55 protein-coding genes (1 of these 55 cut by a window edge) are annotated in these 57457 nt (G+C 63.2%); 16 read left to right on the top strand and 39 right to left on the bottom strand.

What is annotated here, in order from left to right:
- Nucleotides 1–118 carry the 5' end (the start) of an NAD-dependent malic enzyme gene (locus VIO10_RS07920; protein ID WP_331961951.1) on the bottom strand. Its footprint begins 1532 nt before the window's first position, so the window shows 118 of its 1650 coding nt (coding positions 1–118); its start codon is at nt 116–118; its stop codon lies off the left edge, out of view.
- Nucleotides 119–415: 297 nt separating this feature from the next.
- Here VIO10_RS07920 and VIO10_RS07915 point away from each other — a divergent pair, with 297 nt between their 5' ends.
- Nucleotides 416–2233 carry a phosphoenolpyruvate carboxykinase (GTP) gene (locus VIO10_RS07915; RefSeq protein WP_331961948.1) on the top strand — a complete coding sequence of 606 codons (1818 nt, stop codon included), beginning with the start codon at nt 416–418 and terminating at the stop codon, nt 2231–2233.
- Nucleotides 2234–2280: 47 nt separating this feature from the next.
- On the opposite strand, the gene VIO10_RS07910 is transcribed toward VIO10_RS07915, so the two are convergent.
- The 16 genes from VIO10_RS07910 to mraZ form a co-directional block, all read right to left on the bottom strand.
- Complete coding sequence (locus tag VIO10_RS07910; RefSeq protein ID WP_331961945.1) at nt 2281–2625, bottom strand: type II toxin-antitoxin system PemK/MazF family toxin; 345 nt, start codon at nt 2623–2625, stop codon at nt 2281–2283.
- Nucleotides 2618–2854: a ribbon-helix-helix protein, CopG family gene (locus VIO10_RS07905; protein WP_331961942.1), complete on the bottom strand. Its 237-nt coding sequence runs from the start codon at nt 2852–2854 to the stop codon at nt 2618–2620. The genes VIO10_RS07910 and VIO10_RS07905 overlap by 8 nt, the downstream gene beginning before the upstream one ends.
- A 139-nt stretch (nt 2855–2993) precedes the next feature.
- On the bottom strand, nt 2994–4271 hold the full coding sequence (gene ftsZ, locus VIO10_RS07900) for a cell division protein FtsZ (protein ID WP_331961939.1): 1278 nt from the start codon (nt 4269–4271) through the stop codon (nt 2994–2996).
- A 68-nt stretch (nt 4272–4339) separates the two neighbouring features.
- Nucleotides 4340–5557 (bottom strand): cell division protein FtsA, encoded by a 1218-nt coding sequence (gene ftsA / locus VIO10_RS07895; protein WP_331961936.1) that lies wholly within the window; start codon nt 5555–5557, stop codon nt 4340–4342.
- On the bottom strand, nt 5554–6345 hold the full coding sequence (locus VIO10_RS07890; protein ID WP_331961933.1) for a hypothetical protein: 792 nt from the start codon (nt 6343–6345) through the stop codon (nt 5554–5556). Before VIO10_RS07890 ends, ftsA begins: the two co-directional genes overlap by 4 nt.
- Nucleotides 6346–6365: 20 nt before the next feature.
- The gene (gene murB, locus VIO10_RS07885; protein ID WP_331961930.1) at nt 6366–7268 is read right to left on the bottom strand and encodes a UDP-N-acetylmuramate dehydrogenase; all 903 of its coding nucleotides are present in this window, start codon (nt 7266–7268) and stop codon (nt 6366–6368) included.
- Nucleotides 7255–8676: a UDP-N-acetylmuramate--L-alanine ligase gene (gene murC / locus VIO10_RS07880; RefSeq protein ID WP_349259233.1), complete on the bottom strand. Its 1422-nt coding sequence runs from the start codon at nt 8674–8676 to the stop codon at nt 7255–7257. The genes murB and murC overlap by 14 nt, the downstream gene beginning before the upstream one ends.
- A gap of 5 nt (nt 8677–8681) precedes the next feature.
- Nucleotides 8682–9764 (bottom strand): undecaprenyldiphospho-muramoylpentapeptide beta-N-acetylglucosaminyltransferase, encoded by a 1083-nt coding sequence (gene murG, locus VIO10_RS07875; RefSeq protein ID WP_331961924.1) that lies wholly within the window; start codon nt 9762–9764, stop codon nt 8682–8684.
- On the bottom strand, nt 9761–10909 hold the full coding sequence (ftsW, locus tag VIO10_RS07870; protein ID WP_331961921.1) for a putative lipid II flippase FtsW: 1149 nt from the start codon (nt 10907–10909) through the stop codon (nt 9761–9763). The genes murG and ftsW overlap by 4 nt, the downstream gene beginning before the upstream one ends.
- Nucleotides 10863–12200: a UDP-N-acetylmuramoyl-L-alanine--D-glutamate ligase gene (gene murD, locus VIO10_RS07865; RefSeq protein ID WP_331961918.1), complete on the bottom strand. Its 1338-nt coding sequence runs from the start codon at nt 12198–12200 to the stop codon at nt 10863–10865. The genes ftsW and murD overlap by 47 nt, the downstream gene beginning before the upstream one ends.
- Complete coding sequence (mraY, locus tag VIO10_RS07860; protein ID WP_331961915.1) at nt 12200–13279, bottom strand: phospho-N-acetylmuramoyl-pentapeptide-transferase; 1080 nt, start codon at nt 13277–13279, stop codon at nt 12200–12202. Before mraY ends, murD begins: the two co-directional genes overlap by 1 nt.
- Nucleotides 13280–13297: 18 nt before the next feature.
- Nucleotides 13298–14836, bottom strand: coding sequence for a UDP-N-acetylmuramoyl-L-alanyl-D-glutamate--2,6-diaminopimelate ligase (locus VIO10_RS07855; RefSeq protein WP_331961912.1), 1539 nt, complete (start codon nt 14834–14836; stop codon nt 13298–13300).
- Nucleotides 14837–14839: 3 nt separating this feature from the next.
- The gene (locus VIO10_RS07850; protein ID WP_331961909.1) at nt 14840–16936 is read right to left on the bottom strand and encodes a penicillin-binding transpeptidase domain-containing protein; all 2097 of its coding nucleotides are present in this window, start codon (nt 16934–16936) and stop codon (nt 14840–14842) included.
- Nucleotides 16933–17220, bottom strand: coding sequence for a hypothetical protein (locus VIO10_RS07845; RefSeq protein WP_331961906.1), 288 nt, complete (start codon nt 17218–17220; stop codon nt 16933–16935). The genes VIO10_RS07850 and VIO10_RS07845 overlap by 4 nt, the downstream gene beginning before the upstream one ends.
- Nucleotides 17217–18137, bottom strand: coding sequence for a 16S rRNA (cytosine(1402)-N(4))-methyltransferase RsmH (rsmH, locus tag VIO10_RS07840; protein ID WP_331962020.1), 921 nt, complete (start codon nt 18135–18137; stop codon nt 17217–17219). The genes VIO10_RS07845 and rsmH overlap by 4 nt, the downstream gene beginning before the upstream one ends.
- A gap of 6 nt (nt 18138–18143) precedes the next feature.
- Nucleotides 18144–18593, bottom strand: a complete 450-nt coding sequence (gene mraZ / locus VIO10_RS07835) for a division/cell wall cluster transcriptional repressor MraZ (RefSeq protein WP_331961903.1) — start codon at nt 18591–18593, stop codon at nt 18144–18146.
- A 323-nt stretch (nt 18594–18916) separates the two neighbouring features.
- Here mraZ and VIO10_RS07830 point away from each other — a divergent pair, with 323 nt between their 5' ends.
- On the top strand, nt 18917–19717 hold the full coding sequence (locus tag VIO10_RS07830) for a family 16 glycoside hydrolase (RefSeq protein ID WP_331961900.1): 801 nt from the start codon (nt 18917–18919) through the stop codon (nt 19715–19717).
- Between the two features lie 96 nt (nt 19718–19813).
- Nucleotides 19814–20059: a hypothetical protein gene (locus VIO10_RS07825; RefSeq protein WP_331961897.1), complete on the top strand. Its 246-nt coding sequence runs from the start codon at nt 19814–19816 to the stop codon at nt 20057–20059.
- 29 nt (nt 20060–20088) lie between these two features.
- Here VIO10_RS07825 and VIO10_RS07820 read toward each other — a convergent pair whose 3' ends face one another.
- From VIO10_RS07820 to VIO10_RS07800, 5 genes are all read right to left on the bottom strand, one after another.
- Nucleotides 20089–22512, bottom strand: coding sequence for a hypothetical protein (locus tag VIO10_RS07820; RefSeq protein WP_331961894.1), 2424 nt, complete (start codon nt 22510–22512; stop codon nt 20089–20091).
- 253 nt (nt 22513–22765) lie between these two features.
- Nucleotides 22766–23488, bottom strand: coding sequence for a hypothetical protein (locus VIO10_RS07815; RefSeq protein WP_331961891.1), 723 nt, complete (start codon nt 23486–23488; stop codon nt 22766–22768).
- Between the two features lie 4 nt (nt 23489–23492).
- Nucleotides 23493–24686, bottom strand: a complete 1194-nt coding sequence (locus VIO10_RS07810) for a CoA transferase (protein ID WP_331961888.1) — start codon at nt 24684–24686, stop codon at nt 23493–23495.
- Between the two features lie 22 nt (nt 24687–24708).
- Entirely contained in the window at nt 24709–25872 is a 1164-nt protein-coding gene (locus VIO10_RS07805; RefSeq protein ID WP_331961885.1) for an acyl-CoA dehydrogenase family protein, read from the bottom strand.
- Nucleotides 25872–27761, bottom strand: a complete 1890-nt coding sequence (locus tag VIO10_RS07800; protein ID WP_331961882.1) for a DUF4838 domain-containing protein — start codon at nt 27759–27761, stop codon at nt 25872–25874. Before VIO10_RS07800 ends, VIO10_RS07805 begins: the two co-directional genes overlap by 1 nt.
- Nucleotides 27762–27889: 128 nt before the next feature.
- Here VIO10_RS07800 and VIO10_RS07795 point away from each other — a divergent pair, with 128 nt between their 5' ends.
- From VIO10_RS07795 to VIO10_RS07775, 5 genes are all read left to right on the top strand, one after another.
- Nucleotides 27890–28957 carry an Mrp/NBP35 family ATP-binding protein gene (locus VIO10_RS07795; RefSeq protein ID WP_331961879.1) on the top strand — a complete coding sequence of 356 codons (1068 nt, stop codon included), beginning with the start codon at nt 27890–27892 and terminating at the stop codon, nt 28955–28957.
- Between the two features lie 3 nt (nt 28958–28960).
- Nucleotides 28961–29722 (top strand): glycosyltransferase family 2 protein, encoded by a 762-nt coding sequence (locus VIO10_RS07790; protein ID WP_331961876.1) that lies wholly within the window; start codon nt 28961–28963, stop codon nt 29720–29722.
- Nucleotides 29723–29806: 84 nt separating this feature from the next.
- Nucleotides 29807–31558, top strand: a complete 1752-nt coding sequence (locus VIO10_RS07785) for an ABC transporter ATP-binding protein (protein WP_331961873.1) — start codon at nt 29807–29809, stop codon at nt 31556–31558.
- A 1-nt stretch (nt 31559) separates the two neighbouring features.
- Nucleotides 31560–33401 carry an ABC transporter ATP-binding protein gene (locus VIO10_RS07780; RefSeq protein ID WP_331961870.1) on the top strand — a complete coding sequence of 614 codons (1842 nt, stop codon included), beginning with the start codon at nt 31560–31562 and terminating at the stop codon, nt 33399–33401.
- 84 nt (nt 33402–33485) lie between these two features.
- On the top strand, nt 33486–34544 hold the full coding sequence (locus VIO10_RS07775) for an aminopeptidase (RefSeq protein WP_331961867.1): 1059 nt from the start codon (nt 33486–33488) through the stop codon (nt 34542–34544).
- On the opposite strand, the gene VIO10_RS07770 is transcribed toward VIO10_RS07775, so the two are convergent.
- Entirely contained in the window at nt 34541–35164 is a 624-nt protein-coding gene (locus tag VIO10_RS07770) for an alpha/beta hydrolase (protein ID WP_331961864.1), read from the bottom strand. The genes VIO10_RS07775 and VIO10_RS07770 overlap by 4 nt on opposite strands.
- An 86-nt stretch (nt 35165–35250) precedes the next feature.
- Between VIO10_RS07770 and VIO10_RS07765 the strand changes: the two genes are divergently transcribed.
- The 3 genes from VIO10_RS07765 (at nt 35251) to VIO10_RS07755 (ending at nt 37770) form a co-directional block, all read left to right on the top strand.
- Complete coding sequence (locus tag VIO10_RS07765) at nt 35251–35706, top strand: Mut7-C RNAse domain-containing protein (protein ID WP_331961861.1); 456 nt, start codon at nt 35251–35253, stop codon at nt 35704–35706.
- Between the two features lie 117 nt (nt 35707–35823).
- Nucleotides 35824–37098, top strand: a complete 1275-nt coding sequence (locus VIO10_RS07760; RefSeq protein WP_331961858.1) for a hypothetical protein — start codon at nt 35824–35826, stop codon at nt 37096–37098.
- 9 nt (nt 37099–37107) lie between these two features.
- Nucleotides 37108–37770 (top strand): O-methyltransferase, encoded by a 663-nt coding sequence (locus VIO10_RS07755; protein ID WP_331961855.1) that lies wholly within the window; start codon nt 37108–37110, stop codon nt 37768–37770.
- 45 nt (nt 37771–37815) lie between these two features.
- Here the strand turns inward: VIO10_RS07755 and VIO10_RS07750 are convergent, their stop codons facing one another.
- From VIO10_RS07750 to VIO10_RS07705, 10 genes are all read right to left on the bottom strand, one after another.
- On the bottom strand, nt 37816–38127 hold the full coding sequence (locus VIO10_RS07750; protein ID WP_331961852.1) for a chaperone modulator CbpM: 312 nt from the start codon (nt 38125–38127) through the stop codon (nt 37816–37818).
- 16 nt (nt 38128–38143) lie between these two features.
- On the bottom strand, nt 38144–39277 hold the full coding sequence (locus VIO10_RS07745) for a J domain-containing protein (RefSeq protein WP_331961849.1): 1134 nt from the start codon (nt 39275–39277) through the stop codon (nt 38144–38146).
- 69 nt (nt 39278–39346) lie between these two features.
- The gene (locus VIO10_RS07740; RefSeq protein ID WP_331961846.1) at nt 39347–39535 is read right to left on the bottom strand and encodes a CcmD family protein; all 189 of its coding nucleotides are present in this window, start codon (nt 39533–39535) and stop codon (nt 39347–39349) included.
- A gap of 13 nt (nt 39536–39548) precedes the next feature.
- Entirely contained in the window at nt 39549–40262 is a 714-nt protein-coding gene (locus VIO10_RS07735; RefSeq protein WP_331961843.1) for a cytochrome c biogenesis protein, read from the bottom strand.
- A gap of 24 nt (nt 40263–40286) precedes the next feature.
- Nucleotides 40287–40958, bottom strand: a complete 672-nt coding sequence (locus VIO10_RS07730; protein WP_331961839.1) for a heme exporter protein CcmB — start codon at nt 40956–40958, stop codon at nt 40287–40289.
- 5 nt (nt 40959–40963) lie between these two features.
- The gene (gene ccmA / locus VIO10_RS07725) at nt 40964–41665 is read right to left on the bottom strand and encodes a heme ABC exporter ATP-binding protein CcmA (protein WP_331961836.1); all 702 of its coding nucleotides are present in this window, start codon (nt 41663–41665) and stop codon (nt 40964–40966) included.
- On the bottom strand, nt 41665–42183 hold the full coding sequence (ccmI, locus tag VIO10_RS07720; protein ID WP_331961833.1) for a c-type cytochrome biogenesis protein CcmI: 519 nt from the start codon (nt 42181–42183) through the stop codon (nt 41665–41667). Before ccmI ends, ccmA begins: the two co-directional genes overlap by 1 nt.
- 3 nt (nt 42184–42186) lie before the next feature.
- Entirely contained in the window at nt 42187–42711 is a 525-nt protein-coding gene (locus VIO10_RS07715; protein ID WP_331961830.1) for a cytochrome c-type biogenesis protein, read from the bottom strand.
- A 5-nt stretch (nt 42712–42716) separates the two neighbouring features.
- Nucleotides 42717–44741, bottom strand: coding sequence for a heme lyase CcmF/NrfE family subunit (locus tag VIO10_RS07710; protein WP_331961827.1), 2025 nt, complete (start codon nt 44739–44741; stop codon nt 42717–42719).
- 15 nt (nt 44742–44756) lie between these two features.
- The gene (locus VIO10_RS07705) at nt 44757–45221 is read right to left on the bottom strand and encodes a cytochrome c maturation protein CcmE (RefSeq protein WP_331961824.1); all 465 of its coding nucleotides are present in this window, start codon (nt 45219–45221) and stop codon (nt 44757–44759) included.
- 195 nt (nt 45222–45416) lie between these two features.
- Here VIO10_RS07705 and VIO10_RS07700 point away from each other — a divergent pair, with 195 nt between their 5' ends.
- Both VIO10_RS07700 and VIO10_RS07695 read left to right on the top strand, forming a co-directional pair.
- Entirely contained in the window at nt 45417–46049 is a 633-nt protein-coding gene (locus VIO10_RS07700) for a class I SAM-dependent methyltransferase (RefSeq protein ID WP_331961821.1), read from the top strand.
- A gap of 107 nt (nt 46050–46156) precedes the next feature.
- On the top strand, nt 46157–46897 hold the full coding sequence (locus VIO10_RS07695; protein ID WP_331961818.1) for a nucleoside phosphorylase: 741 nt from the start codon (nt 46157–46159) through the stop codon (nt 46895–46897).
- Nucleotides 46898–47211: 314 nt separating this feature from the next.
- On the opposite strand, the gene lpxA is transcribed toward VIO10_RS07695, so the two are convergent.
- From lpxA to glgB, 4 genes are all read right to left on the bottom strand, one after another.
- Nucleotides 47212–48042: an acyl-ACP--UDP-N-acetylglucosamine O-acyltransferase gene (gene lpxA / locus VIO10_RS07690; protein ID WP_331961815.1), complete on the bottom strand. Its 831-nt coding sequence runs from the start codon at nt 48040–48042 to the stop codon at nt 47212–47214.
- The gene (locus VIO10_RS07685; protein ID WP_331961812.1) at nt 48039–48227 is read right to left on the bottom strand and encodes a DNA gyrase inhibitor YacG; all 189 of its coding nucleotides are present in this window, start codon (nt 48225–48227) and stop codon (nt 48039–48041) included. Before VIO10_RS07685 ends, lpxA begins: the two co-directional genes overlap by 4 nt.
- A gap of 126 nt (nt 48228–48353) precedes the next feature.
- Nucleotides 48354–49004 carry a hypothetical protein gene (locus tag VIO10_RS07680; RefSeq protein WP_331961809.1) on the bottom strand — a complete coding sequence of 217 codons (651 nt, stop codon included), beginning with the start codon at nt 49002–49004 and terminating at the stop codon, nt 48354–48356.
- A 49-nt stretch (nt 49005–49053) separates the two neighbouring features.
- A complete protein-coding gene (gene glgB / locus VIO10_RS07675) occupies nt 49054–51255 on the bottom strand; it encodes a 1,4-alpha-glucan branching protein GlgB (RefSeq protein WP_331962017.1) in 2202 nt (733 codons plus the stop codon).
- Between the two features lie 64 nt (nt 51256–51319).
- On the opposite strand from glgB, the gene VIO10_RS07670 reads away from it, so the two are divergent.
- Nucleotides 51320–52588, top strand: coding sequence for an alkyl sulfatase dimerization domain-containing protein (locus tag VIO10_RS07670; protein WP_331961806.1), 1269 nt, complete (start codon nt 51320–51322; stop codon nt 52586–52588).
- 282 nt (nt 52589–52870) lie between these two features.
- On the opposite strand, the gene VIO10_RS16300 is transcribed toward VIO10_RS07670, so the two are convergent.
- Both VIO10_RS16300 and uvrB read right to left on the bottom strand, forming a co-directional pair.
- Nucleotides 52871–53041 (bottom strand): GIY-YIG nuclease family protein, encoded by a 171-nt coding sequence (locus tag VIO10_RS16300; RefSeq protein WP_331961803.1) that lies wholly within the window; start codon nt 53039–53041, stop codon nt 52871–52873.
- Between the two features lie 150 nt (nt 53042–53191).
- On the bottom strand, nt 53192–55459 hold the full coding sequence (gene uvrB / locus VIO10_RS07660; protein ID WP_331961800.1) for an excinuclease ABC subunit UvrB: 2268 nt from the start codon (nt 55457–55459) through the stop codon (nt 53192–53194).
- Between the two features lie 330 nt (nt 55460–55789).
- Between uvrB and VIO10_RS07655 the strand changes: the two genes are divergently transcribed.
- Together VIO10_RS07655 and VIO10_RS07650 are read left to right on the top strand one after the other, a co-directional pair.
- Nucleotides 55790–56521, top strand: a complete 732-nt coding sequence (locus tag VIO10_RS07655) for a hypothetical protein (RefSeq protein ID WP_331961797.1) — start codon at nt 55790–55792, stop codon at nt 56519–56521.
- Nucleotides 56522–56923: 402 nt separating this feature from the next.
- Nucleotides 56924–57457, top strand: a 534-nt coding sequence (locus VIO10_RS07650; RefSeq protein ID WP_331961794.1) for an OmpA family protein, incomplete at its 3' end; no start/stop codon positions are given.

Genomic DNA, 57457 nt, shown 5'->3' with positions numbered 1-57457 from the left:
GCAGGCCCAGTGTCTCGCGCTCAGACTCGGTGAACGCGGTCGATTTATTGAATTGCGGATCACGCAGCAGCGCCAAGCCGCGCGGTAAACTTGCCATTTTGCGTTCGCTGTCCTCCAATCCTGATTTTCAGCTCCAAGCCGCCGATCCGATCACCGGAAGATGTTGGTCTTGGCAAGCTCGACGATTCTGCCGGCTGTCCTGCCCCGCACCGCTCTAATTGCATTCAAGCCAGTGCTAATAAAGGTTTTCCCCTAATATCGAATGTAGTAGTTCGCAAATAAATCTAATATCAAATTTAGTAGTTCACAAGTAATATGAAAACCCGGGATTACGATCCATGGTTCGCTTCATTGCATTTGGCACCTCCGTTGGAATAGGAATTACCTCTCACAAATTTCGACCTGGAGCGATGAAGTGACGCCCAATCCCCACAACACAACCAATTCACCGACCGGCGGCCGCGCGTTGCGCGATTGGGTCAGAAAAGTCGCCCAGCTCACCCGGCCCGATGCCGTTGTGTGGTGCGACGGTTCCGAGGCGGAGAAAGATCGCCTGACCAAACAGGCCGTCGCCGAGGGAATATTGATCGAGCTCAATCAGGCCAAACGGCCCGGCTGCTACCTGCATCGCTCCAATCCCAACGACGTCGCGCGCACCGAACAACTGACCTTCGTCTGCACTCCGAAGGAAATAGACGCCGGGCCTACCAACAATTGGTCCGAACCAGCACAGACATACGCCAAGTTGCGCGGATGGCTCGACGGCTCGATGCGCGGGCGCACGATGTACGTGGTGCCGTATGTGCTGGGCCCGCTCGGGTCGCCGTTCTCGAAGGTCGGCATCGAGCTCACCGACAGCATTTACGTCGTGCTGAACATGCGGATCATGACGCGGATGGGCACGGCGGCGCTCGATCAACTTGGCGAGTCGCGCGATTTCAATCGGGGAATTCATTGCACGCTCGATTTGAATCCCGAGCGCCGGCTGATTTGCCACTTCCCGCAGGACAACACGATCATCTCGGTCGGCAGCGGCTACGGCGGCAACGCTTTGCTCAGCAAGAAATGTTTCGCGCTTCGAATCGCAAGTTCGCTCGGCCGTGACGAAGGCTGGCTGGCCGAGCACATGCTGATCCTCGGCCTGCAAAGTCCCGACGGTGAGACTACTTATGTCGCGGCCGCGTTTCCGAGCATGTGCGGCAAGACCAATCTTGCGATGCTGACGCCGCCGGCCGAGTTCAAGGGCTGGAAGGTGTTCACGATTGGCGACGATATCGCGTGGATACGGGTCGGTTCGGACGGCGGCCTGTGGGCGGTCAATCCCGAGAACGGCTACTTCGCCGTCGCGCCCGGTAACAGCGAAAAATCGAACCTGAACGCGATGAGGATGCTCCAGCATGATTCGATTTTCACCAACGTCGCGATGACTCCCGACGGTGACGTGTGGTGGGAAGGGATGGACGTGCCGGCGCCCGACGGTCTGCTCGACTGGCAGGGACGCCCGTGGAAAAAAGGCTCGCCGGACAAGGCGGCGCATCCCAACAGCCGCTTCACTACTCCGATGCGCAACAATCCGGTCTGGTCGCCGCAAGCGGACGATCCCAGGGGTGTGCCGATCTCCGCTATCATCTTCGGCGGACGGCGGGCCACGACGGTGCCGCTGGTGCTCGAATCGACGGACTGGACACACGGCGTCTTCATGGGCGCGACGATGGGTTCCGAAACGACGGCCGCGGCCGCAGGCGCGGTCGGCGTGTTGCGGCGCGATCCGATGGCGATGCTGCCGTTCTGCGGCTACAACATGGGCGATTATTTCGCGCACTGGCTCAAGATGCACAGCGCGCTCAAAAAGCCGCCGCGCGTCTTCATGGTCAACTGGTTTCGCAAGGACGCCGCCGGCAACTTTATCTGGCCCGGCTACGGCGAAAACGTGCGCGTGCTCAAATGGATGTTCGATCGAATCCATGGACGCGCCGGTGGGCGGCAGACGCCGGTTGGAATCGTCCCCAATGAAGCAGACCTCGATCTCAAGGGCCTCGATCTCCCCAAGAGTGCTGCGCAAGACGCGCTCGCCATAAATCTCACGGAATGGAAGGCGGAAATCGAATCCGTCGGCGAGTTCTTCGAAAAGATCGGTCCGACGATGCCGGAGCAATTGAAGGAACGCCGTCAAACGATTCTCAAATCGCTGGGCGGCCACGTATCCGGGCAGCAAGTCGCCGCCGGCCGCTGATATATTTGCCGAGATACGACGCGGATGCGGCGCCGCGAGCTCTGAGTTTAGCCAAGGTCAAGCACTTCGCGGAGTGCGGCGGCGACGCGCTCCATCATTGCCTCGTCGAGACGTGACAGCGGGCCTTTGACGAGCCGGCGGTTGTCGATCGCGCGGGTTTGGTCGATGAGAAGATCGGAGTCGCGCCGGATCGACGACTGCAAGGGCACGCGGATGCGCAACGGCTCTGCGTCGTCGATAAGATTGGTGGTCAAGGGCACTATCAGCGTTGAAGGATGGCCGGCGTCGATAAGCGCCTGCGCCTGGAGGATCAGCACCGGACGGGTCTTGCCCGGCTCGGTGCCGCGGCGGGGACTCAAATTGGCGAGCCAAATCTCGCCGCGCTCAGGCATCCGGGTCGCGCTCGATCGCGGCGAACTCGGCATTCACCCGCATGCTTTCCTTGCGGACCTTGCGCGACGCCCTCGCCATCCGCTCCGCGCGGGCGTGGGCCTCGGCCTCGCGGTTCATGCGTTCGATGGCGCGGCGGATATATTCGGCGCGTGGGATTCCGAGCGCGCGGGCGCATCGGTCGCCGGTTTCCAGCAGGTCCTCGGGCAGCTTCAGGGATATCGACTCCATCAGATTCGCCACAAATATCTCCCTTAGATATCACCTGCTAATATGCGCCGCACTGGCAAGCAAAGCAATCCAGCCACGCGAATGCGGCGCCGCGAGTAGTAATACTCCGGCGCCGCAATTGTTTCTGTGATCGTCCGCGCTAGTCGAGATGCTTGCGCAGGAAGGTCGGGATGTCGAGCTTGTCGTCGCCGTCGAGCAGCGAATTCGGCTCGAGCTTCTCTCCATCCGCCAAGCCCGCATCCTCGCCGCGCCGCCTGAAAGCCGGAATGTCCAGCGAACTGTCGTCCACGACCATCCCCATCCTGCGCACCGGCCTGTTGCCCGGGAACATCCTGACCTGCCCTGGCTGCGCCGCGGGCGCCGGTTTGACCTCCATGGGATCGACGGGCCGCGTCGAGGCCGCCGCGATCGGGGTGGTGACGGGAGCGCCCGACGGCGAATAGCGCGCCGAACCTCTGTCGAGATCGCCGAATCCTGTCGCGATAACCGTGACGCGAATCTCGTCGGACATCGCCTCGTCGATCACGGCGCCGAAAATGATGTTGGCGTCCTCGTGCGCCTCTTCCTGGATCAGGCTGGCCGCCTCGTTGACTTCATACAGCGCCATGTCCGGGCCGCCGGTCACGTTGATCAGCAGGCCGCGCGCGCCCTTGATCGAGACGTCTTCGAGCAGCGGGCTCGAGATCGCACGCTGCGCCGCCTCGACTGCGCGATTTTCGCCCGACGCGGTCGCCGCGCCCATCATCGCCATGCCCATCTCGGCCATGATCGATCGGACGTCGGCAAAATCCAGGTTGATCAAGCCATGCACGGTGACCAGTTCGGAAATTCCGCGCACCGCCTGCAGCAGCACGTCGTCGGCCTTCTGAAACGATTCCTTCAACGAGGTATTTTTGCTCGCGACCGAGAGCAGGCGTTGGTTGGGAATCGTGATGAGCGTATCGACCGCGTTTTTCAGCTCGCGCAGTCCTTCCTCCGCCTGCGCCATGCGGCGGCGTCCTTCGAACTGAAACGGCTTGGTTACGACGCCGACGGTCAGCGCGCCAAGCTCGCGCGCGACGCGCGCAATCACCGGCGCGGAGCCGGTGCCGGTGCCGCCGCCCATCCCGGCGGTCACGAACACCATCTCCGCTTCCGACAGGATTTCGCGGATCCGTTCCTCGTCTTCGAGCGCGGCCTTGCGTCCGATTTCAGGATTGCCGCCGGTGCCGCGTCCGCGCGTGATCGCGTCGCCGATCTGAACCCGCAGCGCCGCATGATTATTCTGCAGCGCCTGGATGTCGGTATTCACGGCGATGAAATCGACGTTGCGCAGCCCCACATTGATCATGTGGTTGACCGCATTGCCGCCGCATCCACCAGCGCCGATTACCTTGATCCTCGCGCCCGGGTCGGGATTACTCACCAACTCAATCATTACAGATCCTCCTCCACCACCTACTGGCAAAGCTTGTTGCCCGATTAATTTTTTGTTGCGGCGGCTTCTCAAAAGAAGTCCCTCACCCAATCGCCAAGTCGCGAACGCAGCCGCCCGAGCCGGCCGGTTCTGCCCACGCCGTTGCCGATTCCGCCCGCCGCGCTCTGGTACAGCAGCAATCCCGCGGCCGTCGTGTACATCGGCTTCATCAGTTCTTCGGGCAGCCCCTTGAGATTGATCGGAAGTCCGCGCCGCACCGGCATGCCGAAGATGCGCTCGGCCAGTTCCTGCGTGCCCTCCAGCAGCGAGGTACCTCCGACCAGCACCACGCCCGAGGCGAGACCGTCCGAAACCCCCGAGCGCAGCAGCTCGCGCTGCACCATCGTAAAAATCTCTTCCATCCGCGGCTCGATTATTTCCCCGAGCAGGCGGCGCGCGATCACCCGCGGTTCGCGTCCGCCGACTCCCGGCACCTGCACCATCTCGTCGCGGCGCACGACCTGGTTGGTCGCCACGCCAAAGGTAACCTTGAGCCGCTCCGCTTCGGAAATCGGCGTGCGCAATCCCGCGGCGATATCGCTGGTAAGATGGTTCCCGCCGATCGGCAGCACCGCGGTGTGCATCACTGCGCCGCCATGAAACACGATGATGTCGGTGGTGCCGCCGCCCACATCGATCAGCGCGACTCCGAGCTCGCGTTCCTCCGGAAACAGCGCCGCGTCCGCCGACGCCAGCGGCTGGAAAACCATCTCCGACGGGGTGACGCCCGCGCGCTCGCAGCACTTGGTGAGATTCTGGCCGTAGCTCTGCGCCGCGGTCACGATATGAATGCGCGCCTCGAGCCGCACTCCCGCCATCCCGTGCGGCTCGCGCACGCCTTCCTGCTCATCGACCGCAAACTGCTGCGCCAGGATATGCAGCACTTGCCGATCGAGCGGGATTGCGACCGCGCGCGCCGCATCGATCACTCGATCGACATCGCGCGAACTGACTTCACCGCCCCGCACTGCGACGATCCCGTGGCTGTTGAGGCCCTTTATGTGCGGCCCCGCAGCTCCGACCACCGCCGAACCCACCCGCACGCCGGATGTTTTCTCCGCTTCGCCGACCGCCGATCGGATCGCATCGACCGTCGCCTCGATATTGACCACCACACCCTTGCGCAAACCGGTGCATGGCGCGATTCCGTAACCGAGCGTCGCCAATTGGCCGTCGGGCAGCGACTCGCCGACGATTGCGCACACTTTGCTGGTGCCGACGTCCAATCCGGTGAGCAGATTTCTCATCGCGCCGTGGACTCCCCGCTCGGCTGGAGCGAAACTTTTCGAATCCCGCCCTTGTGTTTCGAATGGTTGCCCTCGCCCGCATGCAGACGCACGACAACCTGCCCCGGGGTAGTCAAATCGAGTGCGGCAATCAGGTTCTCGCGCCCCTGCCATTGCTGGCGCACCTTAATCGCGCGCTGAATTTCCGTCGTCGCGCGATCGAGATCGATCACCACCTCGGTGCGTTCCCGTTCCAGAAAAAGCGACGCGGTCGCGTCATCGTTGATTCGCATTTCCGAGATAATTTCGGACAACTGCGTCTCCGCGCGCACCAGCACCGCCGCATAATCGACCAGCTGCGGTCCGCGCGCGTTGTCGAGCGCCGCGCCGCTCAGCACCGGCAGATCGCCCTGCTTGCCGGGCGAGACCGGCCCGCGCAGCTCGCCGCCGCTGAATAACTCGTAGAAGCCGTCGTGGCGCTCGACGATCGCGATCGCGCCTTCACGCACGTCCCCCGCCGACAGCGCCGCGGCGCCCGCTCCGTGGCTGGCGCGGCGGTAAATTCCAGCGCGCCCGGCCCATTCGGTCAGCAGCGCAGGGTAGCTCGCGGCGGCCGTGCGCGCGGGCGCGAGCGAATCCATTATTTGATTCTGATATGAGCTGAGAGCCGCGGAAGCTCTGAGCGCGATCGCGCGGCCGGTCGCGCTGAATCCGGTCATCACGCCCAGCGCAAAAAAGGCGCACACGACCAGCCCGCCCAACCGCGGGCTCCATCCTGCCACCACCCTATTTCCACCGCGAACCGCCACCCCGCCACCTCAATCCCGCGTCACCAATCGCCGACCAGCCTAACCTCCGGTTCAAGCCAGACGCCGCTCTGCTCCTTGACCTTGTTGCGCGCCATGTCGATCAGTGCGCGCACTTCCGCGGCCTGAGCGCCGCCTAGATTCACGATAAAATTTGCATGCTGGTCGGAAAAAGCCGCGCCGCCCAGCCGCGTGCCCTTCAGACCCGCGCCTTCCAACAGCTTCCCCGCGAACTTGCCCGGCGGATTCTTGAAGATCGATCCCGCATTCGGCACGTCACGCGGCTGGCGCGCCGCACGCTTGGCCCTTACCTCCGCGACTCGCGCCATCAGTTGCGCGCGATCGCCGCGAGCAAGCTCGAAATCGACGCGCGTGATTACGAAGTGCGCCGGCAACTCGGTGCGCCGGTACGCAAACTTGACTTCGTCCCTGGTCAGCGCAATCGCCTCGCCAGCCTCGGTGACGCCGTGGACCAGGGTGACCACCTTGGCGATTTCGCCGCCGAACGCGCCCGCATTCATCACCAATCCGCCCCCGACCGTGCCGGGAATGCCCTCGCCGAATTCGAGCCCCTCAAGACCCCGATCGACCACCGCCTCGACCAGAGTGCCAAACGCGGCAGCAGCGCCCGCAACGACTTTCGTGTCGTCAATTTTTATTTTGCCGAAACCATCGCCGAGCCTTACTACCAGCCCGCGCATCCCGCGATCGCTCACCAGCAGATTGGTCCCTGCGCCGAGGCAGAAGCATGGCAGGCCCGCGCGATACGCCGCCGCCTTCGCGTGCATCAGCTCGGCCTCGTCCTCGACGGTGACGAACAGGTCCGCGGGCCCTCCGATCCGAAACGAGGTCAGCTCGGCCAGCGGCATCCCGCAGCGGATTCGCGCGCCGAATCTCCGGCGCAGCTCGCGTTCAAGCGCCTTCATGGATTTTGACCTCGGCGCTGAGCGCGTCCAGTATTTCGCCGCCCGTCTTGTAGATATCGCCCGCGCCTAAAGTCGCGATCACGTCACCCGCGCGCGAGCCTGACGCGATGCGCGCCGCGGGCGCTTCCTCGGCACCGAGGTAATGCACTTCGAGATGCCCCCGCGCACGCAGCGCCTCGTACAGACGCCGCGCGGAGACGTCGGCAATGGGGTCCTCGCCGGCCGGATACACGTCGAGCAGGTAGAGCACGTCGGCATCGTCGAACGCCGACAGGAAATCGTCGAACAGATCGCGCAGTCGGGTGTACCGATGCGGCTGAAAGACTGCCACTACCCGGCGCTTGAGCGACGCCCGCACCGCGGCCAGCGTCGCGCGCACCTCCGCCGGATGATGCGCATAGTCGTCGAGCACGATTCGTCCCGCCGCTTCGCCCTTGATCTCGAATCGCCGGCTGATTCCGCCGAACTTCGCCAACGCCGCCGCGGCGCGCTCGAAACTGATTCCAATTTCCATCGCGACCGCGATCGCCGCGAGCGAGTTCATCGCAACATGCACGCCCGGCGTCGGTATCGTCACTCGGCCAAGATGCTCGCCGTTGCGAATCACCTCGAAGCGAGTCGAAAGGCCGTCGATCACGATTTTCTCGGCGCGCAGGTCCGCGTCCTGCGCAACGCCGTAGGTCACCATCGGCTTGCGAATCGACGCCATCAGGCCGCGCACGTTCACATTGTCGATTCCGAGTACGGCAACGCCGTAGAATGGCACCCGGTTGATAAAGTCCGCAAACGCCTGCCGTACCCGATCCATCGTGCCGTAGTGATCGAGATGCTCGGGATCGATGTTCGTCACCACCGCGATCGTCGGGATCAGCAGCAGAAACGACGCGTCGCTCTCGTCGGCTTCGGCAACCATGAAATCGCCGCGCCCCAGCCGGACGTTGGTGCCCGTATTGCGAATATTTCCGCCCACCGCGACCGTTGGATCGAGGTCTGCCTCTTCCATGATCAGCGCGATCAGACCGGTCGTGGTCGTCTTGCCATGAGTCCCCGCGACCGCCACGCCGAGCTTGGCCATCCGCAGCAGCTCACCGAGCATCTCGGCCCGCGCGATCACCGGAATTTTCATCTCGCGGGCGCGCGCCACTTCAGGATTCGAAAATTTTATCGCCGACGAGATTACCACCGCGTCGATGCCGGCCTCATCCTTCAGATGCGCCGGATGATGCCCCTGGCTGATTTCCGCACCCAGCGACGCGAGCCGCGCGATCGCCGCCGAGGGTTTCACATCGCATCCGCTGACCCGCATCCCGAGCTTCAGGCACAGCTCGGCGATTCCGCTCATGCCCGCGCCGCCGATCCCGACGAAATGCAGCCGCCGCTGACGCGTCAAAAGACCATTTGCGAGCAGTTCACTCACGCTGCTGCTTTCTCCGCAACTTCAAAACATATTCTGGCTACGTGGCGAGCTGCGTCCGGATGCGCCGCCTGATGCGCCCGCAGACCCATCTCGTCCAGCCGCGCCGGATTCCGGATCAGTGCCTCGAGTTCGCGCGCGAGATTGGATGCAAGCTGCTCGTCGTCGCGAACTATTATCGCTCCGCCGCGCTTTTCAATCACGCGCGCGTTGTGCAGTTGTTGCAAATCCTTATGGAACGGATAAGGCACAAAAATGGCCGCACGCGCGCCAAGAGCAATGTCCGTGACCGTCATCGCGCCTGAACGCGCGATAACCAGATCGGCGCGATGCAGGGCGTCGGCGACGTCGTCGATAAACGGCGCCACCTCAGCCGCGAACCCCATTTCGCGGTATGCACTCCTCACCAACTCCTCATCCGCCTCCCCGGTCTGGTGGACAACGTTCAAATTTATAACACTTTTTCCGCAGATTTTGAAAGCCCCTACAACACCAATGTTGAGGCGATGCGCTCCCGATGAACCGCCTAAAACAAGGATTTGTAATTGCCCAGCCTCCCGGCGCGATCGGTCAGGCTGGTATTCAAAGCGGGTCGGATTGCCCGTGACCGCGACTTTAGAAGAACTGAAATAAGCCGCGCTGTCGCTGAAGCCGACGCAGATCTTGTCCGCGAATCTCGCCAGCATCCGATTCGCCAGACCCGGCCGCGTGTTCTGTTCCATCAACACCAACGGTGTCCGCGTCATGATCGCCGCCGCACCCATCGACGCCGACGCATATCCACCCGCGCTCACCACAATGCTCGGACGAAAGCGCCTGATCAGCGACAGCCCGAGCCCAATCGCGCGAATAAATTCCACCGACGCGCGCGCCCGCTCGATCGCGCTATGCCCGCGAATTCCGTGCATCTGGAATAATTCGTACCTGTGCCCGCTCTTCGGCAACCACTTCGCCTCGAGACCCGCGCTCGTGCCGACAAACAGCACCTCGATGCCGGGACGCTCGCGAATCAGTTCCTCGCCCAGCGCGACCGCCGGGAAAAGATGTCCTCCGGTGCCGCCGCCTGCGATTATCACCTTCATCGCACCGCCGGCCGGCGTCCGAGCGCCAGGAGCGCGCCCAACGCCGCCATCGCGATGATGATCGAAGTGCCGCCGTAACTCAGGAACGGCAGCGGCAGCCCCTTGGTCGGGATCAGTCCGATCACCACCGACATGTTGATCAGCGCTTGAATCGAGAGCAGCGCGGTCAGTCCCACGGCCAGCAAGCTCGCGAACGGATCGGGCTCGTCGTGCGCGATTCGCATCCCCCGAAACAGAATCACCAGGAAGAGCGCGATCACAACGGCCGCCCCGACCAGGCCGAACTCCTCGCCAACCACCGCGAAAACAAAATCGGTGTGCGCCTCCGGCAGATAGAACATCTTCTGCCGTCCCGCGCCGAGACCTACGCCCCACTTGCCTCCTTCGCCGAGCGCGATGAACGATTGCACCAACTGGAAGCCGGCGCCGCGCGCGACCGACCATGGATCGAGAAACGTCGTCAGCCGCTTCATGCGGTACGATTTCGCCGCCGCCTGGAACACCAACAGGCCGATTGCCCCGCTGCCCGCGGCCGCAAGATGCTGCCAGCGCGCGCCCGCCGCCCACAGCATCGCGAACAGAATCAGCGCGATCATCACGGTACTGCCGAAGTCCGGCTGCTTCAGAATCATCAGCGTGATCGGCCCGACGATCAGAAAAACCGCCAGCGGCCCATGCTTGAACTCGCGAATCCGCTCCTGCCGCTTGCTCAGGAACCTGGCGAGAAAAAACACCAGCGCGAATTTAACCAGCTCCGACGGTTCCGCGACCACCGGCCCCAGCTTGAGCCATCGCCGCGCGCCGCCCTTTGTCAGCCCGAGCCCCGGAACGTAGAGCAGCGCCAGCATCACGAGCGACACGATAAACAACGGCATCACGATTCGCCGCAGACCCGCCACCGAGAATTGCGACAGCAGCATCAAAATGATGAGGCCGGCCGCGATGTGCGCCAGGTGAAGCTTGAAGAAATGGAAGCCGTCGCCTTTTTTCTCGATGCCGAGAAAGTACGTCGTGTTCAGCACCATCAGCAGCCCGAGCAACAGCAGCGCCGCCGCCGGCAGCCACAGCCACGGGTCGGGACGCCGATACGTTACCGCGTCAAAGCGCCCGAACCAGCTCTTTATATACGTTGCCGCGTTCCGCATAGTCCTTGAACTGATCGAAGCTCGAGCACGCCGGCGACAGCAGCACCGTGTCACCCGGGCGCGCCGCGCGCGCCGCATGTTCGACCGCCTCTTTGAGAGTCGCCACCAATTCGATCTGCGTCGCACCTTCGAGCGCCGCCGCCATCTTGTCCCGCGCCGCTCCGTTCAAAATCGCAAGCTTGACCTTCTCGCCGAGCGGCCGCCTCAGCGGCGCGTAATCTCCGCCCTTGTCGAGACCGCCCGCGATCAGAATTATCGGCCCCGCGATCGCATCGATCGCCTCGACCACTGCGCCGACGTTGGTCCCCTTCGAGTCGTCGATATAAGTCACGCCGCCACGGGCATGGACGACTTCGATTCGATGCGCCAGCCCGCGAAACGACGCGAGCGCGCGTTCGATTTCTTCAGCCTCGACACCAAGCGCGAGCGCCGCTGCCGACGCCGCCATCGCGTTGGATAGGTTGTGCCGCCCACGCAGGCGAAATCCTTCAAGGCTGATTCGCCCGCGACGCGCGGCGTCGAAATCCAAATCGAAAACGATCGCGTTTGATCGATGGTCGAACCAAATCGACGCCCCCGATTCGCCGCGGGCGCAGCCGAAGCCGATCACTCGCGAGCGCACGCGGTTGGCGAGCTTCCATACATTGAGATCATCGCGATTCAGAATTGCGTAGTCCGAAGCCTGCTGGTTTTCGAACAACCGCGCTTTCGCGCGCCCGTAGTCGGCGAGATCGCGATAGCGATCGAGGTGATCGTCGCTCAGATTCAGATGCACACCGGCGTGCGGCCGGAATTTCTCGATCCATTCGAGCTGGAAACTCGACACCTCGGCGACCGCGACTTCCCACTCGCCGTCGACCGCGTCGATTAGCGGCGTGCCCAGGTTGCCGCCGACGAACGTGCGCCGACCCGATGCCTTCAAAATCTCGCCCAGGAGCACCACGACCGTGCTCTTGCCGTTGGTGCCGGTGACCGCGGCGATTGGCGCCTGGAGGAAGCGGCCGGCGAGTTCGATTTCTCCAATTACCGGAATTCTCCGCTCGGTCGCAGCCCGCAGCAGAATCGAATCGCGTGGTACTCCCGGACTCGTGACGACCAGGTCGATGTCGTCCATCCAGACCGGATCTTCGGGTCCCAGTTTCAGCGCGCCTGCAGGCAGTTTGCCGCGCTCGACGCCGACACGTCGATCCGTCATCACGAGTTTCGCGCCGCGCGAGGCAAGGAACCGCGCCGCGGCGACTCCGCTGACTCCCAGTCCCACCACCATCACGCGCTTGTCCGACAGTTCCATCAACGCAGCTTCAGCGTGCTCAGTGCGACCAGCGCACACACGATCGACACAATCCAGAATCTGATCACGACCACGGTTTCGGGGATGCCCTGGAGTTCAAAATGATGGTGCAGCGGCGCCATCAGGAAAAACCGCTCATGCGTCGCCTTGAAATAGTAGCGCTGAATGATCGTTGACACCGCCTCTGCGACGAACACTCCGCCGGCTATTACCAGCGCCAGTTCCTGCTTGGCCAGCACCGCCACCGTTCCGAGCGCCCCGCCCAGCGCCAGCGCGCCCACGTCGCCCATCATCATCGAAGCCGGGTACGCGTTGAACCACAGGAAGCCAAGCGACGCGGCGATCACCGACGCGCAGAAAATCGCAACCTCGCCGACGTTGGCGATATACGGTATCTGCAGGTAGCTGGCGAACTTGATGTTGCCGGCGACGTAGGTGAACGTCCAGTAGGTGAACGCGACGGTCATCACGGGTCCAATCGCGAGACCGTCGAGTCCGTCGGTCAGGTTCACCGCATGCGAGCATCCCACGATCACGACCATCGCGAACGGGATATAAAACCACCAGTGCAGATCGGGATGAACGTTCTTCAGGAACGGCACCGTCAGATGCGTGTCGAAGCCGAGATACAGGAACAGCCACGCCGCCGCGATGAACGCGCACGAAAATGACCAGGCCAGCTTGGCCGGGCCGCTCAGTCCCATTCCTTTGCCGCGCGTGAGCTTGAGGTAGTCGTCGCTGAAACCGATCGCGCCGAAGGTCAGGGTCACGAAGATCGCGATCCAGACGTACGGATTGAGGATGTTGGCGAGCAGCAGCGTCGCCGCCAGCATCGACGCCACGATCAGCAGACCGCCCATCGTCGGCGTGCCGGCTTTCTTTTGATGCGCCGGCGGAACGACTTCGCGAATCGTCTGACCGATACGCAGCGTGCGGAACCGGTCGATCAGAATCGGTCCCAGAGCCAACGACAGCGCCAGCGCCGCCAGCCCGGCCAGGACCGATCGCAGCGTCTCGTACCTGAGCGCATTGAAGCCGGAATAATATTTGTGCAGGGGGTAGAGCAGCAGGTAGAGCATCGCGGGGCTCGCCGAGTATCAACTCTGCCCGCCGCCGAGTTGCGCTGCAATCTCGCGGACGACGACCCGATCGTCGAACGGGAGTACGCGCCCCGCCACCAACTGATAGTCCTCGTGCCCCTTGCCCGCGATCAAAACCGCGTCGCCCGCCGCCGCGATTCTGAGCGCGATAGCGATCGCGCTGCGCCGATCCGGCTCCACGATATATCCGCCACGCATCGAAGCAATCTCAAGTTTTTTCGGACTGCCGATTCGCGCACGTCCCGCCGCGATCAATCCCTGCTCGACCTCGGCAATTATCGCCATCGGATCTTCGCTGCGCGGATTGTCGGAGGTCAGCACCGGGAGATCGGCGAGCCTTCCCGCAATTTCACCCATGATCGGCCGCTTGCCGCGGTCGCGGTCTCCGCCGCATCCAAACACGCAGATGATCCTGCCCGCGCCGATGCGACGGAGCGCCGTCAGCACCGCCTCCAACGCGTCGGGCTTGTGCGCGTAATCGACCAGCACCGTGACCCCGGGTTTCGCCGGTATCGCTTCGAGTCTGCCGGGGGCCCCTGGGCATCGCCGCACCCCATCCGCCACCGCCCCTGATTCGACACCCAGGGCCGCCGACAGAGCCGACGCGCCCAGGATATTGAGCAAATTGATTTCGCCGATCAGCGGCGAATCGATTTCGATTTTTTTGCCGAGCACCGACAGCGTCGCGCGAAGTCCGCTCAAGTCCGCGTCGAATTTCTCGGGATGCACGTCGAGCGAGCGGTCCAGCCCGAAGCTTATTTTCGAGCCCTTGACCGATTCGAGCACGCGTTGGCCGAACGGATCGTCGCCGCGCACCACCGCGACGGTGTCTGCGCGCCGGCTGCGCGGCAGTATCTCAGTGAACAGGCGCAGCTTCGCCGCGAAGTAATCCTCGATCGTCGCGTGATAGTCGAGATGGTCGCGGCCCAGGTTGGTGAACATGCACGCGCGAAAGCTCAGCGCATCGACCCGCCCTTCGGCGAGGCCAATCGACGACACTTCCGCGACCGCGTGCCGCACGCCCTCGCGCTCCATTTGCGCCAGCGCCGACTCGAAGTCGATCGACTCGGGCGTGGTGAGTCCGCTGTAGATTTTCATCCCGGCGATGAAAATACCAATCGTGCCGATGATCCCGGCGGGCATGCCGGCCGCCTCGAAAATCGACGCCAGGATGTAGCTGGTGGTGGTCTTGCCGCTGGTTCCGGTGATGCCGATCAAATCGACGCGCTCGCTCGGCGCACCGAAGAAACGCGACGCGGCCGCGCCCATCAGCAGACGCGGCCGCTCGCTCTCGACCAGGGTCACCGCGGGGCGCGCCGTTGCACCATCCCATCCCCCAACCACCACAGCGCGCGCCCCACGGTTTAATGCATCGTCAATGTTCGCCCGGTTCCGCTTTGGGTCGCGGGCGGTCGAGAAGTACAGATGACCGGGCCTCGTCTGACGCGAGTCGTAGCTGAGGCCCGTGATTTCCACGTTCAGGTCGCCGTCGATTCGACGGAGGTCGAGTCCTTTGAGCAATTCACCAAGTTTCACTTTTCACTTTCGCCCGGCCAGCCCGCCGGCGGCGCTGAAATACGACGCGGGAACGACGCCGGACTGCGTGGCCATTGCCGCGCCGGCTTCACTGTCCGCGACAATCGGCGCGAGCGTCAGTTTCACCGTCGAATGATTGAGCGGCGCGCCGGCGCCCGGCTCCTGCGCGACCACGTAGCCGCCGCCATGCACATCGACGTTGACCCGCGAGATTCGCGCCAGCTCCATCGCACGCCTGAGACTTAAGCCCGCGAAATTGGGCGTCGCCCGCGTCAGTTTCGAACCCGTCAGCACGGGCAGATAGTCGTCCACCTCGGCGGCCGCCGCAGCCGCGGTCTTCGGGTCCGAATTCCGGCCCGCCGAATCCTTGCCGAAATCGGGCATCGGGATCATGCCGGCTGTATCGTAGGGCTGACTGGGCGCGGTGATATTCAAATCACGAACCGCGCCCTGCGCGATTTCGCTGAACACCGGCGCCGCGATCAATCCGCCGAAATGTTCGTGGCCCACATCGTACAACGCCACCAGGATCAGGAGGCGCGGATCGTCGGCGGGCAAGAATCCCACGAACGACGACACGTGGCGATTCTGATAGTAGGCGCCGTTTTCCGGATTCACCATCTGCGCCGTGCCGGTCTTGCCCGCCACGATAAACCCGTCAACCCGCGCCTTGGCCGCGGTGCCGCCGTCGGACATCACTACGTTGCGCAGCAGGAGGTTCATCTGATGCGCGATATCGGGCGCAATCGCGCGATGGAGCACTTGCGGCGTATGCGTAAGAATCGCGCGGCCCTGCGCGTCGTAAGCAGCCCTCACCACGTACGGGCGGATGATATTTCCACCGTTGGCGATCGCCGCGTACGCCACCGCGAGCTGAATCGGCGTGACCGCCACGCCCTGCCCAAAACCGTGATTGGCAAGGTCTATTTCTTTCCATCCGGCCGGTTTGCTGAGCAGCCCCGACGCTTCGCCGGGCAAATCGATTCCGGTGCGCGATCCGATTCCAAATGCGCGCAGTCCCTCGTAGTAGCGGTCCGAGCCGAGCGTCAAGGCGATCTTCGCCGCGCCGATGTTCGACGACACTTCGATTATTCCGCCGAGATTGAGCCATCCGTGACGGCTGTGATCGTGGATGGTGCGCCGGCCGATCGTGAAGTGACCGTCCTCGCAGTAGAATTGGCGATCGAGCGTGATCGCGTGATCGGCCAGCGCGATCGAGCCGAGAACTCCCTTCATCGTCGAGCCCGGCTCGAACGCATCCTCCACCGCCGGGTTGTGCAGACGGTCGTGGACGCCGGCTCCGCCGGCGCTGACGTTGGCCATCGCGATCACTTCGCCGGTAAACGGATCGAGCACAATTGCGCTGCCGCGCTTCGCGCCGCTCTGAACTACTTCCGCCGCCAACTCGGCTTCGGCCAGCGATTGGATCGACGAATCGATCGTCAGCTCGAGCTGCGCGCCCGGCTCCGGCGCCTTGAGCGCCAGCGGGCTGTCGAAAATCGGATGGCCGAGCGCGTCACGATAGAAGCTCAGCTCGACCGCTTCGCCCCGCGCCAGCTTGTCGTATTGCAACTCCAACCCGGAGAGCCCCTGGCCATCCATCCCCGCCAACCCCACCACCGACGCGGCCAGGTTGCTCTCCGGGTAAAACCGCTTGTATTCGCTGATCGTGCCGATACCGTCGATTCCGAGCGCTTCCGCGGCCTGCGCCCTGTCCGGCGAGATTCGACGCTCGAGCCAGACGAACGGCGCGTCCTTGTTCAGCTTGGATTCGAGCGAAATCGGCAGCATCATCAGGACTGCCGCGAGCTTCAACCGCTCGGCCCGGGTGCTTGACTCGAGCACCCGGCGCGGCCGCGCGTAAACCGACCGGGTCTCGGCCGATAGCGCGAGCGGCTCGCCGTTGCGATCGACGATCGGTCCGCGCACCGCCGCGAGTTCGGTCTCTCCGGTATGTTCGTGGCGGGCGAGCGAGTTCAATCGCGGCCCATATATCGCCACCAGCACCACCAGCCGGATTACCGCGAGACCGAACAGCGCCGCCAGCGCGAGCGTGAGTGCTCCGATGCGAGTGCGCCGCTGCTTGAACGATGTATTCACGGGAGCATCACCACCTGCCCGCGGCCGGGCGGCGCAAGATGATATTGCGGCGCGAGCGCGCGCAGGCGATCGTGCGAGCTGAGCTGCGCGGCGGTCAGGCGCAGCGCGCGATTTGCGTCCTGCAGCTTGTCGATTTCATCGCGCAGCGCCGGAAGTCGATAACCTTCTCGCGTCACTTCCAGCCGTATCATCAACGTCGCGAATCCCACGACCGCGATCAGCGCGCCCAGCACCGCAGGCACCGCCTTCGACGGCCGCCGCGTCGGCTTAACCCGCGCGCTCATGGTGCGCTCCGTTCGATGCATCGGACCTTTGCGCTGCGCGCGCGCGAATTGCGCGAAGTTTCCGACGACGACGGCTTGATCACCTTGCGCGCAATCGCCGTGTAGCCACCGGCGCGCACCAACTCCCGAAAGCGCTCCTTGACCGGACGGTCTTCGAGCGAATGATACGAAATAACCAGCATCCGGCCGCCCGGATTCAGCATCGCCGGGCCGTCGCGCAGCAGCGCCGCGAGACTTTCCATCTCGTGATTCACCGCGATTCGAAGCGCCTGGAAGGTGCGGGTGGCAGGATGCGCTCCGCCGCGGCGATGCGCTCCCAGCGCGCGCTCGACGATCGCGCGCAATTCGCCCGTGGTCTCGATCGGACGGCGCCGGCGCGCCTCGACGATCATCCTCGCTATCCGCCGCGACGCCCGCTCCTCGCCGTAGGCATAGATGATGCGCGCGAGCTCGTCGGCGCTCTCTTCATTGACGATGTCTTGCGCGCGGATCGCCTGCCGATTATCCATCCGCATGTCGAGCGGACCGTCGAGCCGAAATGAAAAGCCACGCTGCGGATCGTCGAGCGCGTAGCTGCTCATGCCCAGGTCGGCGAGCATCGCGTCGGCGCCATCGAAGCCGTGTTGCTTCATCACGGCCGCGACTTCGCCGAAGTCCGCCCGCTCCAGCACCACGCGATCGCCGAACTGCGCCAGCCGCTCGCGCGCGACTGCCAATGCCGCCCCGTCGCGATCCAGCCCGAGCATCCGCGCCCCGGTCGCGCGCAGCATCGCCTCGGCATGCCCTCCGGTGCCGACCGTCACGTCGACGAACGCGAGCGGACCGTGTGCGGACAACAGCCCGCACACCGCCTCCACCATCACCGGCACATGCCTCCGGTCCGCCGCGTCGTCTTCGTGTATCGCCGCCAGATTCATCACTCGTCACAGACCCAGCTTCGAAAAAAATTCCGGATCCAATATCTTCTCCTCGGTGGCCTTCAAAACCTTCTCGAGGATCTGCTTGTCCCAAAGTTGAAAATGATCCTGCCGCGCCGAAAACGTCACCTCGCGATCGAGCGCCGCATATTCGCGCAGCTTGGGCGGAATCAGAATCCGTCCCTGCCGATCCACGGGCACCTCATGCGCTCCGCCGATGATCAGCGTCTCGAACACCTGCACCCGCGGATCGAATCTCGGCTTGGTTCGCAGATGCGCGTTGAGCGTCTCCCACTGACTCGGCGGATACAGCGCCAGGCAACGCTCTCCGTCGAACGGGAAATTGGTGATATAAAGACGATCGTGATTCTCGCGCTGGAGAACTTCGCGAAACCGGGCAGGGATACTCACCCTCCCTTTCTCATCGATCGAATGGTCGAACCGACCGTTGAACACCGTGTCTCCTCCCCAGTGTCCCACAACATCCCACTCTGCCCCACTTCAGTCAAGCGATCGACGCATCCTGCAATGCAATAAACTGACTATCAGCTCAAATAGTTACTAATCGAAGAAAAAGCGAAACTGAGTCTCCATATTGCTATTTGGCGCGAAGCTCATGTTGTTGGGGCATTCCAGCAATCGGGCGGCCTGCACGTTCACTGAAAAGGGTCGGCTTGACAGCAACGCCATTCATTGGCGAAACTCGCGCCGACTGGCTGGTCGATCCACCACATTGGGAATTACGACCCTAAAGCTCATCGGGGGCGGAGAGAGGATAGATGAAGACGGGAAATTCTTGGCTGCGAAGCGCCGCAGTCGTCGCAGCAGGCATAGTAATGACGGTGCTGGTCATCAGCCCTGCCGCTCATTCAAGGCAAAAAAAGAAAGCGGTCGCGACACCGACCGCCACCCTGACGCCGACCGCCACGCCGACCCCTGAAGTTCACGTGTGGGATTTCGATCAGGACAAAGCCGGGGCAGTGCCCGCGGGATGGAAACCGCTTGAAGGCGATTGGCAGGTGATTGCCGATCCGAGCGCGCCGAGCAAGCCCAATACATTCGGCTTGCCCGCCGGCCGTCTGCTCAAGTCGCTGACCAGCGCGCTCGAGTATTACCCAATGGCAATTCAAACCGATCCGACTGAGTATTCCGACTTTACTCTCGAAGCTCAGTTCAAATCTGCCGGCGGACGCTTCGATTGCTCCGGCGGTCTCATTTTCCGCTACGTTGACGACAAAAATTTCTACCTGCTTTCTGCGGGATGCCCCAGCGATTACTTCGCGCTGTCGCGGATGACCAACGGGCAGCTCGTCTCGCTCAAGCAGAGCGTCGTGCCGACCGACAAGGACACCTGGTACCGGCTCAAGGTCACGGTGCAGAGCGGGCACTTCATGTGTTACGACGATGACAAGATGATCTTCGATTTCGACGAACACAAAATAGCCAAAGGCAAAGTCGGACTCTGGGCGCGCGACGATTCGCAGGCGCAATTCGACGACGTGAAGATCACGGTCCTTGCCCCAGACGATAGCGCAGCGAGCGCCGCGCCGGCCGCGCCCGCCGCGTCACCGTCGCCGTAGTTGATTGGTTCTGAGATCCGCCGACGCGATAACAGTATTGCCAGGCGCCCGCGCGATGGTTGCATCCGGGCGCCTTGCAACTTACTCTGAACCCTGATGGAAACCGTCGAAGATAAAGCCCGCGTCGAGCTTCGCCTCCAGCCGCTGCGCGGTCTTCCTCTGGTCAAGGAAGTCGCCGGCGCAGTTGGCCGGGCGTTGGGTCTGACCCTGCTGTGGGGACTCGAAATCGTCCGCGATTCGTACTTCCGCCTGCTCGATCGTCTCAACGTTCGCCCGCGCCGCAAACGCGCGAGCGCGTTTCCTCCCGGCCAACCGAAAAGACGCAACGCCCGCGCTCGCTAGCCGAACTCCCGCGCGCGCGCCTTTTGTTTTTATCTCGAGCGAAGCCTGCGAAGCCGAGGCGATCCCGGATCCGCCGTCTCATTCTCGTCGAGCACCTGCGCCAGGTATCGCGCGAGCTTTTCGTCGAGCACCCGTACCAGCGCGTCAGTCTGCGCGGCTTGCGTGATCTTCAGAAATCCTTCGAGGCGATGCTCGCGGTCGTGAATGCGAATCAGCCGCGCGATCATGCTTTGCGACAGGGCTGCCAGTTTGATCTCGAGCGCGCGACGAATCCCCTCCATCGCTTCCTCGAGTTCCGCCTGTGGCGACGCCGCGCCCAGCTGAAACCCGCAGCTCGAACATCGCGGCGTCGTCTCGGGCGCGATTGCGTCCTTAAGCTCGCATCGCACCACGCGCGCGCTTAGCTCCGCCACCCGCGCCCCCAGATGCGCGCCTTCGGGGGGACCCAGCGCGGCGATCGCGTTGAGCCGGGTGAGCGCGTCGAAGTACCGCCGCGCGTCGCCGGCGACCAGCTCCAGCCGCTCCATCTTCACGCGCCATCGCGCATGCGCGCTCAGATAACACTGCACGTACGTCCATTTGAATTTTTGAAAGCGTGCTTCCAACGCGTCCAGACTGCGCGGCGGGCCCGTCAGGATTCGCGGCCCAAGCTCGACTCGGAGCAGTTCGCACTCGGTCTCCAGGGAAACGACCGCCGAATCGCGCGAGGCGCCTTCCAATAAGCCGGCCTCGCCCGGCGCCGCGCGCAGTCCCGTCGCGGTGAGAAACTCGCGCATCGAGCGCATCCGCGGGATCGAGTCGCAAGCGGCCGCGATCGCCTCGTACACGCCGGCGATTCGGATGGCCGACGCAAGATACGCTCGATCGGCCGCCGCCTCGAGCATCGCCGCCGCGCCCGATTCCGCAAGCGCGATATATTCCGCGATCGCCGCGCGATTAGCCGCGGGTATCTCGAGGTTCGCTTCCGCCAGCGCCGACGCGAGCAGGTTGCGCGTGCGGATTGCCGCTTCGACCGCGCCAGCCATCGCGGCTCCGAGCCGTTTCAGGCTTGCGCCCAGTCCGTCGCGGTCGCGCACGAGCGTAAGCCGCGGATCGAATCGCCGCGCCAGCTCGAGCGCCGCGTTGAACGCCGCGAGCTCCGGCGCGCCGGCGGCCTCCGGGTCGAACCGGGCCGCATCGGTTTCGAAACGGATGACGCCGCCGGTGGAGACCTCCAATCGGCGCAACAGCGCCCGCACGGCCGCAAGCGTGCGCTCATCGGCGGTACCGCCGCGCGCGACCATCGGCACTCGCGACTGCAGTTCTTCGATCGCCAGCGCCGCCGTGCCGCCGCACACATTCTCCATGATCAGCGAGTCGATTATTTCGCGCGCGAGGTCCTTCTCGTAGCCGTCCAGATCGGCGGTCCGGTCGCGCGCAATCTTCCACGCGGCGCGCCCGGTTTCAGCCAGGAGCGCCTTGACCTGGCTTGAAATTACCGCGTTCATCGTCAGGTCGGGTGGGTAGATCAGCCGCGCCGGCGACTGGCCGGCGCCGGCGAGGCTCGGCGAGGACAACACTTCGCGCGCCAGGCGCGACAGCGATACGATCGTTGCGGGATCGGAACTTTCAGCACCTGGATTGGGACGGGTGGCGATTGCTCGAAGCGCGCTCAGTGCCACCGGATGAAACGGGAAAATCGCGTCGGGCGGCAATCCCGCCGTATCGATTCCCGCGTACGCGACGGCGGGGTCGAGCTCGGCATCTTCGACCAACCGTCGCGCGCGCCGCACCGCGATGATCGTTTCCTCGTTCGCGTCGCGCGGCGCCACCGCAAGCGCACGCGCCGCTTCCGGAGCCGTCGCGCGCCCGGCTGCGATCACGGTGAACTTCACCTGGCGGAAAGACGCGGCAACTTGAGCCAGCATTCTAAAGAATTCCGCCGCCGACTCGCATTGCGACGCTGCGAAATCTATGGCGACCGTTACCGCCCTGACTCCTGTCCGCCCGGCGGTCTCCAGCCCCACGTTCAACGCCGCCGCACCGCGCATCTGGCGGAAAAGATCGCCCGATGCGCGCGGGTCGCCGCCGATTTGCTCGGCCAAAACGCTCAGCAGGAGCAGTTCGATTTCTGCCGCACTCACCCGCCCGGCCAGCTCGAGCCCGCACACCAGGCGCCGGATGTTTTGCGCGTCCAGCGCGCCGGCCCGCCGCTGCAGCGCGATTACGTAGTCAACGAAATGCGTCTTGCCGCATCCTGCCGGGCCGCCGATCCAGAACACCGCCCCTTGCGGCTCAGCGATATGCTGATTGAGGACTTCCCACGAGCGTTCGGCTGCGCGCGTGAACACGTAGCTGGCGACGGTCGAGACGCGCGGCGACGTCTCCAGTCGCAATCGTTCGGGTGCAGGCGGCTCGAGTTCGAACCAGCGCCGCGCGTCCGCGCGCCGCCTCACGCCCTTCTGCAACTCCATCCGATGAGACTATAAGAGCAGTCAGCATTAGTAAGAGTAGTCAGCATCAAAATGTCACGATATGCAGACCAAAATGTGGACTTTCTGTCACTCTAGGAACCAATTCCACATCGACATGGGATAATTCGCTTAATTGAATGCGAAATCCGCCGTGGGCTTGCAGGGGTGACGGCAGCGCAGGATTAAGCTGTAGGCAGGGGCCGCGCCCGCCAACGGCGGGCGGCCTTAATACCGGGTGCAGGGCTCAGCCCTGCTACTGCTTGCACTCGTTCCATGTCTGCGACGGCGCGTTGTTGTAGTTGAATCTCAGGCACGCGACTGACGCGCACGCAGTAACCAAATCCGCCGTCGGCGGCACGTTCGCGTTCTTCATCAGCCACAGATTCAGCTCATTGACCATCTGCGGACCAAACCCGTTCAGCTCCGGGACAACTACGATGTAAAGTGCGTCCTCCCGGCGCCGCGCGGTTGACCACGAGCCCCGCCGCTCAAGCGACGGGAACGCCTGCATCCTGTGATGCGTGGCCGGTCCCTCGACCACCTTCCAGTTGTTCGCGATCTCAACCGCCAGATAACGCGGGAACTCGTCGGTCAGATCGTGGACATCGGTGTCGCCGGGCCGTTCCACGCCGGACGCGCAAGAACGAACTTCGTTCCAGTAACGATCGATCGCCAGCGCCGCGGCCTTCCTCGCGGCCTCGGTCTTGTACTGGCCGTTGGTCTTGACCCGAATTCCGGCGGGCGTGACCAGGTCGGTCGCGAATTCCGTTGGCGAGAGCTGAAGCGGCCGTGTCCCGACTTCAGCCGGGGCGCCAGTCTCGTTGGGCGGATAGCCAGTTGATTGCGCAGGCTCGCACGCGACTAGCGCATTCGAGATCGCCAGCGCCAATACGGCCGCCGACGCGCGCCGGATCGCCGCGCGAAAACGCCCGCGCGCGGCTCCACGCCTGACCCCATCCGCTGGTGCGGCGCGCATCCGCTCAGACGACTCCGGCGCGCTTGAGGCGTTCGAGTTCGTCGGCGCCAATTCCGATCGACGCGAGCACCTCGGCGTTATGCTCGCCAAGCTCGGGCGGCCGGCGCATCGGCCGTCCGTCTTCGGGCGCATCGGACATCTTGATAGGAGTGCCGCCGACGCGGATTGAACCGCGAGTCGGATAATCGCTATCGATAAGCATCCGGCGCTGAGCGGTTTCAGGATCGGCGATCACTTCCTCGACCGTGCGCACCGGCGCGCACGGGATTCCCGCCTCGATCAGTCCCTCGACCATCGCGTCGCGCGGCTGCGCGCTGGTCCAATCGGAAACGATCGCGTCGAGTTCGTCGGCAATCTTCAGCCGTTCGCCATGATTCCTGCATCGCGGATCGGCGATCAGATCTTCGCGGTCCATCAATTTCGCCAGCGTGCGCCAATGCGCTTCGGTGAGGCAAAAGATCAGTATCTCGCCGTCGCGCGCGGGATAGAGATTGGTCGGGCATGCGCCCCAATGACGATTCCCCATCCGCTTGAACTTCATCCCTTGCAGCGCGGGCGCAACCGCGCTGGTCAGCGCGGCGATCGCCACGTCGAGCATCGCGACTTCGACATGCTGTCCGCGGCCGGTCCGCCCGCGATGTATCAGCGCGGCCAGGATTCCGCTCACCAGATGACTCCCGGTTCCCATGTCGATGAGAGTGGCGGGGGTCTTCACCGGATGGTCGGGAAATCCGGTGACACTGATGAATCCCGACGACGCCTGGATCGTATTGTCCATCGAGCCCAGCTTCGCGTACCTGCTGTCCGAGCCGTAACCCTTGCCCGACGCGTAAATCAGCCGCGGAAACCGCGCGGCGATCTGCTCGTAGCCCAGTCCGAACGACTCCATCACGCCGTCAAGATAGTTTTCGACGAGCACGTCGGCGTGCTCGAGCAGTTTGAGCACGATATCCTGCCCGCGCCGATCCTTCAGATTGATCGTGACCGAGCGCTTGTTCGCATTGAGCATCAGGAACGAGTAACCGGCGCCGCCCGGCGGGATTTTCGGCTGGCGCAGCACTTCGCCGGTCACGGGTGGCTCGATCTTGATGATATCGGCGCCCATCGCCGCAAGTTGCAGCGTGCAGTACGGCACCGCGTACACCTGTCCCAGATCGATCACCCGGACTGCGTCAAGCGGCAACCCCGGCAGACTCATCGTGGCTCTCCTTGTTCGGTCTTCATCGCAAAAGCGAGCGGGCGATCACCATCCGATGCACTTCGCTGGGGCCTTCGCCGATCCGGCGGATGCGCGCCTCGCGGTACCATCGCTCGATGGGAAACTCCTTGCTGACGCCGTAGCCGCCATGAATCTGCACGGCGCGATCGATCACGCGGCCGAGCACTTCGCTCGAATAGAGCTTTGCGATCGACGCCTCGGTGCGGAAATCCTCGCCGCGATCGGCCTTCCACGCCCCTTCCCACGTCAGCCACCGCGCCGCGCGCAACTCGACCTCCGAATCCGCGAGCATCCACTGGATAGCCTGCCGCTTGGCGAGCAGTTCGCCGAAGGTGCTGCGCTGCTTGGCATGATCGATCGCCATCCTGAGCGCCGCCACACCCACCCCGACGTTGCACGCCGAGTAGGGAAAGCGCAGCCGCGTCAGCAGATCGAGGCATAGATTCAGGCCCTCGCCCTCGGGCCCGAGGCGATTCCCGATCGGCACGACGCAATCTTCGAACTGAACCTCGTTGGGCACCGCCGAAGTGCGCAGCGTGCGAATCGGCCGCGGCGTGAATCCCGCCATGCCCTTGTTGATTATGAAGCAGGTGATTCCCTTGCGGCCGGCCTTGGCGTCGGTGCGGGTGAAGACGACGCCCCACTCGGCCTCGTGCGCATGCGAAATGAAAATCTTGGTGCCGTTGAGGACGTAGGTATCGCCCTGGCGCACCGCTTTGCACTGGATCGCGCCGGCCGGATCGGAACCGCCCGACGGCTCGGTGATCGCAAAGAAGGTGTGCCAGGCATTCTTGATCGTGCCGCCGGCGTAGGTGCGCTTTTGTTCGTCGTTGCCCGCGTAGATCACCGGCGGCGGCGTGCGCCCGAAGACCCCGCATCCGGGGTTGTAGAGTCCCATCCGATGCTGCGCCATTTCCTCGGTCAGCACGCACATGTCGAAGGTGCCCAGGCCGCCGCCGCCGTACTCGCGCGGCGCGCCCATGCACCACATCCCGGCGGCTTGCACCTTGCGCGCGATCGGCCAGAATTCATCCGCGGGAATTTCGGGCGCGTCGGGATCGATCCGCGCTTCGATCGGGATAATCTCCTCGCGGATTATCTTCCCTACCTGGTCGCGAAGCGCGCTGAGTTCCGGCGACAGTACGAATCCATTGTCAGCGTTCATCAGAACAGTTCCTCCGGCGGTTTCCCGTCTCCATCGAGCCCGCGCGCAAGCGCGCTGAGCCATAGCTCGCGGATCCATTCGAGATCGTAAGCGCCCCAGGTCCCCTTGATTTCGGGATCGATCTCGCGGATGCGCTCGATGGCGCCCGCGACTTTCGCGATGGCGGCTTTGCCGCGTATCCGGCGATCGGCGCCCGCCTCTCCGATTGCCCCGAGATAGTCAGACAGTCCCGCGAGCACGTCGCTGCTATAGCGCCAGAGATCCTTCTCGGCATCGGCGCGGGGGGTATCCAGGCTCAGCGCAATCTGGTCGGCCGCGGCAATCGCTTCGTTGAACGTCAACGCGGCTTCCCGCAGTTCGTTTCGCTTGCGCACGGCCTTCTCGGGCGCCATCACCGGGCTCATCACGTCGGCATAGTCGAGGCACAGCTTCGACGCGCGCTCGACCGCGCGATAGGCAGCGGCCATCTCCGGGGCGCATCGCGGATGCCGGCCGGCGGACGTTTCAACCAAAGTGGCGTCAGGCTCGAAATCGGGATCTCGCGAGCCGCGAACGAATGCCTCGAGGTTCACCGGATAAGCCATCGCGCTGTACGCACCAAAAGTCAGGCACGAAATGCTCGCAATCCCCAGCCGCCGATAGGCGCGGAGATCGCGCGCCACTACCGCAGGCGTCGCGAAGCCCAAGCCGCCGAACAGGATCGCGTCGGCGTAATACTCGAAGACGTGACCGCGACCGTTGAAGATTTCGATGTAGCGTTTGAGCGATTCGAGGTAGCGCGGATTGATCTCGCAGGCCGGATCGTCGATCGCATGGCTGTAGCATCGCTCGCGCGGTGCCCATTCGAGCCATACGTTGTCCAGCGGACGCAGGCCGGGATGCGGATCGATGGTGTCGTGATAGGCGAGATAGGCGACTGGCGGAGCATTGGAGTCATCGGCGAGTGCGCCAGCGATTGCATTGACAACATCCATGTATTGGATCTGCGGCGGGAGCTCGCGGCATTGACCGCATCGGCACCACGCGCCGCGCCATACGTCGGCGCCCCAGATGTGCAGCAACCGGTTCTCGGGATGCTCGTGAACGTAGGCGAGCGCGCCCGCGCGGACGATAGCAACGGCGTCGGGATTGGAGACGCAGAGATTGCCGCGCGCGATTCTAACGCCGTCGTCGCCGGCCGGGAAATACTCCGGGTGCTCGGCGAAGCGCTCGCGCGGCAGCAGAAGTTGGATGACGTGGCCGCCGTATTCGACGTCTATTCCTCGCTCGCGCAGGAGCGGCGCGATCTCGTCGATCTTGAGCCGCGTGTCGTGCGCGTGGCGGATGTACGAGAATGCGTTGATCCCGCGGCGCGCCATCCATGGGATGAATTCGCGATCGTGGCGAAGATGCAAATCGAGGCGGTCGGCGAAGTTGTAGTTCCAGGTCATGATGTCGGACACGAATGCGCGGCGCTTGAAGGCGGGAGTGACGCGCCAGGGTCGCAGCGCGGCAAGGCGGGCGGAATCGATCCGCGGATACGATGGCGCCGCGCCCGGCGGAAAATCCGCGCCGAGCTTTTCGAGCAGATTCGATGCCGCATGGATTAGTCCGCCCTCCGTCGCGGCGCGAATCACGATCGATCCAGCGCCACCGCCTTGCCGCGAGACGTCGAAGCTGTCGCCTTCGAGTGCGCCAGGCGATGCGGGCGCGGCAGCCACCGAATCGCCGAGGTCGATTCTCATTTCGGCGCTTGGAATCGACGCGTCGGCGGACGATTCGATCCTGGAGGCGAGCATCGCCGCTAGTCCGCTCGACAGATCGCCCGCGGCGAGCGCCGCTACTTCGCCACCGGCGCCGCTGAAGCGGACTCGGGGACAAAAGGGCGCGGCGACGCCTGCTTTACTCACTTCTTATAGAACTCCCGATGCGTTCGACCCGTCGTTTTTCCGCAGGTCCCGGAATGATAACATGAGCGTCGCGCTTTGATAGCGTGGCCGCATTCTAATCGAAACCATCGACAGGTCCGATCCGCACAATGCCGAGTCCAAATGAAATTCTCGCCGAACTCAAGAAGATAAAATACCCGGGCTTCACCCGCGACATCGTGTCGTTCGCGATCGTCAAGGATATCGAAGTCGCGTACGCGGGCGTGACTGTCTCGCTCACGATGGCGTCGGCCAACCCCGAAGTCGTCGAGAAAATCGTGGCTGAGGTGAAGGCGGCGGTTGCTGCGATGCCGGGCGTGCCGGCCGTCAACGTCCAGGTCGAGCAGGCTGCGCCAAGCGCGCCGAGGGCTGCGGCCGGGATAGCGCAGCCGCGGACAATCGCGGGCGTCAAGCACATCGTCGCGGTCGCCAGCGGCAAGGGCGGAGTCGGCAAATCGACGGTCGCGGTGAACCTCGCGCTCGCGATGCATGCGCTGGGATGGCGCGTCGGCCTGATGGACGCCGACGTGTACGGGCCAAGCGTGGCGATGATGGTCGGGGTCGAGAAGGCGGTGACGCTCACGCCCGAGCGGCGCATGATCCCTCTGGAGCGGTACGGAATTCGCTACATATCGATGGCGCTGTTCATCAACGACGAGACCGCGGTCATCTGGCGCGGGCCGATGGTGACCAAGCTCGAGACGGAATTTCTGTTCAACGTCGAGTGGGGCGAGCTGGATTGCCTGGTGCTCGATCTGCCTCCCGGCACGGGTGACGCGCAACTGACCATCACCCAGCGCGTGGCGCTTGACGGCGGCGTGATCGTGACGACGCCGCAGGAGCTCGCGCTGCTCGACGTCAAGCGCGGCGTGGCGATGTTCGAGGAAGTTCACGTGCCGGTGCTCGGCGTGGTCGAGAACATGAGCTATTACGTTTGCCGCAAGTGCAACCATCGCCACGAGATTTTCGGCCACGGCGGCGGCGCCGCGCTGGCGCATTCGCTGGGCGTGCCGTTTTTGGGCGAGCTGCCGCTGGTGCGCGAACTGCGCGAGGGGGGAGACAATGCACGCCCGATCGTCGCGGCCAACCCGGCGCATACGATGAGCGCGGCGTTCAAGTCGATTGCCTCGAAAGTGATCGAAGGACTCGACCGATCGCAAGCGCAGCACGCGTCTTAGCGGATGTCAGAGCGGCCAAAGATTTCGCTGATTACGATTACCCGCGACGAAGCGGCGCTGATCGGCCAGTGCCTGAAGAGCGCGTGGTTCTGCGACGAGAAAATCATCATCGATTCGTTCTCGACCGACAAGACGGTCGCGATCGCGCGCAGCCTCGGCGCCGACGTCGTGCAGCACGAGTTCACGAACTACGTGAAGCAGAAGCAGATGGCGCTGGATCGGGCGACGGGAGATTGGGTGCTGCTGATGGATGCCGACGAGCAGGCGACGCACGACCTCGGCGAGGAAATTATCCGCACGGTATCATCGCCGGCGCCCGCCGACGGCTACCGGATTCGGCGCATTCTGTACCACCTGGGGCATTACTACTCGCACGCGATTTATCCGGACACGCCGGTGCGCCTGTTCCGCCGCGAACGCGGGCACATCGGCGGCCGCGATCCGCACGACAAGGTCGTAGTCGAGGGACGGGTCGCGCGGCTGGACGGGCAGATTTTGCATTTCAGCTACCGCGATATTGCCGATCACGTGGCGACGATTAACCGGTTCAGCTCGCGGGCGGCGATGGAGCAGGAGCCCGGCGCGTTCACGCCGTTCAAGATGATCGCGAATCCGGCGTGGCGGTTTTTTAATTTTTATATTCTCCGCGGCGGGTTTCGCGACGGCGGACGCGGATTGTACGCCGCGATGACGGCCGCGTTCTACGTGTTTCTGAAATACGCGAAGCTCTACGAGCGCCGGCTGAAATCGCGCACCGGGCTGTGAGCCGTGTGCGGGCCGAAGCGGTTGAAACTTCGGTGGTTTGCCACTTCTATCGCGCCGCAGACCTGATAATTTAACCGACAGCCCATGAAACGACTGCTCTTCTACGCGCGACGCTACTGGTTGCGATACGCATTCGGGATCCTTTGCACGTTCGCGAACGCCACGCTCGCGATGATCATCCCCTTGTTCGTCCGCGACGCGATAAACGCCACCGACAAGCATCGATTCGACCTGGTCGCGCATTACGCGGAGTTGATGATCGTTTTCGCGCTGATGCTGGGAACCGTCCGCTGGTTCTCGCGCTTCGTTATCTTCAACGTCGGCCGCGATATCGAATACGACTTGCGCAACGATCTATTCCAGCATCTCACCACGCTTGGCGCCGACTTCTACCAGAAGTTCAAGACCGGCGACCTGATGTCGCGGATGATCAACGACCTGACCGCGGTTCGAATGATGGCGGGAATGTTCGTGCTGTCGGTCTCGAACACTCCGCTGACCTACGGGCTCGCGCTGGTTTTCATGAGTTCGCTCAACCCGCGCCTGACCTTGTTCGCGATCATTCCCTACCTGGTTTTGTTCGTCGCGATCCGCTGGCTGATGCGCAAGATGATGATGCGCAGCCTGAGAGTGCAGGAGGGGATCGCGGCGATCGGATCGAAGGTGCAGGAAAGCTTGGCCGGTATCCCGGTCGTCAAAGCGTACACGCTCGAGGAGCACGAGGCCGGGCTGTTCCGCAAGATCAACGACGCTTACAACGAGCAGGGACTCGCGCTGGCCCGCACCCGCGGCGCGATGATGCCGATGATTCGCGGCGCGGCGGCGACCTCGACGATGGTCGTGCTGATTTACGGCGGCTCGCTGGTGATGAACGGACGAATGTCGCTCGGATCGCTGGTCGCGTTCCTGAGCTACCTGGGTCAGCTCGCGTGGCCAACCATCTCGCTTGGATGGATGCTGTCGATTTATCAGCGCGGCAAGGCCTCGATGAAACGTCTCGACGAGATTTTCAACGCGCGCGGCGCCGATAGCGTCGCCGGCGAGGAGCTCAAGCTCGAGATAAATGGGGCGGTCGAATGGGAAGGCGTCTCGTTCAGCTACCTGGCGAATAATGGCGACGGAGCCAGCGGAAAGATTCCCTACGTGCTCAAGAACATCAACGTCAAAGTGGGCGCGGGAGAAAAGCTCGCGATTGTCGGCCGCACCGGCTCGGGAAAATCAACCATGGTCAAGCTGCTGGCCCGCCTGCTGCAACCGACCAAGGGACGAATACTGCTCGACGGCCGCGACGTAGAAGAGATGGCGCTGGGCGCGCTGCGGCGAACTGTGGGAATGGTCCCGCAGGAGCCGACGCTGTTCACGGACACGCTCGCGCGCAACGTCGCATTCGGAAAGACCGACGCGTCGATCGATGAAATCAAGAACGCTGCGCGCATCGCGGGACTCGAGCCGGACATCGCGGTGTTGCCGCATGGGCTCGACACTATCGTCGGCGAACGCGGCATGGCGCTGTCGGGCGGGCAGAAGCAACGCGTCACTATTGCCCGGCTGCTCGCCTACAATCCCGCCGTCGTCGTGCTGGACGACGCGCTGTCGAGCGTCGATACCGAAACCGAAAAGGCGGTGCTGCAGAGCCTGGAGCAGAGCGTGCAGGGCCGCACCACCATCGTGGTTTCGCATCGCGCGTCCACGGTGCGCGACTCCGATCAGATCGTGGTGCTCGAGGACGGGGAGATTGCCGAACGCGGCACCCACGAGCAACTGATGGGTCGCCGCGGAATTTACGCGGAGCTGTTCCGCCGCCAACTGCTCGAAGAGGAATTGAGCCGCTACTGAGATGCAGGTCGCCGAGGAAAAGCCGCTCGTCAGCAACTACGATGCCGCGCTGGTGCGATGGGTGTGGCAGTTCATCCGTCCATACCAGCGGCTGTTTTGGCTGGCGACGTTTCTGATGCCGCTCGACACCGCGTTTTTGCTCGCACAGCCATACGTCATCAAGCTTACGGTTGACGAATTTCTGTCGGGCGCGCACGGCGCACGGCCTCCGGCATGGCTCGCGACGCTGTTTCGTGGGTCAGGCGGACACGGCCTGTTCGTGATGGGTGCTTTGTATCTGCTGCTGGTGATCGGCGAGTTCGCCGCGTTTTACGCTCAGTTTTACCTGATGATGATGGTCGCGCAGTTCAGCCTTTCCGATCTTCGGATGGCGCTGTTTCGCAAGGTCGAGCGTTTGCCGATGTCGTTCTTCGATCGCACGCCGGTCGGCAGACTGGTCAGCCGAATGACGACCGACATCGATTCGATCAACGACATGTTCTCGGCGGGATCTTTGACGATCTTCATCGACGCGATGACGCTGGTCGGCATCGTGACGATTATGTTCAGCCTGAGCCCGCGGCTGGCGTTGGCGGCGCTGTGCGCGATTCCGCCGCTGACGCTGGTCATTTATTTTCTGAGTTCGAAATCGCGCATCGTGTACGGCCAGATACGGGACCGTCTCGCCGCGTTGAACGCCTACCTGTCCGAATCGCTGGCCGGCATGATGATAGTGCAGCTCTTCACGCGCGAACGCGAAAGCCGCCGCGAGTTCGACGCGCTCAACCGGCGTTCGCGCGACGTGCAGATGATGGCCAACGTTTACGAGGCCGCCCAATTCTCAGCGGTGGAGGCGCTCAGCTCCATCACGGTCGCGGTGATACTGTGGATCGGCGGCGGCAGCGTGATTCGGCACCTGGTGACGCTGGGCACGCTGATCGCGTTCATCCAGTACGCTCAGCAGTTTTTCATGCCGTTGCGCGACATCTCGACCAAGTACAGCGCGCTCCAATCGGCGCTCGCGGCGGTCGAGAAAATCCACGCCTTGATGGAAGGCGAGAAGATGCTTCCGGTGCCTGCGCATCCGAAGCGGCCGGCGGTCTCGCGCGGGGCGATCGTGTTCGATCACGTCACTTTCGAATACCGTGCGAACGAACCGATACTGAAAGACCTGAGCTTCACGGTCGAGCCGGGACAGAAAATTGCGATCGTGGGGCCGACCGGCTCGGGCAAAACCACGATCATCAAGCTGCTGAATCGTTCGTACGACGTGACCGGCGGGCGAATCCTGGTTGACGGCGTCGATGTGCGCCAGTGGGACCTCGGCGCTCTTCGCCGCGAAATCGGATACGTGCAACAAGACGTGTTCCTGTTCGCCGGCGATGTGCTGGAAAACATCCGGCTCTCGCGCACCGACTTGAGCGAATCCGAAGTGCGCGATGCGCTGCGGCGCGCGCAGGCTTTACGATTCGTCGAGCGGTTGCCGGGCGGGCTGGGCGAGCAGATCCGCGAGCGCGGCGCGAACCTGTCGGCGGGTCAGCGCCAACTGCTGTCGTTCGCGCGCGCGCTGGCGTACAACCCGCGAGTCCTGGTGATGGATGAAGCGACCTCGAGCGTGGACAGCGAGACCGAGCGGCTGATCCAGCTGGCGCTGAACGAGTTGCTGGCGGAGCGCACCGCGGTCGTAATCGCGCATCGGCTATCCACCATCGAGCGCGCCGATCGGATCATGGTGCTGGGCACAGGCGTGCTGCGCGAAAGCGGCACGCATGACGAACTGCTCGCACAGCGCGGACTCTACTACCGGTTATTCGAATTGCAGTACGCCGCAATGGCAAACAGCGACCGCCTTGTGGCGGGCTGACGCCGGCCTGTGGTGGACGCAGAAGTGGCTGGCACGACGCGGCGGGCGGCGCGGGCGCGACTTCAGGCGGTATCTCTGCTGCGCTTGGCAGCATTGGTCTTCGCGCCGTTTGTGCTCGGCGGATGCTACGCGGGTTACCTCGCACGCGCCGCGTACGAGGAGGGTCGAATTCTGTGGAACCGCAGGCCGATTGGCGACGCGCTCGCCCGCGCAGATCTTCCGGCGGACATTCGCGCGAAGCTGGAAACCGTGCTCGCGGTCCGCAAGTTCGCCGCCGAAGAACTCGGCCTCAACGTCGGCGGTGCCTATCAAAGCATCGCGCACGTGGATCGAAGCGCGATCGTCCACGTCTTGATGGCGGCGCCGCGCGACTCGCTGGAGCCGTACACATGGTGGTTCCCGATAGTAGGCCGCGTGCCGTATCGCGGCTATTTCGACGAGAGCGATGCAACCGCCGAAGCGGCGGTGCTCGAAGCGCAGGGGCTCGACACGATGGTGCGGCCGGCGGCTGCGTTCTCGAGTCTGGGATTTTTCAACGACCCGCTGCTGTCGAATCTGCTCAAGCTGGATCGCGTCGAGCTGGCCGGCGTGATCATCCACGAACTGTTCCATCGCACGTATTATCTGGCGGGCGATGCGATGTTCGACGAATCGGCCGCCAACTATGCTGGCAGCGCAGGCGCGGTAGCTTTTTTCGCGGCGACTGACGGTGAGTCGGCGCCCGCCACAATCGCGGCGCGCGCCGTCCTGGAGAGCGATTTCAAGTTCGCGCGCTTTCTGCTCCAGGAGCAGGCGCGCCTGCTCGACATTTATATGCCCAAGCCGCCGAAACAGGAGCTCGACAAGCGCCGCGAAGCGGCCTTCACCGCGATCAAGGCCGACTACGCTGCGCTGGCGCCGTCGCTATCGGGACTCGAGCGCTTCGACCTCGACAAGCAGCCGCTGAACAACGCCGTGCTGGTGAACTACCTGATCTACTTTCACGATCTCGACAACTTCGCCGCGCTCGATCGGATGAATCACGGCGACTTGCGCGCGACGATCGCGCAGATCATTTCGATCGCGAAGGCGAATCCCTACGATCCTTTCTACGCCATCTGGGAGACGACCCGCGCGGCTCCCGCGCCTTCCGGCGGTAGCTAGGTTGCGAGCGCGGCGGCGATTGCGCGCGACAGTTCCGCTTCGCGGCCGCCAAAGAAATGATCGGCGCCGGCTACGATCTCGAGTCGCGCCGATTCACCGATTTGCGACCTGAGCGTTTTCAGCCCCGCGACCGGCGAGTACGAATCGCGATCGCCGGAAACCAGCAACACGGGCTTGGATGCGCCATCGGGAATGCGCGCGTCAGCCATCGCCAGCGGCAGCGCGACAGCGATTATGCGCGCGATCTCCGCGCGTGCGTATCCTGCGCTCACCGCGACCATCGCGCCGAACGAATATCCTGCCATCACGGCGCCCGCGTTGCGCACGCCGGGCTGCGCCAGCATATACGCCATCGCCGCCACCGCGTCATCGACTTCGCCGGGACCGCCGTCATGCTCGCCGTCGCTGGCGCCGACGCCGCGAAAGTTGAAGCGCAAGGTCGCGTATCCGGCCTGCCACATCGCCGCGAGGATCGCATCGACAACGTTGTTGAACATCGAGCCGCCATAGGCAGGATGCGGGTGACAGACCACCGCTGCGGGCGCATTTGCGCCTGGATTGGCGAGCAGGCCTTCCAACCTCAACTCGCCGGATCGAAACGACACCTGAGTTTCCTGCATCGCGCGCCTCTCAAAACTTAAACTGTCACTTTATATTTTCCCGGACTGCGCTCTCGTCGATCGCTGATATAATACAGTCCATCGCTATGGATGAAACTCCCCGACTTGCGGCTGACCGGATGCTGATGCGGTTGGCGCGATGGCTGCGGCTGCTCGGCGCCGACGTTATTACGGACGCGTCGCTGACCGGCGCTGAGCTTCTGAAGATCGCTCGCGCAGACAACAGAATCCTGCTGACCCGCGATAAACGCCTTCGAACCGCGGCCGGCGTTTTCTTCGTCGAGGGCAACGCGATCAGAACTCAGTTGCGCGAGGCTGTCAGACGCTTCCGGCTCGACCCGCGAGCGATTGCGCTGACGCGATGCTCACGATGCAACCATCTGCTGACCCCGGTCGCGCGTGAACTCGTGTCGCGGCGAGTGCCGCCCTACGTCTTTGCCGGCCACGATCGATTTGCCCAGTGCCAGGAGTGCGGCCGAATCTACTGGTCGGAGACGCATCCGGAGCGAATCCATGCGATGCTGGATTCAATCGCGTTCTGACGTCCCGACCCGCCGCCGCGGGGTGGCTTTTCCTTTGCATTGCATTAAGGGAGCATCGGCGACTATAAGAATTGCGGGGATCTCAGATTCGAGTTACTGATTAGGAGCTGGGGGAAAATGTTGAATTTCAAGGCTTTTCCATCTGCGCTCGCGATTCTGCTCCTGACTCCACTGAGCGCGCACGCGGTTTCGCTGACCCTTAGCGGAACCAGCGCCAGATTGCAGGCGGACGACACGCAGGCGGTCTATGCCAGCGACAGCAACGGCGTCCCGACGCTGATCACCGGAATCGGAATGCCGGCGCCCGGTGGCGGCGCCGTAACCGAAGTCGGCGTGCCCTCGATGATGCCCGATGGACGCGTGATCTTTGGCGCCGAGACGCAGCCCAAGGACACCAAGCTCAAGCCCAAGTGGAATATCTTCATCGGCAATGCCGATGCCATACCGAGCCATCGCATAATCATGGCGCTCAATCCCAAGGCGATGGCCGGTGATTGCAATCCCGCATTCCAAGGCGACCCATATCCCAGCGCAGACATGGACGAAAATATTGCATTCATGTCGATAGTGCCGCACGGCCGCGACGGGCTGTTCTTTTATTCGCACGGAAAACTCACCTGCATGGTGAAGGCGGGTGACAAAACCAATCAAGGGCACGAGATCGCAGTGCTGAGCTTCGGCAGCCCGCAAATAGGCGACGACGGCCAGGTCGTGTTCACCGGCTTTCTCGGCGAGAACGCGAAGCCCGCTGGACATCGTCAGGCGCTCCTGCTTGCTTCGGCTGCGGGCGGTGTTACGGAGCTTGCGGTCGAAGGCGAATACGGACCCAATCACACGCTCTATCAGCGCCCGTTCGGATTGCCGGCAGCATTGCCCACTCCGCTTGGGATGATGGTCGCGTTCACGGCCAAGTCGCCCAGCGGCGCGGCGCTGTTCCTCTACAGCGGCGGTTCAATGGCGAGGATCCTGCCGACCGGCACTCTAACGTCGGTCGGTCCGGTGTCATATCTGTCGGAGGGGCGCCCCGGTTTGATGGCTGACGGAACGACCGCGGTGCTCGCCGGATGCGCGCGCATGCCCGCAATTTTTCGGCTGAGCCGCCAGCGCCTCGATTTGCGCATTCAGCGCGGACAGCTAACGCCCTTCGGCACCGAACTCGAGTCGCTGGGCGACCCGGTGCTGACGGCTTCCGGTGCGATGTTCATCGGGGCCACCGATTCCGATGATCACGAAAAGCTCTATGTGCTGTCGCCTGACGACGCATTTTTCGAGGTCGGCGACTCCGAACTGATCTACCGAATCGCGATGGGCGCGCGCAAGCATCATTCGATCTTCACCGGCACCTTGACGGTGAATCAGCACGGCGACTTCGCCTATCTCGGCGGCCGGTAAGCAGCGGGCATGGCGCAACCCTCGCGCTTTATCGCGCTCACTCCCAAACTCCACGAATACCTGGTTGCGCACGGGCACAACGGCGATCCGATCCGCGCCGAATTGGCCGCCGAGACCGCAAAATTGGGGCAGATTAGCACCATGCAGATTGGCCCCGAGCAAGGCACATTCATGGCAATCCTCGCCGGCGCGATCGGCGCGCGCTCCGCAGTCGAGGTCGGCACCTTCACCGGCTACAGCGCACTCTGCGTGGCTCGCGCATTGCCCGCCGACGGCCGGCTTCTGTGTTGCGACGTGAACGAGCAGTGGACCGGCATCGCGCGCCGCTATTGGGAACGGGCGGGCGTCGCGAACCGGATAACACTCAAGCTGGGGCCCGCGGCCGACACGCTCAACGCGATCCCGGTTTCGCATGCCTTCGACTTCGCATTTATCGACGCCGACAAGTCGAGCTACCCAATCTATTACGACGAAATTCTCAAGCGCCTGCGTCCGGGCGGACTCATCCTGATCGACAACGTGCTGTGGAAAGGCGCAGTCGTCGATGAAGCGATAAAGGACGCGGACACGCGGGCGATTCGCGCACTCAACGATTCCATCGCGCACGACACGCGCGTCGAGGCCGTGATGCTGGGCGTCGGCGACGGCCTCACCATCGTTCGCAAGAAGTAACCGCGCGAGCCGCGGCTCTCTCACTCGGGCGAGCTGATCTCGCCTCTACCGCCCCATCTGATCCAGCAAATGCAGGATCACGCCGATCCCCGGGATATTCACCTCGAGTTCCTCGCCGAGCGTGCGAATTACCCGGACCCGCCGCAACGCCTCGCGATCGTAGAGCGCGTCGAGCCGTCCGCGCACCCGCTCCACTCGAACCGGCGCGATCAGATCCTCGCGCTCCCACGACGCCAACTCGCGCTCGCTGATTCCGCCGATCGAGCAGAACACGCTCCTGCTCATCAGGACCACTTTGCCGCGATCGGCGCGTCGATGGGTCGAAGTCGGGCTGGTGGTTGAAGATCGCCGCGCCATTGCGTTCAGCTCTGCGTCACTTCGACGCCATCAGTTCCGCCCGCGGATCGGCAATCCCGCGCGCCTTGAGACTGTCGGCCAAATCCTGCATGAGCGCGCGCTCCTTGGCGCTCAAGTCGGTCGGCGCGAGCACCTTCAGCTCGTAGAGCAGGTCTCCCGCAGGCTCCTTGCCGCGCGCCGGCAGTCCCCGCCCGCGCAACCGCATCACCCGTCCGGCCTGGCTTCCGGGAAGAATCTTGAGCGACACGCGCCCTTCAACCGTCGGCGCGGTGATTTCGGCGCCGAGCGCCGCTTCGTAGTCCCACACCGGCAAACTGACACGCAGGTCGCGCCCCGCAAGCGCGAACACCGGGTTCGGCTCGATTCTGACCGTCAGGAAGAGATCGCCATTCTGATCGGGACGCGGTGCGCGGCCGCCCTGCCCCTTCAAGCGCAACTGCGTGCCGTCCGCCACCCCCGCCGGGATTGTGACTTCGAGCGTGCGCCGCGCCTGCACCACGCCAACCCCGCCGCAGGTCGGACAAGGCTCGGCGGAGCGAATCACGCGCGCCTTGCCCTGCTTTTCCTCGCGCGCGATCATCCCGCTGCCGCGGCAGGTGGCGCATTCGTCCTCGGCGACGAGATCCAGCCGCCGCTTCGCGCCCTTGACCGCATCGGCCAGCTGGATTCTGACTTCGGCGCGAAGATCGGGCGCGCGCGCCGGCTCGGCGCCCGCGCCGCTGGCGCCGAAATCGAAGCCCGAAAATCCGCGTGACGAGCCGCCGCGGCTGCGTCCGCCGGCGCCGCGTCCGAAGCCGCTTGCTCCGCCGCCGCCGAAGAATTGCGAAAAGAAATCGCTGAAATCGCCGCCGCCGAAATCCGCGCCCGCGCCGGCCGCCGATTGCTGCCGCGCGTAGCGGCGCATCATCTCTTCCTGCGATACGCCGTGCTCCCAATCGGCGCCGAGTTCGTCGTACTTCTTGCGCTTGTCGGCGTCGCCGATGACCTGGTAGGCCTCGTTCAGTTGCTTGAATTTGGCCTCGGCATCCTTGTTGTTGGGATTTACGTCGGGATGGAATTTGCGGGCGAGCTTGCGGAAGGCACTCTTGATTTCCGCCTCGCTGGCTTTCCGCTCGACCCCGAGAGTTTTGTAGTAGTCGCGAAATTCCATCTGGAATACTCAGTCGGGAACATTCGCCGCCTCAAATACTATACTCACTTGGCATGCTCGATCGGCATATCAAGCATCGGATCGCGGCTCCGGCGGACCACCGGCCGCCGAGTGCTCCGTCAGCGCCGCCATCCGCGCCTCCAGCGTGCGAAGTTCCGCGTCGAGCGCCGCCTGGCGGCGCCAGATGAACATTACGTAGAGGAAAATCACAACGAAAATGATGCTATACGCGGCGAACAGGTATCCGAAATGTTCCATCAGCTCAACTCCATTACCTCGGGTCGGATGCCGCCGCGGCCGCCAGCGCGATCCCGCCGGCCAGCCTGCCCATCCTGCTTCGCGTCCGCAACTGCGTGAATCGCAGCATCAGGATCCACGCCCACAACACCGTAAATGCCGTCAGCGACACCAGCAGCGTCCAGATCATCCGCGGATCCTCCAACCCATGGCCGCCCTGCTTGGTAACCAGCACCGCGGGATGGATCGTGCGCCACAGCCGCACCGAAGCGATAACGATCGGCACGTCCAGCGCGGCGACGATTCCGATCACCGCCGCGAAGCGGGCTACCTGCGGCGTGTCATCGGCGCTGGCGCGCAGCATCAGGTAGCCGCCGTACATCAGCCACAGGATAAAAGTCATCGTCAGCCGCGAGTCCCACGTCCACCACGTGCCCCAAATCGGCTTGGCCCAAATCGACCCCGTGACAATCATCAGCGTGCAGAAGATCATCCCGGTTTCGGCGGCGGCGTAGCCCAGATCGTCCCACAGCTGATCGCCGAGCCACAGGTAAAATATCCCCGCTATCGCGACCAGCCCGAACGACGCGAACGCGACCCATGCAAGCGGGACGTGAAAATAAAAGATCAACTGCGCGATTCCCATCTCGGCATCGGGTGGAACGTAGTCGAAGACCATGAACAGCGACGCCAGCATCAGCGCCAGCGTCGAGAATCCGAGCCAGTTGCGAATCGTGGGGTTGTTCATGGCGCCACCGGTCTTTTCCTTTCGTCAGTCCCCGCCTACCACATGCTCGAACAGCAGGTAACCGGCGGTGACGAACAGCACGTCGAACGCGATCATGATCTTCAGCCAGTCGCCCATCGACTCGAGCGGCGCGCCCGCCAGCGCACCCGCACTCGCCTTGACGCCCGCAATCAGCGCCGGCACGAAAATCGGCACCGCAAGAATCGGCAATAGCATATCGCCGCCGCGAGTGCGCCCCGTGATTGCGGAGAGCAGCGTCGCCAGCGCCGAAAATCCGATCGCGCCCAGCACCAGAATCGGCGCCAGCCGCGCGATCGATGCGTCGAAGTCGAGATTGAAGAACAACACCATCAGGATGACCGCGCCAACCTCGGCCACCGCCATGAAGATCAACGCGGCCGCGAGTTTCGCCGCGTAGAGCGTGGCGGGATCGAGCGGGCTGAGCAGCAGGCCGCGAATCGCGCCGTTGTCGCGCTCGGCCAGCAGCGCGCGATTGGCGCCCAGCATCCCCGCGAACACCATCGCGACCCACAGCGCGCCCGCCGCCGCATCGACGCTGCGCACCCGCGCCGCGCCCAGCGCGAACACCAGCACCACCAGCACCAGCATCGACAGCGCGAGCAGCGCCAGCGTGCTCTCGCCGCTGCGCAGTTCGAGGCGCAGGTCCTTGCGCAGGACGGCGGCAAATCCCGACACGGCTTCTATCTGCCCAGCAGCGAGCGGATTCGCCCGCCGCGCCGGACCTCCTCCTTATGCGCATGCTGCATCAGGCGGCCGCGCGAGATTTCGAACACCGCCAGCTCGACGCCGTCTATTTCGGGGATTCCATGGGTAGTTGCCAGCACGCAGGCGCCGCGTTCGACCGCGCCGCGAATCAGCGCCGCGACGATTTCGGCGCCGTCATGGTCGAGCGACGCAAACGGCTCGTCGAGCAGCAGCAGCGCCGGCTCGGCAAGCATCGCACGCGCCGCCGACAGGCGCTGCTCCATCCCGCGCGAGAACGCACGCACGCGGGTATCGGCAGCGTCGGCCAGTCCGACCCGGCCGAGCCATTGGCCGGCGGACTCGCGCGGGTCGGCCAGCGAATACAGTTCAGCGTAAAATTCGAGATTCTCCCGCGCGGTCAGATTCGGGTAGAGGAAACTCTGATGCGCCATCAGGCCGATTCGGCGCCGATAGCGCGCCGCGAGCCTGCGCGTGTCCTGCCCGAAGACCAGCGCGTGGCCGCCGCTCGGTGCTTCGAGTCCGGCCAGGATTCGCAGCAGGGTGGATTTCCCGGCGCCGTTGCCGCCAACTATAAACGCGCCCGTGCCCGCCAGCAGCCGCAATTGCACTTCGCGCAGGACCGGCGCCAGGCCGTAAGTCTTTGCCAGGCTGCGAGTCTCGACGACGGGCGCCGACATCACTCCGTCCAGGCGGCCGCGCCGCCGATCGGCTTGATCGCAAGGCCGCACTGCGCGCAGAACTTCGAGTCGTCCTCGGCGCGTGCTCCGCATTGCGCACAGAAGCGAATCTTGCGCCCCGGCGACGGCGAGGATTGCGGCGGCGGCGGTTCGGGGTGCGCGACGGGCGTCACCGGTCGGCGTGGCGCCTGCGTCACAGGTGCGGAGGAAAGCTTCTTCGGGTTTGCGGCCCTGCCGGTCTGCAGGCGGAACTTTTCGACCGCGGCCATCGCGGTCAGCGCCCGCTCCTCGAGCGCCTGGTGCATCGATTCGTAGTCCGCGTCGGACAGCTTGCCCATCTCGCGATCGAACTCGAGTTCGCGAAGACCCTGCACCGCCAGCCCGCGTTCATGCTCGTCGCGCTCCGCTTGAAGTTGGCCCGGCGATTTGGCGCGCGCTCCGACGAGCCCGATGCCGAGCGGAGCCGCCACGAACAGTGCGACTCCGGCGACAATTAGCGCGGCGGCAAGAATGAACATCGGTTATCTGCGCTCCTTGAGTTCGCTTTCGAGTCTGCGCCTGAGTTCGGGATCGAATGACGACGGCTCCCCGGCCGGTTTCGAGCCCGACGGCGCAGACGGCGAATTGGAGCGCCATCGCCCGACCACGAGCGCAATCAAGCCGCCGCCGAGTACCAGCGCGATAAAAGGCATCGTCCAGGCGAGCAGATTGAAGCCCTCAGCGGTCGGCGCGGACAGAATTTTCTCGCCGTACTTGTGGCGATAGAAGGCGATTATCTGCGCACGGCTCATCCCTTTGCGGATCATGGCGTCTATCTCGGCGCGGATCGGCACTGAAAAGCTGCAGGTCGGCATATTGCAGTTGGCGACGGTGAGACCGCATCCGCATTGACAGGTCAATCCTTCGGCAACCTCCGCGGTGGTTGTGGTTTCCGCCGCAAATATTTCCCGTGAAACGTTTCCTGGTTCAGGAGAAAGAAAAACCAGCAGCGCGACCACGATCAACGCGAGCCGCGGCGACGATGCGAATGCGACTGGCGAACGCACCGGGCTCAATCGCCCCCGGGAGCGGCCAGGTCGGCGAGGTCGCCGGTGGCGGCGGACGAGCGGCTCAGCACGGTCGCGATTGCGGCACGCTCGCGCACGTTGGGCCACATCACAATCACGGTGCCGAGCACCATCAGCAGGCCGCCAGCCCATAGCCAGAACACCAGCGGCGTCAAAAACACTTCCAAGGTCGCGGTCTGACCGCTCTCGTCGATTCCGGCCAGTACCACATAGAGGTCGCTTAAGGGAGTCGAGCGGATTGCGACTTCGGTCGCGGGCTGCTGCGCCCGTATGTAGAAAAGCTTGGCCGGCTTCATCACGGTGATTTCGCGGCCGTCAGCGCCCAGCACCTCGACGCGTGCGGTCGCGCTCGCGAAATGACTCGTGTCGACCTCGGTGAACCCCAGGAAGCGCAGCCGGTACGAACCAATCGTAAAGCTGTCGCCCTCGTGCACGCTCTTTTTCACTTCGGTGCGGAAGAACGACGAGCCGACGATTCCGACGAACGCGACGATCACGCCGACGTGGATGACGTAGCCGCCGTAGCGGCGGTTGTTCTTGGCAACCAGATTGACCAGCGCTTTGGCGCGCGGCTCGGCCATCATGTGGCGGCGCGCGTTCATCCCGCGGCGAAACTCGACCAGTACGGTGCCGATCACGAACGCGCCCAATGAGAAGGCGGTAAGCACGTACCATTGGCGCAATCCGGCCGCGGCGCAGGCGATCCCGGTCGCGACCCCAATCGCGACCGGCGCGGCGAAACTGCGCACCAGATTGTCAGCGGTCGTGCGCCGCCACGCGATCAGCGGTCCGATCCCCGTCAGGAACACCAGCCCCAGCGCCAGCGGTGCGATGACGCGATTGAAGAACGGCGGGCCGACGGTAATCTTCACCCCGCGCACCGCCTCCGACAGCACGGGAAAGATCGTGCCCCAGAAAACCGCGAACGTGATCCCGACCAGGATGAGGTTGTTGAACAAAAACGCGGCCTCGCGCGACAGGTACGACTCAAATTCGGCGGGACTGCGCAATTGCTTCGAGCGGAAGATCAAAAGTGCGGTGTAGGCCAGCGTCACCGCTACCAGGAAGCTCAGGAAGTATGGACCCAGGCCGGATTCGGTGAACGAATGCACCGACGAGATGACCCCGCTGCGCGTGATGAAAGTGCCGAACAGCGTGAGTCCGAATGCCAGTCCGATCAGCGACAGGTTCCAGACCTTCAGCATGTCCTTGCGTTCCTGGATCATCACCGAATGCAGGTACGCGGTCATCACCAGCCACGGCATGAAGGCCGCGTTCTCGACCGGGTCCCACGCCCAGTAACCGCCCCAGCCGAGAACTTCGTAGGCCCAGCGCGCGCCGAAGATGTTGCCGAGACTCAGAAAGAACCAGGAAAAAATCGCCCAGCGGCGCGTCGAGCGAATCCATCCGTCGTCGAGTTTGCCGGTCATCAGCGCGGCGGCGCCGAAGGCGAACGGAACCGAGGTGCTGACGTAGCCGGTGTAGAGAGACGGCGGATGTATCGCCATCCAATAGTTCTGCAGCAGCGGATTGAGGTCGGCGCCTTCGGCGGGAATCGTCGCAAGCAGATCGAACGGACGGGTGACGAAATTCAGCATCAACAGAAAAAAAATCGCAACGCCCGCCAGCACCGCCAGCGCGTAGGGCGCGGTGTCCGGATTGCGGCGGCGATTCTGGAACGCCGCTACCGACGTGAAGATCGCCAGCAACCAGGTCCAGAGCAGCAGCGAGCCCTGCTGCCCGGCCCACAGCGCGGTGATTTTGTAAGCGGTCGGGAGCGTGGTGCTGGAATATGAGGCGACGTACTCCAGCGAGAAGTCGCTGCGCAGCAGGGCCACCCACAGCACCACCACCGCTATCGTGACCATCGCGCACATCGACCAAATCGCGTGACGCGCGCTGACCACGAAGTCGGGCGCATTGCGGCGCACGCCGTAGATATTCGCGACGATGGAATAGACGGCGAGAATCAGCGCGATCGCCAGTGCGAGGTTACCCAGTTCCGGCATCGGTAAAATCCGCCGCTATTGTGCTTGTTTGGGCTTGTATTTGGAAGCGCAACTGGTCATCACCTGCGTCGCGGTGATAACGCCGCCCGCGCCGAGCTCGCCCTCCACGATAACGTCGCGGCCGGGCGCGAACATGTCGGGCTTGGGCTCGCCGGCCGCGACGACCCTGAACGAGACGGGATCGGTCGCGACGGGATCGGTCGCGACGACAGGTTTGATCGGCGCGGTGTCGGCATTGAGATCGGGAATCGGCACGATCTCGAATTTCAGGGTCAGCGTGTTTGGCTCCCAGTTGACCGTCCCGGGCTTGACGCGGCCTGCAACCCGGATCGCCTGCCCGCCAAGCTCGCTCTGGCGCGCGGCCACTTCAGAAACGGTCAGGTAGTATTCCGACGTGGTGCGCATCGCATTGCCGATAAGGTAGCCGATCGCCAGGATGATCAGTCCCGCGCCGATGAAAAATCGTGGACGTATGTTCATTTTTTAATTTCCCAGATTCATCATGATTGTTTCAGGGGGCGCAAGCGCAAGCAACCGCCGCAGTGGTGCCTTCTGCTACACTAGTGCCGAGTTGAAGTCGAAGAGAAGACTTGGATTTGAAACGCACACTGGGTTTCGTTTTCGTTTTTCGTTGCTTCCTGCGCGATTAAGCGGTATCGCGAAACTGGTGCCTCGATGGATATGAAGGAACATTGGGAAAAAGTTTACGGCGCCAAAGCGCCGGATCAGGTGAGCTGGTTCCGCCCCCATCTGGAGACTTCCCTTGCTCTGATTGAACGTGCGGGGGGCGATCGCTCGGCATCGATCATTGATGTAGGCGGCGGCGCATCCAGTTTGGTCGATGACCTGATTGCCAGCGGATACCGGAACATCACAGTTCTCGATATCTCACAGGCGGCTCTCGATCTCGCAAAAAAGCGCATAGGCAAAGCTGCGCAATCCATCCATTGGCTGCATGAAGACGTGACCCAAGCGAACCTTCCGGCTCATTCATATGACATCTGGCATGATCGGGCCGTTTTTCACTTCCTGACGCAGCCGGCGCAGCGACTCGCTTATGTTCGCAACGTCGTCTTGGCCGTCAAACCTGGCGGTCACGTTATAATCAGCACCTTTGGCCCCGAGGGTCCCAAGCAGTGCAGTGGCCTCGAGGTAATCCGCTACGACGCCCAATCGCTTCACCAGGAATTTGGCCGGCGATTCCGCTTGATCGAAAGCTCCAAGGAATTGCACGACACGCCGTTCGGGACCACGCAGCAATTTCTGTACTGTTATTGCACATTGGAACCAGAACCAATTCCGCGATAGCCCCAGCGCCACGCTATAGGTGATCCTGCTCCATGCCCGATAATTCGAAGCTTCCGATTCTAGACCACCCGCTCAAGCAACCAGCCGTGTTCACTGCCCGCAACCTGATGGCCGATGTCCGCCGTGCCCGGCGGATTCCAGACGGCGTCGTTCCCCCGCTCTGTGTTCTTGATTTCGACGGAGATCTCACCGATTGGCTTGTTCAAAAGGGCATCGCCAGGCCGTTTCCGTCGTGGCCGTGTTTTCACACGACCATGTTTGCAATCGAAGTCGAAGGCGTGAGGTGCGGAATAATTCCGCGAACAATCGGCGGACCCTATGCGGTCTTAATTGCCGAGCAATTGGACGCGGCGGGAGCCCAACTGATTATCGGGCTGACCTCCGCCGGTCGAGTGTCTCCCGACCTGCCACTCCCGTGCTTGGTGGTTGTCACTGGCGCGATTCGTGACGAAGGAACGTCTTACCATTACCTGCCTGCAAGCAGGGAGATTGCCTGCTCCGCGCCGGTGCTGCCACTTCTTGAGCGGGAGCTTATCGAGACCGGCTGGACCGTTCGCTCCGGCAAAGTCTGGACCACCGATGCTCCATATCGGGAGACGAAACAGCAGCTTCAATGCTGGGCGAACGAAGGCGTTCTCGCGGTCGAGATGCAGGCAGCGTCTTTATTTGCTTTTGGTGTGACCCGGGGTGTCGCCGTCGCTTGCGTTGCGATGGTCAGCAACGCCGTCGATCATGACGGGCGGCAGTTCGACACCGGCTCACAGGAAGACGGGCTGCGGATTCTCAAAGGCTGCGCCCGCGCGTTCAGGGATGAACTACTCAGCCTTACGCCGGATCGTCCGTCGTGATACCCGATCGAGTATGGACAACAGTCGGATTGCTGTACGCTCGCGCACTCGCCGCAAGGGCCGCGCGGCGACCGCCATCGGCGACAACGATACACTCGCTTCCGGCAGAATAATTTTTGACGGAACAAAGCTAGCCCTAGAGCGTTGCCGCCCCAAAACCACAAGGGATTGTATAAACGGCCCTCTTCCCGGCCAATCGGCCAGTCAGAATTTGCAGCGCCCATTCGCACAGAGGCCACAAGGCGACGGTGAAGAGCAAGGTCTCCGGGGTCCCTCGACTTCGGCAGCCTCCGCTGGGGATGACGGAGAAGGAATCAGCCGTCTTCGGACGATTCGGAATCGGAGCGTGAGTCCAGCGGGCCGAAGGCGACGCCGCGCTTCGAGGCGCGAATAAAATCCACCATCTCGATTACTTCGGGCGCAAGGTCGCCGGATTTCTCGAGTCTCTCGATTGCAAGTTTGAGATTCTGGCGCGTGCCGAAGAGCGCTGCGAAAGCGTGCCGGAGCGCATGAATCGACTTCGACGAAATTCCCGCGCGCTTGAGTCCAACGACATTGATCCCGCGCAGGGTATGGGTGCCGTCCATGATGCAGAACGGCGGCACGTCGCGGCTGGTGCGCGACAGACCGCGCATCATCGCGAGCCGTCCGATGCGAGTGTACTGATGCACGACGCAGTTGCCCGAGACCAGCGCGCGGTCGCCGAGCTCGACCCATCCGGCGAGCAGCGCGCCGCCGGCGATGATGGTCGAGTTGCCGATTCGGCAATCGTGCGCAACGTGCGCATTCTGCATCATGAAGTTGCCGTCGCCCATGATGGTGACGTCGCCGCGCTCACTGCCGCGATGGACGGTGGAATATTCGCGGAAGATGTTTCGATCGCCGATTTTCACCGAGCGTGCGCCGCCGGTGTAAGTCAGGTCCTGCGGCTCGTCGCCGATTACCGCGCCCGGATGAAGCACGTTCTCGGCGCCGAGTTCCGTGACGCCGAGAATCGTAACGTGGCCGATCAGACGGGTGCGCGCACCGAGGCGAATTTTTCCGTCGAGCAGGCACAACGGACCGACCTCGACGCCCGCGGCCAGCTCGACCTCGCCGCTCACCACCGAAGTCGGATGAATCCGCGCCGCCGCGTCACGCGTCAATTGAGGAGCCTGCGCTTTTTCAGATCGTCGTGATGCTCGTTGTCGGCGCCCTTCGAGCCCTCCACCTTGTAATCGCCCGAAGCCCACGTGCCCAGGTCGATCATCTGGCATCGCTCGGAGCAGAACGGACGAAAGCGATTCCGGGACGACAGGTCGGCGGGCTTTTTGCAAATGGGACACGTCATCGTGAGCTACCGTGCTCAAAGAAAATTGTCAGATGAACGCGCGCTGCGCAACGAGGTGAGCCAAGTTCCGCACAACCCTCGTGGCGCGCAACGCGGCACCCTGGCTCGGGCGAGGCAGGAATCGGCTCAGAAAACGTCGGTGCCGCATCGATCGTCGCCGCCCGAAGCCTGAAAAACACCCACGCCGAAGTTGTACGCAAAGCGCTCGAAATAGCAGAGCTGCTTCTCGTGGGCGGGACCCTTGTAGATCAGCCTGACGTGGACTTGCAGGTTGGATTTGCCCGCCGCGACCGCCTGGTATTTGTCAGGCGGCAGGGAGACGTAGAAGTAGTGCGGTACATTTGGCGACAGAATTCCCGCGTCTTTCGCCGACATCGCGTCGGCAGGTTTGACGACCCTGCCATCGATCACCGCATGTACGGACACGATCGCATCGAGGGCGGGGATACTTCCGAAATTTCGAAAATTGACCGAAATCATCGGATGCTGCGCGTCGGTCGCCTCGAAGGTAACCTGCTGGACGCCGAGGAACGGGCGATCCGCAACGGCAAAGATCGTGCTGGTGAGCATCGCCGTGCGCCAGGTGGCATAGGCGCTGAAAAAAGTGGCGAGCACCATCAGGATCGCCATGAAATCGCCGAGTTTGATGACCTGCGCGAGCTTGGCGAGTTGGGAGCGCTCGGTGCGCAGGATGTCGCGATCGCGGCGCTCGGCGGACGATTGGATATGCGGCGGCTCGCTGGGATGCGGTTGAGATTCGTTTTTCTGGTCGCCCATTGCGGACTGTATAGCGCGGGCGCCCGCCGGTGGGAATGGACCGGCTGCGCTACGGAACGGAGAACCAGATCACCGCAAGCGGCGGCATCTGGATCGCGATCGAGTGCGAAAATCCGCGCCACGCAGTCGCGGTGGCCTCAACCCCACCCATGTTGCCGATGTTGGACCCGCCATACGCAGCCGAGTCGGTGTTGAGAATCTCGCGATAGAATCCGGGGCCGGGCACGCCGACGCGATAGCGGCTGCGCGGCAGCGGCGAGAAATTGCATACGCATACGATGCGGCGGCCGGTACTCGGCGCCACCCGCATGAAGGCAATCATGTTGCGGTTGGCGTCGTCCGCGTCGAGCCATCGAAAGCCGGCCGGATCGGCGTCAGCCTCCCACAGCGCGGGCTCGTCGCGGTAGATGCGATTGAGGTCGCGCACCAGCACCTGCAGTTCGCGATGGTCGGGATAGTCAAGCAGGTTCCAGTCGAGGCTCGAGTCGTGATCCCATTCGCGCCACTGGCCGATTTCCTGGCCCATGAAGATGAGCTTCTTGCCCGAGCGCGCCCACATGTAGGCAAACAGCGCGCGCTGATTGGCGAATTGCCGCCAGCGGTCGCCGGGCATCTTGGCCAGCAGCGCGCGCTTGCCGTGCACCACCTCATCGTGAGAGAGCGGCAGCACGAAATTTTCGCTCCACGCGTAGAGCAGGCCGAAGGTGAGATCGCGATGATGGAAGCGGCGATAGATGGGATCGAGCGTGAAGTACTCCAGCGTGTCGTGCATCCAGCCCATGTCCCACTTGAAGCCGAAGCCCAGTCCGCCCATGAACACCGGGCGGCTGACCCCCGGCCACGCGGTGGATTCCTCGGCGATCATCATGATGCCGGGGTTGAGGCGGTACACGTCCTGGTTGAGCTTCTTGATGAATGAGATCGCGTCGAGGTTCTCGCGCCCGCCCAATGCGTTGGGAATCCATTCACCTTCGCGCCGCGCGTAGTCGAGGTAGATCATCGAGGCGACCGCGTCAACCCGCAGGCCGTCGGCATGGAACTCGCCCAGCCAGTAGAGCGCGCTGGCGGTCAGGAAGTTGCGCACCTCGGCGCGGCCGTAGTTGAAGATGTAAGTGCCCCATTCGGGATGATCGCCCTGGCGCGGATCGGCGTGCTCGAACAGCGCGGTGCCGTCGAAGCGGCCGAGGCTGAATTCGTCCTTGGGAAAATGCGCGGGCACCCAGTCGAGGATCACGCCGATGCCGCGGCGATGCAGTTCGTCGATGAGGTAGCGCAAGTCGTCGGGGCTGCCGTAGCGCGAGGTCGGCGCGAAATAACCGCTGACCTGGTAGCCCCACGAGCCGGTGAACGGATGCTCCATCACCGGCAGCAGCTCGACGTGGGTGAATCCCATGCCGGTCACGTAGTCGGCGAGCATCGGCGCCATCTCGCGATAAGTGAGCGAGCGATTGTCCTCCTCGAGCACGCGCCGCCAAGAGCCGAGATGGACCTCGTAGATCGAAACCGGGCTTTTGATCCATTCGCGCCGCGCCCGCTCCGCAAGCCAGTCTGCGTCGTGGAATTCGTAGCTCGATTGGTAAACGACCGAGGCCGTCGCGGGCGGCGCTTCCATCCGCTGCGCGAAGGGATCGCTTTTCATCAGCAGGCTGCCGTCGCGCGTGCGAATTTCGTACTTGTAATTGAATCCCGCGCCGACGCCGGGGATGAACAGCTCCCACACCCCCGAGCTGCCGAGCGTACGCATCATGTGGACCCGCCCGTCCCAGCGGTTGAAATCGCCGATCACGCTGACCCCGCGCGCGTTTGGCGCCCACACCGCAAACGACACGCCGCGCACGCCATCCATCTCGCGCAGATGCGCGCCGAGCTTGTCGTAGGCGCGATCGTCCTTCTGCTCGCCCCACAGATGAAGATCGAGCTCGCCCAGCGTCGGCATGAACGAGTACGGATCGTGAATCGTGATCGATTCGCCGTCGGGGTAATGAATCCCGAGCCGATACGGGAAAATCGAGATGCGGCCCTCGACCACCGCCTCGAACAGTCCGGTTGCGCCGAGCGTGCGCATCGGCCGCGGCGCGTCGCCCGCAACCAGCAGGTCGATCCGCGCCGCCCCCGGGCGAAACGCGCGGACCACGATGCGCTTGCCCTCGAGATGCGCGCCCAGGATCGAATGGGGATCGTGATGCTGCAACGCGAGCAGGCGGTCCAGATCCTCTTGTCGCGCGCTCGACTCGATGACTTCAGCCTTCATTTCCAAGTGCGAAGTCTAAACGATAGATTCGTCGTAAGCGACCCGCATCCGCAGGAGGCCGACCATGAGTTCCACGCCCAACCCCAGCCAACCCAACAACCTGCCCGGCTTCGACCCGCTGATGGGACAGCTCGAAGTGCTCGAGCCGGGAATCGCGATGTTCCACGGCTTCGCCAACGTCGCGTTCGCGTACGGGCGCGGCGAGATGATCGTCGTCGATACCAGCTCGCAGCAGATGGGCGCGATGGCGGTGCGCGCGATTCGCCAGGTCAGCGAGGAGCCGTTCGCGTTCCTCATCTACACGCACGGCCACGGCGATCACGCCTTCGGCACCGAGGCGTTCATGACCGACGCGATCGCGCGCGGGCATGCGCGGCCGAAAATCTGGGCGCACGAGCAGGTCGCCGCCCGCTTCGAACGCTACGCGCTGACCCGCGGATGGCAGCGGCATATCAATCGGCTCCAGTTCGGCGGCGCGTTCGCCGCCGAGCGACTGTTCGAGCCCAACTCGTTCACGCACCCCGACCTGGTTTATCGCGATGAACAATTTCTCGACCTGGTGGGCGAGCCGGTCGAGCTGCATCATGCGATGGGCGAGACGGACGACGCGACCTGGGTCTGGATGCCGGCGCGGCGCCTCGCAATGGTCGGCGATTTGATCGTCTCGTCGATGCCGAACACGGGCAATCCCAACAAGGTGCAGCGCTACACGCTTGAATGGGCGCAGGCGCTCGAGGCGATCGCCCAACGCGGGCCGCGTTACCTCCTGCCGGGCCACGGACCCGTCTATCGCGGCGAGCAACTATGCGCCGAAGTGCTGCGCGACACGGCGCGGGCAATCCGCTTCATCCATGATGAAGTCGTGCGCCGGCTCAACGCGGGCCAGTGGCCGGTGGACATCGTCGAGGCTGACATTTCAATTCCGGCCGAGCTCGCGGACAAGCCGTACCTGCGACCGATTTACGGATGCGTCGCGTTCGTGGTGCGCGACGTTATCCGGCGCTACGCCGGATGGTGGTCAGGCGAGCCGTCGCAAATGTTCCCGGCGACGCGCCATGAACGCGGCAACGACCTCGTCGCGCTCTGCGGCCGCGGCGCGATCGTCGCAAAGGCGCGCGCACTCAAAGATGCGGCCCAGCTCAGGCGCGCGCTGGCGCTTGCCGAGATCGCGCTCAATGCGAATCCGTCCGACCATGAAGCGATCGGGTTGAACGCCGAGATACTGGAGGCGATGGCGGCCGGCGAGCGATCGTTTATCGCGCGCAATTTTTTCGCCGGCGCCGCCCGCCAACTCCGCGCGCGCGCGCCCGTTGGCACGGGTAGCCAGTGTTAAGGCCGCCCGCCGTTGGCGGGCGCGGGCAGGGGCTGACCTCCTTCGACTTCGCTCAGGGCGGGCTCCGTCGAGGGGACCCCGGCTCTTTCCTTTCCGTCATCCCGAGCGAAGCCGAGGGACCCCGGCTCTTCTCGTGAGGCCCATAGCGTCACTCGGAACTCAGATCGTTCCACGCCGGATTCATCGACTCGATCAGCTTTATCTTTTTATCCCGTCTCCAATTCTTCAGTTGCTTTTCGCGTGAAATCGCCGCGGCTGGATCCGCGAACTCCTCGAACCAGACTAGCCGATGAACGTTGTAGGATGAACGTTGTAGGTGGCGGTGAAGCCTGAAATCTCCTTCATCTTGTGTTCGTCAACTCGGCGACGGAGATCGTTCGTAACTCCGATGTAGATCGTGCGAGATGGACTCGCGACGATGTAAACGAAGAAGGACCTTCCTGCTGAGCGCATCACTGACCTGACTATCTCGAATGGAGCGGAGCCGGGGTCCCTCGACTCCGGCAGCCTCCGCTCGGGATGACAGAATTGAGTCGCTTATTCCGTCATCTTTTTGTTGTGTCATCCCGAGCGTAGCCGAGGGGACCCCGGCTCTTTCCCCCGCTACTTCGGGGCGTCGGGGATCAGCTTCAGCTTGCCTTGCTTGACGGGACGGTTGGGGCGCATGGCGCCCGCGGCGGCGCCGGTCGCCGCGCCCGCACCGCGCCGCCCTCGAGTCTTCACCGGGACGCCCTTTTCGCTGACGTCCTTTATCTTGTGCCCCTCGAGCCTGCCCCGCGCCGCATCGCTGGCGTGTTGATGGGCGGAGCCGGGCGGAGCGGACGGCTGCTCGGAACGGCGCGGCTGATCCATCCCGAAGGCGCGCCGCTCGAGCTTCTTTATCTGATCGCGCAGATCGGCGGCCCGCTCGTAATCGAGTTTTTCCGCCGCGTCCATCATTTGCCGCCGAAGCGCGGTGATCCTGTCGGGCAACTCATGCGCCGGGATGAACTCTTCATCCGCCGCCTGGTCGTCGCCTATTTCGGGCACCACCGCCCACTCGGGCGAGTACATCTCGACCAGCGACGCGTCGATCGCCTTGGTGATCGAGGTGGGCGTGATGCCGTGCTGCTCGTTGTAGGCGAGCTGCTTGGCGCGCCGGCGATAGGTCTCGTCGATCGCCCGTTCCATCGATTTGGTGACGACGTCGGCGTACATGAGTACGCGCCCGTTGATGTGGCGAGAGGCGCGGCCGGTGGTCTGAATCAGCGACCGGGCCGAGCGCAGGAAGCCTTCCTTGTCGGCGTCGAGAATCGCCACCAGCGACACTTCGGGCAGATCCAGACCTTCGCGCAGCAGGTTGATTCCGACCAGCACGTCGAATTCGCCCTTGCGCAGGCTGCGGATAATCTCGACGCGCTCGATAGTCTCGATGTCCGAGTGCAGATAGCGCACGCGGACGCCGAGGTCGTGGTAGTAGTCGGTCAAATCCTCGGCCATCTTCTTGGTCAGGCAGGTCACCAGCACCCGCTCGTTCACCGCGACGCGTTTGTGGATTTCCTCGAGCAGGTCATCGACCTGCGTGCCGGCCTTGCGCACCTCGATTTCGGGATCGATGAGTCCGGTCGGGCGAATCAGTTGCTCGACGACGAGCCCCGATGATTTCTGCAGCTCGTAATCGCCCGGCGTCGCCGAAACATAGACCGCCTGCACCACGTGCGATTCCCACTCCTCGAAATTCAAGGGGCGATTGTCGAGTGCGGAAGGCAGCCGGAAGCCGAAATCGACCAGCACCTGCTTGCGCGACCGATCGCCGCGATACATCCCGCCAATCTGCGGAATCGTTACGTGACTCTCGTCGATGAAGAACAGCGAATTGTTCGGAAAGTAGTCGAGCAGCGTCGGCGGCGCCTGTCCGGGCAGCCGTCCCGTCAGATGGCGCGAATAGTTCTCGATTCCCGGGCAGAAGCCCATCTCGGCCAGCAGCTCGAGATCGTACATCGTGCGTTGCTCGAGGCGCTGGGCTTCCAGCAGCCGATTCTCGGTGCGGTAGAACTCGAGACGCTCCTTCAGTTCGACGCGGATGTCCTGCACCGCGATTTCCATCCGGTCCGAAGTCGTCACGTAATGCGACGCCGGGTAGATCGCGACGCTCTGCAGCTTGCGAATCACCTTGCCGCGCAGCGCGTCGATTTCGTACAGCGCCTCGACCTGGTCGCCGAAGAATTCCACTCGCACCGCGCGCTGCTCTTCGTAGGCCGGAAAAATCTCGACCGTGTCGCCGCGCACCCGAAACGTCCCGCGATGAAAATCGTAGTCGTTGCGCTGATACTGGATATCGACCAGCTTGCGCAGCATCTTGTCGCGGTCGATGGTCTGCCCCTCTTCGAGGAACACCAGCATCTCGAAGTACACCTCGGGTTCGCCCAGGCCGTAGATGCACGAGACCGACGCCACGATCAGCACGTCGTTGCGCTCGAGCAGCGCCTTGGTGGCGGAATGGCGCAGCTTGTCGATCTCATCGTTGATGCTCGCGTCTTTCTCGATAAACGTGTCGGTCGAGGGAACGTACGCTTCGGGCTGATAATAGTCGTAGTACGAGACGAAGTAGCGGACTGCATTTTCCGGGAACAGGCTCTTGAACTCGTTGTAGAGCTGCGCGGCCAGCGTCTTGTTCGGCGCCATTACCAGCGTGGGCCGGTTCACCCGCGCGATCGCGTTGGCCATCGTGAACGTCTTGCCCGAGCCGGTGACGCCGAGCAGGACCTGATGCCGGACGCAATCGTTCAGGTTGCGGACGATCGATTCGATCGCGGCCGGCTGGTCGCCGTCGGGCTTGTAACCCGAGACCAGCTGGAAACTTCCCTCTTTGCCGCGCGCCAGTGAGAGCATGATGAGCGACGCAGTCTAGCAGGCTTTCCGCTCTCTTTTTAGTATTCGGAATCAAGCTCAGCCGGGTTTTGCGGTTGCCGGCCCGGCCAACCGAAATCTGACGGTCATGCACCCTTTTGGGGAACACGAACTTACTCAACCCGAGAAAACGAGTGCGCAATCCGCGGATCTGCTAGGATATGCTGGCAAGGGATCGATGGCATATCGATTGCTCCTTCAGTTGAGCTTGGCCGAGAACTAGGAAAAATCACAGAGGAGAAATCAAATATGAAGCACGCGAAAGCCATACTAGCCGGCGCGATTGCGCTACTCGCGGCTGCGATGCCCTCGATGGCGATGGCGCAAACGCCGTGGGGAAATGAATTCCAGAATTGGCTGGCCAATCATCCAAACGCCGGCAACCAGCTGCACCAGAACCCATATCAAATCTATGATCCGGGCTGGCGCGCGCAGCATCCCGAAGTTCAGCAATACATTCAAAGCAATCCCAGCTTCTGGAACGGAATGCGCTTGAACGGAAACCAGTATTTTGGCCCGAGGCTCAACGAGTACCTCAACAACCATCCCGGCGTGGGTGCGCAAGTACGCGCCAATCCGGAGCTGCTTTACGACCGGCAATTCCGCCGCCAGCATCCTGGTTTGCAGGAGTTCCTCCAGAACCATCCCAACGTATGGCGGAATTTCGCGGCCGGGGGGCCAGCCTCAGGTCCCGGCGGCTGGGGCGCCTACGACCAGAATCGTCAGTGGCGCAACGCCGACTGGTGGCATCAGAACGATCCCGATTGGATGTACAGGAACCATCCCGAGTGGGCCGAGAATCATCCCGACTGGCGCGCAAACGACGGTGACTTCGACGACAGTCACGTCTGGCACAATCGCGGCTGGTGGAACAACAATCACCCTGATTGGGTCCAGAGACATCATCCCAACTGGAACAAGCACGAGCAGCATCAGGCTGCCAAGGAACAGCAGCATCAGGAAAAACAGCAGGGGCATGAAGCCAAACAACAGGGCAATGCGCAGAAGCAGGGCCACCATAAGGGCGACCAGGGCCACTATTAATTCGACTCAGATGACCGCGCCGAACACCGTCGCTGCAGGCATTCATAGCGTCGTATGAGCCGAGCGTGACCGGGAAACCGCGGCAACTTCAGCACTACTTATCCACAGAAACCCCCGGGCTGCGCCGAGAGCGCCGGCCAGCCCGGGCAAAAAATCTCGCCTTTCACCCCCCGCACATGTTGCATTCTTGTTACCAATATAACTATATTTCCCCCGTCAATTGGGTGGGCTCGTTCCGGTTAGCGCATGTTTGAGGCTCAGGGGCAAGCGAGGGGTTCGCTTCGCTCATAGACGCACTTGGGTGAGGAGGAGTTCATGAGACTGAAATCAAGGCTTTTAAATGCGGTCGCTGGCGTCGCGTGTGCGGCGCTAATCGGCTCCAGTTTGAGCGGTTGCGCAAATTTGCAGAAGCCACGCTCGTGGGGAACCTGCGCGATCGTCGGAGGAGTGCTCGGCGCAGGCGTCGGCGCAGCCTCGGGAATCGTCATCGCTGACAAGACTTCGGGGCAAAATTCCCCTAGCAATTCCACCAGGGTTTATGCCGGTGTGGGTGGAGCAGTCATAGGCGCCGGACTCGGCGCGTTGGCAGGTCACTACATCTGCGATCCGCTGATTCCGCCACCGCCGCCACCACCACCACCGCCACCAGCGCCGCCTCCTCCTCCGCCACCGCCTCCGCCGCCTCCGGTCAGGCAGAAGCTGGTGCTGCGCGGCGTGCATTTCGACTTCAACAAGTCGAAAATCCGCCCGGGTGATGCCGCCGTTCTGGACGAAGCCGCATCAACTCTGAAGGCCAATCCGAACGTCACCATCAACGTCAACGGCTACTGCGACGCGATCGGCGGCGAGGAATACAACTTGAAGCTGTCTGATCGACGTTCAGACGCCGTGGTGGACTACCTGGTGAAAGCCGGAATCCCGTCGAGCCAGTTGATT

This window comes from Candidatus Binatus sp., from assembly GCF_036567905.1.
GTDB lineage: Bacteria > Desulfobacterota > Binatia > Binatales > Binataceae > Binatus.
The sequence above is the reverse complement of the archived record's forward strand: the minus strand, read 5'-3'. Positions and strand labels throughout refer to the sequence as shown.

Bases quoted from the DNA above. Each gene is read 5' to 3' on its own strand.
- VIO10_RS07910 (WP_331961945.1), bottom strand. From the start codon at position 2,625: ATGCCTGAGCGCGGCGAGATTTGGCTCGCCAATTTGAGTCCCCGCCGC.
- VIO10_RS07905 (WP_331961942.1), bottom strand. From the start codon at position 2,854: ATGGAGTCGATATCCCTGAAGCTGCCCGAGGACCTGCTGGAAACCGGC.
- ftsZ (WP_331961939.1), bottom strand. From the start codon at position 4,271: ATGATTGAGTTGGTGAGTAATCCCGACCCGGGCGCGAGGATCAAGGTA.
- ftsA (WP_331961936.1), bottom strand. From the start codon at position 5,557: ATGAGAAATCTGCTCACCGGATTGGACGTCGGCACCAGCAAAGTGTGC.
- murB (WP_331961930.1), bottom strand. From the start codon at position 7,268: ATGAAGGCGCTTGAACGCGAGCTGCGCCGGAGATTCGGCGCGCGAATC.
- murG (WP_331961924.1), bottom strand. From the start codon at position 9,764: ATGAAGGTGATAATCGCAGGCGGCGGCACCGGAGGACATCTTTTCCCG.
- ftsW (WP_331961921.1), bottom strand. From the start codon at position 10,909: ATGCGGAACGCGGCAACGTATATAAAGAGCTGGTTCGGGCGCTTTGAC.
- murD (WP_331961918.1), bottom strand. From the start codon at position 12,200: ATGGAACTGTCGGACAAGCGCGTGATGGTGGTGGGACTGGGAGTCAGC.
- mraY (WP_331961915.1), bottom strand. From the start codon at position 13,279: ATGCTCTACCTGCTGCTCTACCCCCTGCACAAATATTATTCCGGCTTC.
- VIO10_RS07845 (WP_331961906.1), bottom strand. From the start codon at position 17,220: ATGAGCGCGCGGGTTAAGCCGACGCGGCGGCCGTCGAAGGCGGTGCCT.
- rsmH (WP_331962020.1), bottom strand. From the start codon at position 18,137: ATGAATCTGGCGGCGATACACGAAGACGACGCGGCGGACCGGAGGCAT.
- VIO10_RS07830 (WP_331961900.1), top strand. From the start codon at position 18,917: ATGAAGACGGGAAATTCTTGGCTGCGAAGCGCCGCAGTCGTCGCAGCA.
- VIO10_RS07825 (WP_331961897.1), top strand. From the start codon at position 19,814: ATGGAAACCGTCGAAGATAAAGCCCGCGTCGAGCTTCGCCTCCAGCCG.
- VIO10_RS07820 (WP_331961894.1), bottom strand. From the start codon at position 22,512: ATGGAGTTGCAGAAGGGCGTGAGGCGGCGCGCGGACGCGCGGCGCTGG.
- VIO10_RS07815 (WP_331961891.1), bottom strand. From the start codon at position 23,488: ATGCGCGCCGCACCAGCGGATGGGGTCAGGCGTGGAGCCGCGCGCGGG.
- VIO10_RS07810 (WP_331961888.1), bottom strand. From the start codon at position 24,686: ATGAGTCTGCCGGGGTTGCCGCTTGACGCAGTCCGGGTGATCGATCTG.
- VIO10_RS07805 (WP_331961885.1), bottom strand. From the start codon at position 25,872: ATGAACGCTGACAATGGATTCGTACTGTCGCCGGAACTCAGCGCGCTT.
- VIO10_RS07795 (WP_331961879.1), top strand. From the start codon at position 27,890: ATGCCGAGTCCAAATGAAATTCTCGCCGAACTCAAGAAGATAAAATAC.
- VIO10_RS07790 (WP_331961876.1), top strand. From the start codon at position 28,961: ATGTCAGAGCGGCCAAAGATTTCGCTGATTACGATTACCCGCGACGAA.
- VIO10_RS07785 (WP_331961873.1), top strand. From the start codon at position 29,807: ATGAAACGACTGCTCTTCTACGCGCGACGCTACTGGTTGCGATACGCA.
- VIO10_RS07780 (WP_331961870.1), top strand. From the start codon at position 31,560: ATGCAGGTCGCCGAGGAAAAGCCGCTCGTCAGCAACTACGATGCCGCG.
- VIO10_RS07770 (WP_331961864.1), bottom strand. From the start codon at position 35,164: ATGCAGGAAACTCAGGTGTCGTTTCGATCCGGCGAGTTGAGGTTGGAA.
- VIO10_RS07765 (WP_331961861.1), top strand. From the start codon at position 35,251: ATGGATGAAACTCCCCGACTTGCGGCTGACCGGATGCTGATGCGGTTG.
- VIO10_RS07760 (WP_331961858.1), top strand. From the start codon at position 35,824: ATGTTGAATTTCAAGGCTTTTCCATCTGCGCTCGCGATTCTGCTCCTG.
- VIO10_RS07755 (WP_331961855.1), top strand. From the start codon at position 37,108: ATGGCGCAACCCTCGCGCTTTATCGCGCTCACTCCCAAACTCCACGAA.
- VIO10_RS07750 (WP_331961852.1), bottom strand. From the start codon at position 38,127: ATGGCGCGGCGATCTTCAACCACCAGCCCGACTTCGACCCATCGACGC.
- VIO10_RS07745 (WP_331961849.1), bottom strand. From the start codon at position 39,277: ATGGAATTTCGCGACTACTACAAAACTCTCGGGGTCGAGCGGAAAGCC.
- VIO10_RS07740 (WP_331961846.1), bottom strand. From the start codon at position 39,535: ATGGAACATTTCGGATACCTGTTCGCCGCGTATAGCATCATTTTCGTT.
- VIO10_RS07735 (WP_331961843.1), bottom strand. From the start codon at position 40,262: ATGAACAACCCCACGATTCGCAACTGGCTCGGATTCTCGACGCTGGCG.
- ccmA (WP_331961836.1), bottom strand. From the start codon at position 41,665: ATGTCGGCGCCCGTCGTCGAGACTCGCAGCCTGGCAAAGACTTACGGC.
- ccmI (WP_331961833.1), bottom strand. From the start codon at position 42,183: ATGTTCATTCTTGCCGCCGCGCTAATTGTCGCCGGAGTCGCACTGTTC.
- VIO10_RS07710 (WP_331961827.1), bottom strand. From the start codon at position 44,741: ATGCCGGAACTGGGTAACCTCGCACTGGCGATCGCGCTGATTCTCGCC.
- VIO10_RS07705 (WP_331961824.1), bottom strand. From the start codon at position 45,221: ATGAACATACGTCCACGATTTTTCATCGGCGCGGGACTGATCATCCTG.
- VIO10_RS07700 (WP_331961821.1), top strand. From the start codon at position 45,417: ATGGATATGAAGGAACATTGGGAAAAAGTTTACGGCGCCAAAGCGCCG.
- VIO10_RS07695 (WP_331961818.1), top strand. From the start codon at position 46,157: ATGGCCGATGTCCGCCGTGCCCGGCGGATTCCAGACGGCGTCGTTCCC.
- VIO10_RS07685 (WP_331961812.1), bottom strand. From the start codon at position 48,227: ATGACGTGTCCCATTTGCAAAAAGCCCGCCGACCTGTCGTCCCGGAAT.
- VIO10_RS07680 (WP_331961809.1), bottom strand. From the start codon at position 49,004: ATGGGCGACCAGAAAAACGAATCTCAACCGCATCCCAGCGAGCCGCCG.
- glgB (WP_331962017.1), bottom strand. From the start codon at position 51,255: ATGAAGGCTGAAGTCATCGAGTCGAGCGCGCGACAAGAGGATCTGGAC.
- VIO10_RS07670 (WP_331961806.1), top strand. From the start codon at position 51,320: ATGAGTTCCACGCCCAACCCCAGCCAACCCAACAACCTGCCCGGCTTC.
- VIO10_RS16300 (WP_331961803.1), bottom strand. From the start codon at position 53,041: ATGCGCTCAGCAGGAAGGTCCTTCTTCGTTTACATCGTCGCGAGTCCA.
- uvrB (WP_331961800.1), bottom strand. From the start codon at position 55,459: ATGCTCTCACTGGCGCGCGGCAAAGAGGGAAGTTTCCAGCTGGTCTCG.
- VIO10_RS07655 (WP_331961797.1), top strand. From the start codon at position 55,790: ATGGCGATGGCGCAAACGCCGTGGGGAAATGAATTCCAGAATTGGCTG.